Annotated in this window: 79 protein-coding genes (1 of these 79 only partly in view); 19 read left to right on the top strand and 60 right to left on the bottom strand. The window is 53.0% G+C overall.

What is annotated here, in order from left to right:
* The 4 genes in view from C8N40_RS18980 to C8N40_RS18965 are tightly spaced (each overlapping or abutting the next) and all read right to left on the bottom strand, a layout consistent with a single transcriptional unit that may run on beyond the window.
* Window positions 1–610, bottom strand: partial view of a polysaccharide lyase family 20 protein gene (locus C8N40_RS18980; protein ID WP_108213392.1) — the 5' portion only. 1568 nt of this gene lie to the left of the window's left edge; 610 of the gene's 2178 nt are visible here — the first part of the coding sequence; its start codon is at window positions 608–610; its stop codon lies off the left edge, out of view.
* Entirely contained in the window at window positions 607–2607 is a 2001-nt protein-coding gene (locus C8N40_RS18975) for a DUF5011 domain-containing protein (protein ID WP_108213391.1), read from the bottom strand. The genes C8N40_RS18980 and C8N40_RS18975 overlap by 4 nt, the downstream gene beginning before the upstream one ends.
* Window positions 2607–5270: a hypothetical protein gene (locus C8N40_RS18970; protein ID WP_108213390.1), complete on the bottom strand. Its 2664-nt coding sequence runs from the start codon at window positions 5268–5270 to the stop codon at window positions 2607–2609. Before C8N40_RS18970 ends, C8N40_RS18975 begins: the two co-directional genes overlap by 1 nt.
* A complete protein-coding gene (locus tag C8N40_RS18965; protein ID WP_146173603.1) occupies window positions 5267–5737 on the bottom strand; it encodes a hypothetical protein in 471 nt (156 codons plus the stop codon). Before C8N40_RS18965 ends, C8N40_RS18970 begins: the two co-directional genes overlap by 4 nt.
* 171 nt (window positions 5738–5908) lie before the next feature.
* On the opposite strand from C8N40_RS18965, the gene C8N40_RS18960 reads away from it, so the two are divergent.
* Window positions 5909–6550 (top strand): hypothetical protein, encoded by a 642-nt coding sequence (locus C8N40_RS18960; protein WP_108213388.1) that lies wholly within the window; start codon window positions 5909–5911, stop codon window positions 6548–6550.
* Here C8N40_RS18960 and C8N40_RS18955 read toward each other — a convergent pair.
* The 12 genes from C8N40_RS18955 to C8N40_RS18895 form a co-directional block, all read right to left on the bottom strand.
* A complete protein-coding gene (locus tag C8N40_RS18955; RefSeq protein WP_108213387.1) occupies window positions 6547–8982 on the bottom strand; it encodes a hypothetical protein in 2436 nt (811 codons plus the stop codon). The two genes, C8N40_RS18960 and C8N40_RS18955, sit on opposite strands and share 4 nt — an antisense overlap.
* Window positions 8983–9198 (bottom strand): hypothetical protein, encoded by a 216-nt coding sequence (locus C8N40_RS18950; RefSeq protein ID WP_108213386.1) that lies wholly within the window; start codon window positions 9196–9198, stop codon window positions 8983–8985.
* Between the two features lie 86 nt (window positions 9199–9284).
* Window positions 9285–9734, bottom strand: coding sequence for a hypothetical protein (locus tag C8N40_RS18945; RefSeq protein WP_108213385.1), 450 nt, complete (start codon window positions 9732–9734; stop codon window positions 9285–9287).
* A gap of 135 nt (window positions 9735–9869) precedes the next feature.
* On the bottom strand, window positions 9870–10337 hold the full coding sequence (locus tag C8N40_RS18940) for a phage tail protein (RefSeq protein WP_108213384.1): 468 nt from the start codon (window positions 10335–10337) through the stop codon (window positions 9870–9872).
* Window positions 10338–10359: 22 nt separating this feature from the next.
* Entirely contained in the window at window positions 10360–10569 is a 210-nt protein-coding gene (locus tag C8N40_RS18935) for a hypothetical protein (RefSeq protein ID WP_108213383.1), read from the bottom strand.
* A gap of 12 nt (window positions 10570–10581) precedes the next feature.
* Window positions 10582–11010 (bottom strand): hypothetical protein, encoded by a 429-nt coding sequence (locus C8N40_RS18930; RefSeq protein ID WP_108213382.1) that lies wholly within the window; start codon window positions 11008–11010, stop codon window positions 10582–10584.
* On the bottom strand, window positions 11007–11603 hold the full coding sequence (locus C8N40_RS18925; protein ID WP_108213381.1) for an HK97-gp10 family putative phage morphogenesis protein: 597 nt from the start codon (window positions 11601–11603) through the stop codon (window positions 11007–11009). The genes C8N40_RS18930 and C8N40_RS18925 overlap by 4 nt, the downstream gene beginning before the upstream one ends.
* Window positions 11603–11791: a hypothetical protein gene (locus tag C8N40_RS18920; protein WP_108213380.1), complete on the bottom strand. Its 189-nt coding sequence runs from the start codon at window positions 11789–11791 to the stop codon at window positions 11603–11605. The genes C8N40_RS18925 and C8N40_RS18920 overlap by 1 nt, the downstream gene beginning before the upstream one ends.
* Window positions 11791–12159, bottom strand: a complete 369-nt coding sequence (locus C8N40_RS18915; protein ID WP_108213379.1) for a phage head completion protein — start codon at window positions 12157–12159, stop codon at window positions 11791–11793. The genes C8N40_RS18920 and C8N40_RS18915 overlap by 1 nt, the downstream gene beginning before the upstream one ends.
* Complete coding sequence (locus tag C8N40_RS18910; protein ID WP_108213378.1) at window positions 12146–12610, bottom strand: phage head-tail connector protein; 465 nt, start codon at window positions 12608–12610, stop codon at window positions 12146–12148. The genes C8N40_RS18915 and C8N40_RS18910 overlap by 14 nt, the downstream gene beginning before the upstream one ends.
* Window positions 12611–12950: 340 nt before the next feature.
* Window positions 12951–14201, bottom strand: a complete 1251-nt coding sequence (locus C8N40_RS18900; protein WP_108213376.1) for a phage major capsid protein — start codon at window positions 14199–14201, stop codon at window positions 12951–12953.
* Complete coding sequence (locus C8N40_RS18895; protein WP_108213375.1) at window positions 14201–14926, bottom strand: HK97 family phage prohead protease; 726 nt, start codon at window positions 14924–14926, stop codon at window positions 14201–14203. The genes C8N40_RS18900 and C8N40_RS18895 overlap by 1 nt, the downstream gene beginning before the upstream one ends.
* Window positions 14927–15094: 168 nt before the next feature.
* Here C8N40_RS18895 and C8N40_RS18890 point away from each other — a divergent pair, with 168 nt between their 5' ends.
* The 7 genes from C8N40_RS18890 (at window position 15095) to C8N40_RS18850 (ending at window position 17467) form a co-directional block, all read left to right on the top strand.
* Window positions 15095–15274 (top strand): hypothetical protein, encoded by a 180-nt coding sequence (locus C8N40_RS18890; protein ID WP_108213374.1) that lies wholly within the window; start codon window positions 15095–15097, stop codon window positions 15272–15274.
* A gap of 190 nt (window positions 15275–15464) precedes the next feature.
* Window positions 15465–15641, top strand: a complete 177-nt coding sequence (locus C8N40_RS22800; protein WP_170114154.1) for a hypothetical protein — start codon at window positions 15465–15467, stop codon at window positions 15639–15641.
* Window positions 15638–15832 (top strand): hypothetical protein, encoded by a 195-nt coding sequence (locus tag C8N40_RS18880; protein ID WP_108213372.1) that lies wholly within the window; start codon window positions 15638–15640, stop codon window positions 15830–15832. The genes C8N40_RS22800 and C8N40_RS18880 overlap by 4 nt, the downstream gene beginning before the upstream one ends.
* 299 nt (window positions 15833–16131) lie before the next feature.
* The gene (locus C8N40_RS18870; protein WP_108213370.1) at window positions 16132–16347 is read left to right on the top strand and encodes a hypothetical protein; all 216 of its coding nucleotides are present in this window, start codon (window positions 16132–16134) and stop codon (window positions 16345–16347) included.
* A 215-nt stretch (window positions 16348–16562) separates the two neighbouring features.
* Window positions 16563–16877 carry a hypothetical protein gene (locus C8N40_RS18860; RefSeq protein ID WP_108213368.1) on the top strand — a complete coding sequence of 105 codons (315 nt, stop codon included), beginning with the start codon at window positions 16563–16565 and terminating at the stop codon, window positions 16875–16877.
* Window positions 16878–16933: 56 nt separating this feature from the next.
* Window positions 16934–17071, top strand: coding sequence for a hypothetical protein (locus tag C8N40_RS22795; RefSeq protein WP_170114153.1), 138 nt, complete (start codon window positions 16934–16936; stop codon window positions 17069–17071).
* Between the two features lie 6 nt (window positions 17072–17077).
* The gene (locus tag C8N40_RS18850) at window positions 17078–17467 is read left to right on the top strand and encodes a hypothetical protein (protein WP_108213366.1); all 390 of its coding nucleotides are present in this window, start codon (window positions 17078–17080) and stop codon (window positions 17465–17467) included.
* Between the two features lie 183 nt (window positions 17468–17650).
* Here C8N40_RS18850 and C8N40_RS18845 read toward each other — a convergent pair whose 3' ends face one another.
* The 20 genes from C8N40_RS18845 to C8N40_RS18755 all read right to left on the bottom strand — a co-directional run bounded on the left by C8N40_RS18845 (window position 17651) and on the right by C8N40_RS18755 (window position 29526).
* Window positions 17651–18496: a phage minor head protein gene (locus C8N40_RS18845; protein ID WP_108213365.1), complete on the bottom strand. Its 846-nt coding sequence runs from the start codon at window positions 18494–18496 to the stop codon at window positions 17651–17653.
* A complete protein-coding gene (locus C8N40_RS18840) occupies window positions 18489–18680 on the bottom strand; it encodes a hypothetical protein (RefSeq protein ID WP_108213364.1) in 192 nt (63 codons plus the stop codon). Before C8N40_RS18840 ends, C8N40_RS18845 begins: the two co-directional genes overlap by 8 nt.
* A 19-nt stretch (window positions 18681–18699) precedes the next feature.
* The gene (locus C8N40_RS18835; RefSeq protein WP_108213363.1) at window positions 18700–20091 is read right to left on the bottom strand and encodes a phage portal protein; all 1392 of its coding nucleotides are present in this window, start codon (window positions 20089–20091) and stop codon (window positions 18700–18702) included.
* 54 nt (window positions 20092–20145) lie between these two features.
* A complete protein-coding gene (locus C8N40_RS18830; RefSeq protein WP_108213362.1) occupies window positions 20146–21471 on the bottom strand; it encodes a phage terminase large subunit in 1326 nt (441 codons plus the stop codon).
* The gene (locus C8N40_RS18825) at window positions 21452–21976 is read right to left on the bottom strand and encodes a hypothetical protein (RefSeq protein WP_108213361.1); all 525 of its coding nucleotides are present in this window, start codon (window positions 21974–21976) and stop codon (window positions 21452–21454) included. The genes C8N40_RS18830 and C8N40_RS18825 overlap by 20 nt, the downstream gene beginning before the upstream one ends.
* A 27-nt stretch (window positions 21977–22003) precedes the next feature.
* Window positions 22004–23293: a DNA methyltransferase gene (locus tag C8N40_RS18820; protein ID WP_108213360.1), complete on the bottom strand. Its 1290-nt coding sequence runs from the start codon at window positions 23291–23293 to the stop codon at window positions 22004–22006.
* 132 nt (window positions 23294–23425) lie between these two features.
* Window positions 23426–23638, bottom strand: coding sequence for a hypothetical protein (locus C8N40_RS18815; protein WP_146173602.1), 213 nt, complete (start codon window positions 23636–23638; stop codon window positions 23426–23428).
* A gap of 130 nt (window positions 23639–23768) precedes the next feature.
* Complete coding sequence (locus C8N40_RS18810; protein ID WP_108213358.1) at window positions 23769–24146, bottom strand: hypothetical protein; 378 nt, start codon at window positions 24144–24146, stop codon at window positions 23769–23771.
* Window positions 24143–24382: a hypothetical protein gene (locus C8N40_RS18805; RefSeq protein ID WP_108213357.1), complete on the bottom strand. Its 240-nt coding sequence runs from the start codon at window positions 24380–24382 to the stop codon at window positions 24143–24145. Before C8N40_RS18805 ends, C8N40_RS18810 begins: the two co-directional genes overlap by 4 nt.
* Window positions 24379–24573 (bottom strand): hypothetical protein, encoded by a 195-nt coding sequence (locus C8N40_RS18800; RefSeq protein ID WP_108213356.1) that lies wholly within the window; start codon window positions 24571–24573, stop codon window positions 24379–24381. Before C8N40_RS18800 ends, C8N40_RS18805 begins: the two co-directional genes overlap by 4 nt.
* Window positions 24574–24579: 6 nt before the next feature.
* Window positions 24580–24756: a hypothetical protein gene (locus C8N40_RS22790; RefSeq protein ID WP_170114152.1), complete on the bottom strand. Its 177-nt coding sequence runs from the start codon at window positions 24754–24756 to the stop codon at window positions 24580–24582.
* A gap of 111 nt (window positions 24757–24867) precedes the next feature.
* On the bottom strand, window positions 24868–25167 hold the full coding sequence (locus tag C8N40_RS18795) for a hypothetical protein (protein WP_108213355.1): 300 nt from the start codon (window positions 25165–25167) through the stop codon (window positions 24868–24870).
* Window positions 25164–25415, bottom strand: coding sequence for a hypothetical protein (locus tag C8N40_RS18790; protein WP_108213354.1), 252 nt, complete (start codon window positions 25413–25415; stop codon window positions 25164–25166). The genes C8N40_RS18795 and C8N40_RS18790 overlap by 4 nt, the downstream gene beginning before the upstream one ends.
* A gap of 2 nt (window positions 25416–25417) precedes the next feature.
* Window positions 25418–25615, bottom strand: coding sequence for a hypothetical protein (locus C8N40_RS18785; protein ID WP_108213353.1), 198 nt, complete (start codon window positions 25613–25615; stop codon window positions 25418–25420).
* Window positions 25612–25815: a hypothetical protein gene (locus C8N40_RS18780; RefSeq protein WP_108213352.1), complete on the bottom strand. Its 204-nt coding sequence runs from the start codon at window positions 25813–25815 to the stop codon at window positions 25612–25614. The genes C8N40_RS18785 and C8N40_RS18780 overlap by 4 nt, the downstream gene beginning before the upstream one ends.
* Before the next feature lie 3 nt (window positions 25816–25818).
* Window positions 25819–26124: a hypothetical protein gene (locus C8N40_RS18775; protein ID WP_108213351.1), complete on the bottom strand. Its 306-nt coding sequence runs from the start codon at window positions 26122–26124 to the stop codon at window positions 25819–25821.
* Window positions 26125–26129: 5 nt separating this feature from the next.
* Complete coding sequence (locus C8N40_RS18770) at window positions 26130–27305, bottom strand: ATP-dependent DNA helicase (RefSeq protein ID WP_108213350.1); 1176 nt, start codon at window positions 27303–27305, stop codon at window positions 26130–26132.
* An 11-nt stretch (window positions 27306–27316) separates the two neighbouring features.
* Window positions 27317–28393 carry a hypothetical protein gene (locus tag C8N40_RS18765; protein WP_108213349.1) on the bottom strand — a complete coding sequence of 359 codons (1077 nt, stop codon included), beginning with the start codon at window positions 28391–28393 and terminating at the stop codon, window positions 27317–27319.
* A complete protein-coding gene (locus C8N40_RS18760; protein WP_108213348.1) occupies window positions 28380–28751 on the bottom strand; it encodes a hypothetical protein in 372 nt (123 codons plus the stop codon). Before C8N40_RS18760 ends, C8N40_RS18765 begins: the two co-directional genes overlap by 14 nt.
* Window positions 28752–28770: 19 nt before the next feature.
* Window positions 28771–29526 (bottom strand): conserved phage C-terminal domain-containing protein, encoded by a 756-nt coding sequence (locus tag C8N40_RS18755; RefSeq protein ID WP_170114151.1) that lies wholly within the window; start codon window positions 29524–29526, stop codon window positions 28771–28773.
* A gap of 283 nt (window positions 29527–29809) precedes the next feature.
* On the opposite strand from C8N40_RS18755, the gene C8N40_RS22785 reads away from it, so the two are divergent.
* Window positions 29810–29977: a hypothetical protein gene (locus C8N40_RS22785; RefSeq protein ID WP_170114150.1), complete on the top strand. Its 168-nt coding sequence runs from the start codon at window positions 29810–29812 to the stop codon at window positions 29975–29977.
* Window positions 29978–30000: 23 nt separating this feature from the next.
* On the opposite strand, the gene C8N40_RS18750 is transcribed toward C8N40_RS22785, so the two are convergent.
* The 22 genes from C8N40_RS18750 to C8N40_RS18650 form a co-directional block, all read right to left on the bottom strand.
* Window positions 30001–30333, bottom strand: coding sequence for a hypothetical protein (locus C8N40_RS18750; protein ID WP_108213346.1), 333 nt, complete (start codon window positions 30331–30333; stop codon window positions 30001–30003).
* A gap of 6 nt (window positions 30334–30339) precedes the next feature.
* Window positions 30340–30618, bottom strand: a complete 279-nt coding sequence (locus C8N40_RS18745; protein WP_108213345.1) for a hypothetical protein — start codon at window positions 30616–30618, stop codon at window positions 30340–30342.
* Window position 30619: 1 nt separating this feature from the next.
* Window positions 30620–30850: a hypothetical protein gene (locus C8N40_RS18740; protein ID WP_108213344.1), complete on the bottom strand. Its 231-nt coding sequence runs from the start codon at window positions 30848–30850 to the stop codon at window positions 30620–30622.
* The gene (locus C8N40_RS18735) at window positions 30843–31619 is read right to left on the bottom strand and encodes a hypothetical protein (protein WP_108213343.1); all 777 of its coding nucleotides are present in this window, start codon (window positions 31617–31619) and stop codon (window positions 30843–30845) included. The genes C8N40_RS18740 and C8N40_RS18735 overlap by 8 nt, the downstream gene beginning before the upstream one ends.
* A gap of 17 nt (window positions 31620–31636) precedes the next feature.
* Window positions 31637–32086 carry a hypothetical protein gene (locus C8N40_RS18730; RefSeq protein WP_108213342.1) on the bottom strand — a complete coding sequence of 150 codons (450 nt, stop codon included), beginning with the start codon at window positions 32084–32086 and terminating at the stop codon, window positions 31637–31639.
* Window positions 32083–32235, bottom strand: a complete 153-nt coding sequence (locus tag C8N40_RS22780; protein ID WP_170114149.1) for a hypothetical protein — start codon at window positions 32233–32235, stop codon at window positions 32083–32085. The genes C8N40_RS18730 and C8N40_RS22780 overlap by 4 nt, the downstream gene beginning before the upstream one ends.
* Entirely contained in the window at window positions 32235–32480 is a 246-nt protein-coding gene (locus C8N40_RS18725) for a hypothetical protein (protein WP_146173601.1), read from the bottom strand. Before C8N40_RS18725 ends, C8N40_RS22780 begins: the two co-directional genes overlap by 1 nt.
* A gap of 38 nt (window positions 32481–32518) precedes the next feature.
* Window positions 32519–33121, bottom strand: a complete 603-nt coding sequence (locus C8N40_RS18720) for a hypothetical protein (RefSeq protein ID WP_108213340.1) — start codon at window positions 33119–33121, stop codon at window positions 32519–32521.
* A 33-nt stretch (window positions 33122–33154) separates the two neighbouring features.
* Window positions 33155–33370, bottom strand: coding sequence for a hypothetical protein (locus C8N40_RS18715; RefSeq protein ID WP_108213339.1), 216 nt, complete (start codon window positions 33368–33370; stop codon window positions 33155–33157).
* A gap of 18 nt (window positions 33371–33388) precedes the next feature.
* Window positions 33389–33577 carry a hypothetical protein gene (locus C8N40_RS22475; RefSeq protein ID WP_146173600.1) on the bottom strand — a complete coding sequence of 63 codons (189 nt, stop codon included), beginning with the start codon at window positions 33575–33577 and terminating at the stop codon, window positions 33389–33391.
* Between the two features lie 229 nt (window positions 33578–33806).
* The gene (locus C8N40_RS18705) at window positions 33807–34367 is read right to left on the bottom strand and encodes a hypothetical protein (RefSeq protein ID WP_211318146.1); all 561 of its coding nucleotides are present in this window, start codon (window positions 34365–34367) and stop codon (window positions 33807–33809) included.
* A gap of 12 nt (window positions 34368–34379) precedes the next feature.
* Window positions 34380–34751, bottom strand: a complete 372-nt coding sequence (locus tag C8N40_RS18700; protein WP_108213337.1) for a hypothetical protein — start codon at window positions 34749–34751, stop codon at window positions 34380–34382.
* A gap of 30 nt (window positions 34752–34781) precedes the next feature.
* Window positions 34782–35093, bottom strand: coding sequence for a hypothetical protein (locus tag C8N40_RS18695; protein ID WP_108213336.1), 312 nt, complete (start codon window positions 35091–35093; stop codon window positions 34782–34784).
* Between the two features lie 96 nt (window positions 35094–35189).
* Window positions 35190–35510 carry a hypothetical protein gene (locus tag C8N40_RS18690; protein WP_146173599.1) on the bottom strand — a complete coding sequence of 107 codons (321 nt, stop codon included), beginning with the start codon at window positions 35508–35510 and terminating at the stop codon, window positions 35190–35192.
* Window positions 35511–35588: 78 nt separating this feature from the next.
* Complete coding sequence (locus tag C8N40_RS18685) at window positions 35589–35804, bottom strand: hypothetical protein (RefSeq protein ID WP_108213334.1); 216 nt, start codon at window positions 35802–35804, stop codon at window positions 35589–35591.
* Window positions 35801–36031: a hypothetical protein gene (locus C8N40_RS18680; protein ID WP_146173598.1), complete on the bottom strand. Its 231-nt coding sequence runs from the start codon at window positions 36029–36031 to the stop codon at window positions 35801–35803. The genes C8N40_RS18685 and C8N40_RS18680 overlap by 4 nt, the downstream gene beginning before the upstream one ends.
* A 99-nt stretch (window positions 36032–36130) precedes the next feature.
* Window positions 36131–36355 (bottom strand): hypothetical protein, encoded by a 225-nt coding sequence (locus C8N40_RS18675; RefSeq protein WP_108213332.1) that lies wholly within the window; start codon window positions 36353–36355, stop codon window positions 36131–36133.
* Window positions 36348–37424 (bottom strand): AAA family ATPase, encoded by a 1077-nt coding sequence (locus tag C8N40_RS18670; RefSeq protein ID WP_108213331.1) that lies wholly within the window; start codon window positions 37422–37424, stop codon window positions 36348–36350. Before C8N40_RS18670 ends, C8N40_RS18675 begins: the two co-directional genes overlap by 8 nt.
* Before the next feature lie 24 nt (window positions 37425–37448).
* Window positions 37449–37724 (bottom strand): hypothetical protein, encoded by a 276-nt coding sequence (locus tag C8N40_RS18665; RefSeq protein ID WP_108213330.1) that lies wholly within the window; start codon window positions 37722–37724, stop codon window positions 37449–37451.
* A gap of 35 nt (window positions 37725–37759) precedes the next feature.
* Window positions 37760–37975 (bottom strand): hypothetical protein, encoded by a 216-nt coding sequence (locus tag C8N40_RS18660; protein WP_108213329.1) that lies wholly within the window; start codon window positions 37973–37975, stop codon window positions 37760–37762.
* A 59-nt stretch (window positions 37976–38034) separates the two neighbouring features.
* Window positions 38035–38304 carry a helix-turn-helix domain-containing protein gene (locus C8N40_RS18655; RefSeq protein ID WP_108213328.1) on the bottom strand — a complete coding sequence of 90 codons (270 nt, stop codon included), beginning with the start codon at window positions 38302–38304 and terminating at the stop codon, window positions 38035–38037.
* Between the two features lie 151 nt (window positions 38305–38455).
* Window positions 38456–38692, bottom strand: coding sequence for a hypothetical protein (locus C8N40_RS18650; RefSeq protein ID WP_108213327.1), 237 nt, complete (start codon window positions 38690–38692; stop codon window positions 38456–38458).
* Between the two features lie 108 nt (window positions 38693–38800).
* Here C8N40_RS18650 and C8N40_RS18645 point away from each other — a divergent pair, with 108 nt between their 5' ends.
* The 9 genes from C8N40_RS18645 (at window position 38801) to C8N40_RS18605 (ending at window position 45695) form a co-directional block, all read left to right on the top strand.
* Window positions 38801–39247 (top strand): hypothetical protein, encoded by a 447-nt coding sequence (locus tag C8N40_RS18645; RefSeq protein WP_146173597.1) that lies wholly within the window; start codon window positions 38801–38803, stop codon window positions 39245–39247.
* 9 nt (window positions 39248–39256) lie between these two features.
* On the top strand, window positions 39257–39634 hold the full coding sequence (locus C8N40_RS18640; protein WP_108213325.1) for a hypothetical protein: 378 nt from the start codon (window positions 39257–39259) through the stop codon (window positions 39632–39634).
* 215 nt (window positions 39635–39849) lie between these two features.
* Window positions 39850–40287 (top strand): hypothetical protein, encoded by a 438-nt coding sequence (locus C8N40_RS18635; RefSeq protein WP_108213324.1) that lies wholly within the window; start codon window positions 39850–39852, stop codon window positions 40285–40287.
* 21 nt (window positions 40288–40308) lie between these two features.
* Window positions 40309–41652, top strand: coding sequence for a tyrosine-type recombinase/integrase (locus tag C8N40_RS18630; RefSeq protein ID WP_108213323.1), 1344 nt, complete (start codon window positions 40309–40311; stop codon window positions 41650–41652).
* 235 nt (window positions 41653–41887) lie between these two features.
* Window positions 41888–42349 carry a NanQ anomerase/TabA/YiaL family protein gene (locus tag C8N40_RS18625; RefSeq protein WP_108213322.1) on the top strand — a complete coding sequence of 154 codons (462 nt, stop codon included), beginning with the start codon at window positions 41888–41890 and terminating at the stop codon, window positions 42347–42349.
* A 137-nt stretch (window positions 42350–42486) separates the two neighbouring features.
* Window positions 42487–43881: an MATE family efflux transporter gene (locus tag C8N40_RS18620; RefSeq protein ID WP_108213321.1), complete on the top strand. Its 1395-nt coding sequence runs from the start codon at window positions 42487–42489 to the stop codon at window positions 43879–43881.
* A gap of 112 nt (window positions 43882–43993) precedes the next feature.
* A complete protein-coding gene (locus tag C8N40_RS18615) occupies window positions 43994–44452 on the top strand; it encodes a GNAT family N-acetyltransferase (protein ID WP_108213320.1) in 459 nt (152 codons plus the stop codon).
* An 81-nt stretch (window positions 44453–44533) separates the two neighbouring features.
* Window positions 44534–45334, top strand: coding sequence for a HipA family kinase (locus tag C8N40_RS18610; protein ID WP_108213319.1), 801 nt, complete (start codon window positions 44534–44536; stop codon window positions 45332–45334).
* Complete coding sequence (locus C8N40_RS18605; protein ID WP_108213318.1) at window positions 45312–45695, top strand: DUF3037 domain-containing protein; 384 nt, start codon at window positions 45312–45314, stop codon at window positions 45693–45695. Before C8N40_RS18610 ends, C8N40_RS18605 begins: the two co-directional genes overlap by 23 nt.
* A 164-nt stretch (window positions 45696–45859) precedes the next feature.
* Here C8N40_RS18605 and C8N40_RS18600 read toward each other — a convergent pair whose 3' ends face one another.
* A complete protein-coding gene (locus C8N40_RS18600) occupies window positions 45860–46048 on the bottom strand; it encodes a hypothetical protein (protein WP_108213317.1) in 189 nt (62 codons plus the stop codon).
* A gap of 108 nt (window positions 46049–46156) precedes the next feature.
* Here C8N40_RS18600 and C8N40_RS18595 point away from each other — a divergent pair, with 108 nt between their 5' ends.
* Window positions 46157–46663: a DinB family protein gene (locus C8N40_RS18595; protein ID WP_108213316.1), complete on the top strand. Its 507-nt coding sequence runs from the start codon at window positions 46157–46159 to the stop codon at window positions 46661–46663.
* A gap of 21 nt (window positions 46664–46684) precedes the next feature.
* Here C8N40_RS18595 and C8N40_RS18590 read toward each other — a convergent pair whose 3' ends face one another.
* A complete protein-coding gene (locus tag C8N40_RS18590; RefSeq protein ID WP_245905186.1) occupies window positions 46685–48844 on the bottom strand; it encodes a S9 family peptidase in 2160 nt (719 codons plus the stop codon).
* Window positions 48845–49031: the final 187 nt, after the last annotated feature.

Genomic DNA, 49031 nt, shown 5'->3' with positions numbered 1-49031 from the left:
AAAAATAAGGCGCGTACACCTCTGGCGTGTCGTTCCTGCCGTTGCGGTAAGAGAAGGCAAAAGGAGCCTCGCTGTACTGGCTTTTCTCCGCATCTATCAAGCCGGTCAGCTCTGCCAGGTTGTTAGTGCCTGCGCCTTGTACCGAATCCCACCCGTACACCCCGCCTGAAACATCATATAGTTGCTGGCCGTGGTTGGGGTAGCGGTCGGGCTTGGCTTGGCCCGCTGTCACGTTAAACACCGCCGCCCCCGCGCTACTCCAGGTGGTGCTGTTATAGTCGGGAATCAGGCCGATGGTGCCCGTAGAAGGGTGCTGCCAGCGGTCGGTCTGAAAGTAGATACTCTTCTCCACCCTGCCGAAATTGGTCAGGGTGTTGTCAGCCCCCATGTAGCGCGAGACAAACGCCGTGGGCTTGATGTTGTACTGCATGGCCCAGAACTCGGAAGGGTACTTGTTAGTGCCCAGCGTGTCGGTGTTCTGGTTGACGGTCATCACGGCCCCGTAGCGGTGCAGGGCCACGGAGGCCAACAGCTTGCCGGTCGGGTCTACGGGCGGCTGCGGCTCCCGCGTCAGGGCAGGCAGGAAGGCGGCAAACGTGCTCAGGCTCATAGCGGCATCACTTTGAGGTAGCTCATAAACTGCGTGCGGGCATCGCCCGAGGCGTTCACTCCCAGCATCACCCGCTTGTTTGCCCCGATGGAGGTAGCGCGTGCCGGTCCTTCTGCCGTCCAGGTCACCCCGTCAGTGGAGTGGTAGAAGGTGAAGCTGCTGCCCTCGGCCTGGATTCTCCAATACCTGTCCAGCGGGATGGAGGTGTTCACCACCACATCCGCTTTGCCAGTTTCCCGAATCAGGATGCGGGCATGGCCGTAGTTGGTCTGCGTTCTGGTCAGCACGACATAGTTGGCCGAATCCACATCGAATCCATAGTAAAACGTGTTGGCCGTGTGGATGCTGGTGGTCAGCGGGAACTCCAGGTAGCAATCCCCAAACTGCATTGGCTGTCCGGTGCTGCTGTCTTTTGGGAGAAGCGCATCATCGTAGGGGTGCCCGGTGGCCGCCCCGCCCTTGCTCTCTATTTTCAGGTTACCGGCTCCGCTGTGCGTAAAGGTTACCTGGGAGGCCGCACCCCTTCTGACCCACTTGGAGGAATCCACCGGCCCGGCTGGACCCTCGAAGTAGTCCGAGAACAGCGCTCCATCCTCAAAAGTAAAAGCAGGACTTTCAACCACGGCACTTTCGTTTCTGCCTGCAGCAGCCCTGACCTTAAATTTCCAATACCCTACAGGGCGAGCCACGTTGCCGACTTGGATAGTGCCGGCGTAAGCGACGTACGCTCCCCCGTTCTCGCTTACCAGTATCTCCGAGGCTCCCAGCGCATGGGAGGCGCTCAGGGTATTGGCGGCATCGTCAGCCGTAAGGGTTGGCGGTGCGGGCGTGGTGTTGCCTGCCGGGTTCACGTTCACCGTGCGGGTCACTTCTGTAGCCGCCAACCCTTTAGAATCGGAGACATTGTAGTGGCGGGTATAGGTGCCTGCCGTAGCGGTGTCTACTGTTCCGGTTATCACGATGCTGCCTGAGATGTCGCCATCTTCCGCATCGGTGGCTGTCGCACCCGGTTCGGTGTAAGTGCCCCCTTGCGTAAGCGTCATCGGGTTAGCGCCCAATAAGGTGATGGTGGGCGGGGTATTCGGCGTAGGGGCTACCCCGCTTCCTACAGATGCTATACTTACTGCTACCACATCCCCCCAATTAGAGAAGAACAGCTTGTACTCCCCTGCCGCCAGGATGCCGCCTGATGCAAAATCACTGTTCAGCACCGTATGGGCAAAATCAAAGGTTAAAGTACTTGTACCATCTGCTGTGTAGGCTTGCACAATGGTAGAGCCTAAGACTGCGCCTTGTTTGGTAAAGGTCTGCGCCCCTGTCAAGGCCTCAGTGCGGATATGGCCGAAGGGGTTGGCAAAGTTTAGCGTAGCGCTCGCTGCCTCTGCCGTGGCCTGTCCTTGCGTGGTGCCGGGTTCGATGGCGGCAATCAGCGCGTCTACTTCCGCTTTGGTGTAGTAATCTGCGAGCAGTTCCAGTACCCGGCTCTCGGTAATGCCGGTCTGCGGGGGTTGCTCCACATTGGCACCCTCTGAGGTCAGCAGCACGTAGTTTACCAGCAGCGCCCCGGTCGAGATAGGCGGCGTGGGCGGTGTCTGGCTCTGCTTATCCAGCTTCAGTTCATAAGTGCCATCCTCTAATGCGGCAATGGCGGCAAACTGCTTTAAAGGCTCTTGCGGCAAAGGGATATTGGCATAGGTTTGGGCTTCATATTCCACAAGCACACCATTCCAGTCGGCCTCGCCAGCCGTTACCTGCAGCGTCACGGTGCCATCGCCGTTAAGGGTGTCCAATATCGAAGGCTGCACCGTCCATTTGCCCGGCGAAAGCGGGATACCGGACACAAACAAGTTAAAGATAGCCTCTAAAGGGTATCGGGCATTCTGCTGCTCTTTATTCGGCTCCTGGGGGTTATAACCCACCACGAACATTTGCTTGTTCGGGGCAAGCACCTCTTTGAAGCGGCTAAAAGGGGTCCGGTTTAATAGTTCGTCTGCCATTATTTTTCTTTCACTACCCAGTTATAGTTTTCCGTCACAATCGGCCTGCCGTCCTCGGTGATGATGGCATCCTGCGGCGGCAGCTCCTCCACGCCTCCCAATACCTCAATCGCCTCAAAGCTCACATGGTTTCGGCGGACATAGTGGACGTATTTGTCCATGAAAAAGCGGTGGTAGTACAGGTTGAAGTCCTTTACCACCGAGATAGGCGAAATGCCCGCCGTAGTCGTTGCCGACAAAACAAGCAATGCCCGGCTGTGCTGGTTGAGTATATCCCTGGCCGTGTTCTCTTGTAGCAATTTGCCGTTGTTGAAGAACTTGGCAGGCGTGCCATCTTCCAGCGTTAAAAGCGCCTCTACCCGTGGAATGCCGGAGCCGTGGTACAAGTCCAGTTTGTAGGGTTCAGTGTTTATCTGCCCCTCGTTGGTGCCGGTAATCAGCATCCGCTCCACCTCCTGGGCCCGTTCCTGAAAGCGCACGTTGTCAATCAGGATTTGCACCCCCCGCATCGTGTTGCGGCGGATGTAGGGGTTATACATTCGCACTTTCGGGAAGCCTTCCACCTCCAAGGGGCGCAGGTGCCACTCATAGGTGCCGGTGGCGGTAAAATACCCTTCGCGGCCTTGCAGCTCCTCTACCCTGAATTTCGGGCTGCGGGTGCCGATACCGCCCGTGTTGCGCCAGGTGCCCGTGTTGGTGGGGTTGTCGGGGGCAAAGTCGTACTTGCGGCTCTGCCTGACCGGCTGCCTGAAGTAAATCGGCTGGCGGGCATCGTACTCTCCTATGGACACCATAAAGGGGAAATCCACATACAAGGCGCTCGAAACAGATCCGAAGGCAGGCGTATTGCCCTCCCATGTAATGTAAGTTATCAGCAGTGCATCGTCCGGCTCCGGCGTTACGGTGTCCTCATCGCCCCAGGCGGTCTGAGCACCTGTAACGTAGGTAATTGTGCCGTCTGCCTTGGCGTACACGGTGTCAATGCGCTTTAAATCCTCATTGTTGAGCAAGGGAATCCCGGACTGAATCAGGCCGTTGGGGAAGGCCACTTCTACGCCGTTAAAGAGTGCCGTGGCTTCTTCTCCGACCGGGTTATCCAGTGTTAAGGTGTTCCCGGATAGCGTAAAGTTTGGCAGCTCCACCCACTCCATGCCGGGCTTTCCGAGGTAATCTTCTACCGTAATGGCGTAATCAAACGAAAAGGTGAAGCCCACCTCTGATTTGACCGGGAACTGATATGTGTCATTCCACAGGCTCGGGATATTATTGGTGTTACGGTCGGAGAGGGAAAGCGGGAAACCGAGCATGAACTTCTCCCCGTCTGATATGCGCTCTATCATTAGCCCCTCGCCAAGTTCCCAGAACAGCGGCATGTTGTCCGCCCACAGCTCAAACTCCCCGTTCTGCACAAAGTTCTCGTAAGGCCCGTAGTGCGTGACGGTAGTTACCTCCTTATAGGCGGGCTTGGCGTAAATCGCCTGCACCGATTCGCGGTACTCCGTATCGGTGTCATAGAGAATCTGAATCAGCTCCTCAAACTCCTCTGTCTGCTCATCTACGACCACCTCACTATCCCCTCTGCCGATGTGGGCGCGGCGGCGCTGGTACGGACCCTGCACCTCGTTGTAGCGCAAAATATGCAGCGCGCCTTTGGCTTGGCGTATGAAAGCGTTATAGGGCTGCAAAATTCTTTCCAGCACCTCGGCACAGGGCAGCGGCTCGTTCTCGTCGCTGTAGTAAGCGGCCTGGTCCACGTACACCTGTGCCAGCGGCTCGATGTTTAAATCTGTCGTATCCTCCCATATATTCACCCCCAGCCAAACCGGCAAATCCAAATCCAGCAAGCGCAGGCAGCGGAATATCACGTCTATTGCCCTTGCCCGGCCATAATAGCGCACCCCCGCCGCGTTCAGGTAGGGTTTGTTGTTGAGCGAGGCCAAGCCATCATACGCCTGAATCGTGGCGTGGAAGGTGTTTCTATCCCAGGGCGTGTTGTACAGGTCGGCCATGTGCCAGCCGCGCCAGTTCAGCACCCCCTCGATATAGTGGCTTACTTTATACTTGCGCTCGTCGGAGGTATGGAAGTCGCGTAAGAGCGCGTCGTTGTTTTCGATGGTGAGCGCGAAGGCGGCTGAGGAGCCGTGCAGCACCCCGTGCTTGTTGCCCGTGCCCTGCCACTCGATAACGGCGGGCTCGTCAGAACCGCACAGGTATTCTGGCTCGCCGGTATAGCCCACCATATCCCAGGTAAAGGTGTGGGTGGTGTTGTCCAGCTCGTCGAACTCCAGGATATAGCGCGGCCCTCTCCGGGCTTCCACCACAAAGGGGAAGGATGCCACGCAATCCACCGGCGATGGCTCCACGGGCACCTCCAGGGCGGTCTTGCTTTCCACCAGCGCAAACGGCGGGCTGGTGAGGGGTTTTAGCACATAGGCAAAGGCTGCCGTGGTGATGGTCTTGCCCGCCCATTGCATGGCTTCGGGCGCGTAACCGGGCAAGGGCTTCTCCGGGGCGTACAAATCCCCGCCTGCGTCCTTTGCCTTGGCCGTTACTTCTTCCTGCGCGTCGTCAAAGTACACCGTCACCGTCAGGTAGATGGGATTGCCGAACGGGTCCGTCTCGTCTGGGTTGATGGTGTTGAAGGCGTATAACAGGTGTATCATCTCTTGGCTCTTGCGTAAGCGGTGTAACTGCCGGGTTCAGCCACTTCGAAAACATTGGAATCCTGCACGTCCGTAAAGCCGTTGATGGAAAACTCCACCGCCCCGCTGTAGCCGGAGGCCAGGATAGTGAGGATGTATTTGCCGTTTCTGTATTCCTGCCGCACATCGTCTATCTTCAGCCCGCAGGGCGTTACGCCGCCGCCGGGGTCGTTCTCCGTCCTGACCAGTTCCACCAGCTCAGAGGGCATTCGCCCGGTGCCATCCCAAACAGTCTTTACCTCTACTTTCGTGCTCCCCTCAAACCAGCTATCCACCAATGTTCCTTTGGGTAGGGCAAAAGGCGTACACGCCGCCCCTTGCGGCAAATCGGTGTGCACCTGCTGCCTTGTGCCGGTGTCCCAGAAGTACTCGCGCTGCACCGCTCCTGCGGCTCCGGCGCAGCGTCTTGCTAAAAGGGTTCTTGCCACGGGTATAGGGGTTAGCTATATAGGGATACGTTATCGTTTATCCTGTGTTATACAGAAGCCTAAGATACAAAAATTTAGGCAACGGAACTTTTGTATATGTAACTTTCTTTATATGCCTATAACTAAGTATATTCGCCTTCGTAAAGTCCAACACACACCAGCCACAAGCATATGAAACAGTCCTACCTCTTCGCTATCCTGCTCTTGTTGTTCGCCTCCTGTGAGGATGCCCATGTAGACGAGCTAACGCCCGCGCAGGGCACCTACCTGCAGAACGCCACGGCCTATTACACGGCGGCGGGCACGGGGCAAAGCGTCCTGTGGGAAGTGACCGACTACGACACCGAAGGCTTTGCCATTGCCTCGGAAAAGCGCACGGCCCCCGATGCCCCGCTCTTGCTGGAGGTTTACCGCTACGACGGGGAGCAGGTAGCTGAAGTGGACGTGTACGACGCGGCGGACAACCACCTCGACACGCGCCGCTACGTGTTCACCGACGGCAAGCCCACCAGCTACACTTCCGCCAAGGGCACCTACACGCTCACCTACGACAGCCGGGGCAACGTGGTGGAAGCCTCCAACGGGGCAGAAACCCGCACCTGGGCCTATACTTACGATAATCAGGACCGCGTGCAGACAATGGAGTTCACGCCAGAAGGCAGCGCTGCCCGCTACCGCTATGAGTACTCCTACCGCGACCGGCACCGCGCCCCGGTCGGAGCCGTGAACGCTATCCGGGTGCACAAGCAAGAGGCTAGTGGCTTTGCCTACGTGGGTACGGTCGTTTACCGCTACACCATCGCCCCCTACTAGCCACGGGTGCGGCGGCTCTTGTAGTTGGCCCTATCCATCACCGCCACCAAATCATTGCCCTCTATCCTGAACCGCAGTTCGTCGTCGCCTTCGTAGCTCATCATCATCGGGCCGGAGGCTGTGCCGGAGATGCTGGAAGTGCTCACGCTTGGCGCGGCGCTGCCACGGCCTGACGCGAGGCTGCCCCCGATGCCTGCGGCGGCAATCAGGGCCGCGCCCGCTGCAATCTTCGCTGGGCCGGTGGGTATCTTCATCAAAGTCTCACCTACGCCGATAGCCAGGAGCTTTTTGCCGAACTCGGCGGCAATCTGGGACATGGTCTGCAACAGCGCCCGGCCTACCCCCTGCAGCACGTCGGCACCGGAGGCAAGCCCCTGGAACATGTTGCCGATACCCTCACCAAGTGAGGCAAAGGCGTTCCCGGCAAATTCGGTGACTAAGCCTGTCATGGCCTGCACCTGGTCTATCTTGGCCTGGAAGCCGTTGATAAACCCATCCACGGCTGTGCTTACGCCCATCACGCGCCCCTGCAAGATGTCGAAGTATACCCCCGCCTGCCGGGCCTGCTCTTCAAAGAATCGGCTTTGCTCGGGCGACTGGATAAGGTCGATTTGCTGCGGCTTGAAGTCCTTGGCAAACTTAATCGCCTCGTCGTTCATGCGCTTCAGGGACAGCTCAAAGGTATTCTCCAGCGTGTCGAAGCGGATCTCATTAATCGAATCCAGTTGCGCTTTCAGCTTTTCGATGATAGGGCTGTTGAACGCCGCCCCCTGGGAGATGAGCCCGTTAATGGCCGTTTCCAGCAGTTTCGCCTTGCCTTCTACCACCTGGTAGGCGTTGCCGTAGGTCAAAAACTCCTGCGTTACCTGCCGCCAGCCCTCTCGGAGTTGCTTCAGGTAATCGGTCTGCTCTTTCTGCTTCTTTTTAGTGCCGGGGTCTTCTGTAAACAAAGCAGGGGTGGCATCTGAGGTAAGCAGCGCCATCTCTTCGTCGAGCTTCCTGTTTTCGGCAATGATGGCGGCTATCTTCTCCTGTGTTTCTCCTAAAGCGTTGTTGAGCTTGAGTACGTTCTGAGCGCCCAATACCGAGCCGGTCCCGCCTCTGGCGTTCATCGAAGCCGCCGCCGCGTCCTGTGCCGCCTTCAGTTCGTTAGCCTGTTGTATAGCCACCTCCTGTTGCTTTTCCTGCTCCCGGAGGTCACGTAGCTGCAAAAGGTTTACCTGCCGCTGCTGCGCTTTCTCCGTGATAAGGGAGAGGCTGGCTTGCGCTGTGGCGTAGTCCTGGATAGACTTGCTCAGTTTGCGGTAGGCTTCCGAGGCGTTGCCTGCCAGGATGTCCTCGTCTTTGAGGTTCTTGAAGTAGGCCGGGTATTGCTTTTGCAGCTCGTCTACCGCCTTTACCCGCTCCTGCATACTCAGGCTCACATTCTGTGTGCGCTCGTAGAGTAACTTGAGGGTTACGAGTTCCTGCTGCGCCTCGCGTTGGCCGGTAGCCCTGGCGCGGTTCACCACATCGAGGGAGTTGATGTACTCCTGTGCTTTAGAGGCTGCATCCTGCATGGCGTTGGCACTCTCTTTGGTGGCCTTGGCCGATTTCTGGCTCCAGCGCTCGTACAGCACCCAGCCCGAGGTAATAGCGGCAATGCCCAGCGTCAGCAACGAGGCGGGCGTAAGCATCGAAGCCAGCGCCGCTTTAATGGCCACCCCTGTACCGCCTGCCTGTGCGGCCAGTTGGCCGAAGTTGGCTGTAAGCTGCTGAATGTTGTTGCCGATGCCCATCATGCCGTAGGGCGCATCCTGCACGATGCGGGCGATTTCCATGTTCACTGTTCCGGCGGAGCCTGCCAGCCGGTTCATGCCGTTGGCCGTGTTCATGGCGGCCATCCGCCCCCGCTGGTTGAGTTCGGCCAGTTCGTTGTTGACGACCTGCAGGCGCTTGCCGTAGCGCTCAATATCCTTTACGTCGGTGGCGTTGCGCATGGCGGCGCGGAGGCGCTGTGCCTTGGCCTCCAGGTCGGGTATAATCTTGCCTGTCTTTTGGAAGGAGACAAACAGGTCCGCCCTGCTCGCTGCTTTTTCGGCCTTGGTAATTTCGCCTGACAGGCTCTCAATGTCGTCTGCCAGTTTTAGCACTTGCTTGGACGTGGGCGAAAGTCCTGCCGATAGCAGCGTGTTGAGCGCCTGCTGCATGGCTACGACCTTGAGCTTGTCGGCCTCGAACTGGTTGCCGAAAATCTCCGCATTGCCCTGCGCTACCCGCAGTTTGGCGTTCAGGTCGCTCAGGGTGCGGGTAATCGTGTCCTCGAACTTTGGCCGCACGGCAGGCATCCTTTCGGCCTGCGTGCCAAAGTTCTGAACAGACTGTATGGCCTTGGCGATGTTACCCTCAAAGGCTTGTACCTGTGCTTCCAGTGCGACGCTTAAAGGCTCCATTTACTCTTTCTTTTTAAGGTAAGGCAACAGCCGCTGGGCTATCGCTAATGCGTGTTCTTTCGAGGCCGGGGCGTTTCTGAGGTTATCCCCTTCCAATCTTAGCACCTGCGCCGGGTCCAGCCGTTTTTTGGAGTGGGGGGCTAAACTGGCCCACATGATATGGCGCACCTTGTTCCACTCGTCTTTGTTCTGCCGCTTTACCCGCTCTGAAATCAACCCCAGTTCGTACCAGGTATAGAAATCCAGTTCCTGCGGGTCCAGCCCGCAATCGGCACAGTAGAACAGGTACAGCTCATCCCAGGTTAAGCGCTCGCTGCCTCCGTCTGAGGTGCTTCCTGCGCTGCCTGGGCTGGCTCGTTTGGGCTTTTGTTCGCGTCTAACAGGGTGGCGTACACCTTGCCCATTTCCTCCGGCTCCATGCCCTCTATCCAGAAGCACACGTCGTCCGCCGTGAAGTCCTGTTTGATGCGGTAGTCCGGGTGCTTGCAGCCCGCCGCCAAACCCGAATACACCAAATCGGCCATGATGAACATGTCCATCTTGCGCACGATGTGCTGCGTACGTTCGGCCTCTGTCAGCCCATCCGGAATAGGGTTGTCCTTCAGCCCGAAGGCTTTGTTCACCTCGTCGAGGTATTCGTAGTACTCTTTGCCGCGCAGCTCGCAGAAGATCCGCGACTGCATGAACCCGAAGTAGATGGGGCGCTCTTTGCCGCCAATCTGGATAAGGGCTGTTCCTTTGCTGTGGTGCATGTTAGTGTGCTTTTGCTTGTGAGTAACTGAATCTCGGCATCACTGAGGCCGATGGTAACGGATAGCTTTTTCATAGGCGTAGAGGCTAAGGGCGGGAGGTACACTAACACAAGCATACCCCCGCCCCGCCTGTTTTTACGCCGCTACCGCGTGGGTCGGCTTGCTGGTGAGCCTGAACGTAGCAGAATATGTCGCCATCCCATCTTGTGATCCGGAAAGGGAAAGGCTGGTCATAAAGGCCGTGCCGCTCAGCACCTTGCTTCCTGCGATGTCACCAGGGGAGCCCAATCCTTCCACATCTCCTGAAGTTGAGGCACCGTAACCAATCACGTAATTCACGTCTTGGTCGGAATCATCAAGCATCATATCCACTAAGTCGCCAGAACGCACATTGTCCGGCACGGCAGGGTTGTCGATAATCACAATCCCGTCCACGGAGAAAGTGCCGCTCAGATTGCCTTTTCTGGCAGTAGTGAAGTTGCCAGCCTGACGGCAAGCCGCCTCTATTTCCTCCCGGCTTAGCTCGAAGTTAAGGCCGGATAAGCATCCCAGCTTCTTGCCGCCATTAAGCTCGATAAGCATTTCATTGCCTTTGATTTCCATTGGTATCTTCTTTTAAGGGTGGTTACTTGGTTTCGGTGCTCACCTTGCGCTCCTTGGTCTGGCGCGTGGTCTTGGCTTCTTTGGCTTCCGCTTCAACCGCCTCCAGGAACGGGCCTTCGCGGTGCTTGTTAATCTCTTTAAAGCGCTCTTCGGAGCCTTTCCACTCGCTTTTCACGGCGTAGGGCTTGCGGGTTTCCTTGTCGAGGAAGGTTTTGATGACAGTGGCTTTCATGCTATTTTTCTTTTAAGGTTCTACATGGGTAAGTTCTTTCAGGCGCAGCCGGTAGGTGATGACTTTGCGGAGGATGCTTAGGGTGCCGGTATTGACGGGCATGTTTCGCGGCGTTCCGTCCCGTTGGATGGAGTGCAGTTGGAAGTTTTCAACCTGCAGCGTATTATCTATCAGGTTCATCACCTGCTCATAGAAGTCATCCATCACGGCGCTGCTCACATAGCTCAAATCCTGCAGCACAAAGAGGTCGAGCACTATCGTACAATCACGGTGCGTACAGGCCCGGCCTAGCTGGTCGTCTACCTGAGTCTGGTTGGTGATGATGATGTACTTCGGCCCCGGTTCGTAAGACTTAGGCACAGCGGTATCAAACACCTGCAAGCCCGCTGCGGTGAGGCGGTTGTAAAAGGCTTTGCGGATATGCTTGTCGGGGTTAATCATCGTCTGCCGTTGGTTTCTTTCACTAATCGCTCTAAGGCTATGCGAAGCCGTGGGCGTAACTCTGCCCTGTATTTCACATAGGCCGGATAGAGGTAAGGCTGCGGCTTTCGGCCCTTCCTGATGATGCTCATTGCTATCAGGTAAGCCACCTCTGCATCCTGCCTGTCGTTGGCTCTTTTGTTGCCGGTTCTGCGGCGGGTCTTAACCGAATAAGTGCCGGTAATACCTTTCTGGCGTACCCAGTCTATCAAGTCCTCAATCAGGTCTGCCCAGGTGCCCTGCCCCTTCATCCCTTTGAACTTCATCGCCTCGGCTTGCATCTCAGCAGGCACTTCCACATACATGCCCGTTCCAAACTCCACAAAGGCCCCGTAAAACACACCTACTTCGGTGCTTACTCTCAGGCCGGACGCATCTACCTTGTTTATGATGCTTTGCCTCAGCTTGCCCATGTACACCGGGGCGTTGCTGATGGCCTCGTTGCGTACATCCATGGCTGTTGCCTGCACCACCCTTGCTGCCGCTTCCTTGCCCTTCTGTCCGAAGGTGGCCAAGCCTCTCACTACCGAACTAACACCTGTGACCTTTGCCATTACACTACAAAGGCTCGGCTAAAGCGCACGGTTTGCGACAGCTCCCCATTCACATGCAAGCGCATAATGGGCTTATTCTCTGCCAGGTTCATCAGCTTTATAGCGCCTAGATAAGCACAGCCCAGCACGTAGTAATACCACAGGGTCTTTGTGGCTTTCGCTTCGATATGTACTTCTAGCTTTGCCATTATTTCTGCAATTTGCCCACTACCCGCACGTACCGCGCAGGCTCCCCTATCGTGGTGCCGGGGTTGGTGAGCAGGTAGGTTTGGTTATCTATTTTCATCCGAATGTCCTTGGCCGGAAAGAAGTCGGGCCGGAAGCGGATGTACAGTTCGATGTCGCGCTCTTCCAGTGCCTTGCCCGCCGCTATCTCCAGCAGGTCGTTATAGCTGACCGAGGTTCTTGCCTCTGCCTTCGCGGCCCAGGTCTGCACCACTTCCTCCAGTTGCACCGTAAAGCCGCCCATGCCGTCGGGAATGGAAGCCTCCTGAAAGAAGCTCACCCGGTAGCGGAACTTGCTTGGCTCTATGATGAAGGCTTTAGATGGTCGCATAGCGCTGGTAAGGTCGTATCATCAGGTACACGTCGCTCGGCAACTCTGCCTGGTAGGTGTCGCGGTGCTCGAACAGGTAAGTCAGCAGCTTGTAGCAGGCTGAAATAAGCGGCTCAGGCACTTGCTCTTTCTCAGCGTAGCCTAGCGTCAGCGTTACCACTTCCGGCCTTGTAGAGCCAAAGTATAGCCGCGTATAGCCTGCGTGTTCCTCTGCCTGGTAGTCCAGCCCATCGCCTAGCGTGTCCACGGTTGCCGGGTAGTCGTACAGCTCGTAGCCGGACTTGATGCGGCGTGTCTCCTCGCGCTCGTACAGCATGTGTTGCGTGCGCTTTTCAATCAGGGCCACGGCGGTATGAATCAGCCGGGTTATCAGCATATCATGGGCCGGAAAGTCCACGGCTAGGTGTGCTTTTGCTTCCTCTAAGGTGATAAGGTCTAGTGCTGTGGCCATTAGAATCCGTTATGCCTTTCAATTCTATTTTCTGGAAACTTTGGCGGCTTAGGCTTCCCGAACCTTTCGGTATTAAGCTTCGCGCCGTGTTCTACGCGATGGCGCTTATATTCCTCCCTATTCAGAATGGGAATCAAATCTTCTTTTCGGGCCTTAAAATCAACCTCTACAGGCGCTTTGTAAGCCTTCCAAGAGAAATAAACCGTTGCCAATTGGCTTATCAGAATAACCCCCAGTAGTATGTACAATCCTTCCATTGCTTTGCTTTTGTGTGTTAGTGGAAAGTAGAACGGCCCCGCCTCTCAGGGAAGCGAGGCCGTTACTGTCAGGCATTATCTTTCTAAACCGCCGGGGCTGCTGTGAAGTCAATCTTCACGAAGCCGTCCGGGTAGTAGATAGGCAGGGCAATGCGCTCCTCAATGCGAACAGAGGTCACGTTCGTCTCGAAGTTGTCCTTGTTCTCGGTGGAGAAGTTGATCACCGCGCCCATTCGCTGGAATATCTTTACCCCTCTGGCAAAGTCGCCTACGATACCCTCTGTAGCTGCCAGGGCTGAGTGCTGCATAATCGGCACACCGCCAATGGTCAGTTGGCCCATGTTGTTGAGCACAATCGGGTACGTATAGCCCGCGTTGTCGTCCTTGTTAATCAGCAGCGACAAATACACTTGTGGTGATACCCAGGCGGCAGTCGTGGCACGCTTGGCCAGCCTTACCTGCGAGATGGCAGCAGCCAGTCTATCCCAGGAGTTAGACAAGGTCGCCACATCAGTAAACAGGGCAGGGTTCAGGGCAGCGGCTACCTGGAACAAGCCCTCCAGGTTCTGGCCGGTGCCGTCGCCTTTCAGGATTTGGGCATCCTCTACCTCTAAAAGCGCCTGTGGCAGCTCGGTGCGCAGGAACTCAATCGCGCCGGGGGTGTCCTCCAAGAACTCATCCACCACGTCCACGATACCCGCGATTTTACGCACAGGGGCCTCCTCTACGGTCGTATTGAAGTCCAGCTTAGGCTTGGCAGCACCGGCGGCTACCATACCGATAGCGCCTTCCTTGCGGCTGAAGCGCAGGTACTTTATCACGTCTCGCTGTGTCGGGATAACCTGAATAGCGTTGCGCAGGTGCTCCATTTCGTAGGCCGGGCCTACAGCACCCTGCCAGTCGCCTTCCAGACCGGCCACACGGCCAATCACGCCAACGGCTTTCGTGTCCATCGGCACGGCAATGTCGAGCGACTTGGTGCCTACGTTGTTGGCGTAGCTGCCGATAGCATCCTTTTTGGCCTCCAGCGCAGAACCGATTACGTCGGCAAAGCTCTTGATGCGCTCCTGGTTCTGCTGCTCCTTTACGCGGTTGAGCGTGGTCAGGGCCTCGTCTAGCTGCTTGGCTTTCTCGTCGTACTTTACAGAAATGTCCTGCACTTGGGCAGCGTGTTTCTGTTCTGCGTCTTTCAGCTTCAGGTCAAATGCCTCCGTGGCAGTCTTAACGATTTCAGCGGCTTTCAATTCAGCGGCCTTGGTGCCCTCTGCTACTGCTTTTTCAGTGGCAGTCTTGGCTTCTTGCTGGATGCGCTCCAGTTGTTCTTTGATTTCCATTAGTTCAGGATTGAAAAGTTCTTGAGTAGGTTAAGGGTGGCCTCATCGTCTTTGGAATCCTGCGGCGCGTTAACAAGGGCTGTGCTGTTGGGCGGCAGCTCGTTAATGGGTGCAGTCTGCATATCCAGTATGTAGGCTTCAAGTTGTTTAAGTCCGATTTCCAGGCCAATAAAGCCCTCGTCTGTCAGGTTGCCGTTGCGGAGCACGTTCTGCATCCGCTCGATTTTGGATTGCACCTGCAAAGGAGTAAGGGATTTAAAGCCGGTAAAGCGCGTCTGTTCATTGGCTCCGAAATACACATTGGAGCCCTCCATCAGGTAGCACTCCTGCAAGTGGCGCACGCCGTTCTTCACCTCATCGCGCACCGTTATCCAGCCGTAGCTGTGCTGGTCTAAAACGCCGTCATTGTAGAGGTGCAGGGTGTTGCGGGAATAGGAGATTTCAGGATTCAGCTTTGTCTCAAAGTATAGCCCCTCGTTATCCTCCCGTAGCACCTGGAACTTGGCGTGTATCTCATCCCACTTGTGGTAGTTCATGAACACGATGTTGTTCTTGCCCTCCGGCCCCCGCTCCCTGATGGACTTGGCAAAGGCTCCCTTTTCGGTGATGTCGTTGTCATGATCCACGTTACCGAACACGGAGAGGTAGCCCGTGACGATATTTTTTTGCATGTCCACGTCTTTGACGCTGCCGACAAAATCCTTTGTCTGTAATCTGCCTTTCATGTGCGCGTGCTACGGTTTGTATAAAAATACGCAATCCCATAACACAGCATACACGTAATCAGCGATTAGGATTATTTTGCAACTTATATCAGTTTATTACCTGAATTATCCGTATATTAGAGTGTTCTAATTCATTCACCCACACCAGCCATAGGGCGGCTTTCCATAATGAAGCACAACCAAAAGACGATTTACTTCCAGGAGCGGCAAATGGAGTATTTCCAAGAGCACACGATAGATGTGCAGAAGTTCACCCGCTATGCCGTAGATGATAAAATTGAAGAGATGGAAATGAAGAAACAGGGGTTCGTTAAGAAGTATGTAAAGGAAGAGGAGGCAGGGAGATGAACCGGGAAACACGCGCTTTTATCTGGGCTTTCTTCGGGTTAATAGTAAGTCTGGTAGCTTTGGCTATACTGATTGTAAAGATTAATACCGGTACCTTTGCAGGGTGGGATTATTTTAAAATGGCTTGTGCTGTTTTTGGTTCTCTGGGCAGCTATCACACTATTCATAAGCTTACATAATCAGCAATCATATGAAAGATTTTATTCGTGTATTCCTGCTGGTATTCTTGCTGGCCTTATGTGCTGCCCTTCTGGGGCACTTGCTAGATCTCTTTATGGATAATGCTTGGCAGAAGGGAATGCTTTGCGGTTGGTGGGTTGGTGAGTTGTACCGGCCTTTGTCTAAGTATTTAGGTGTTGTGATATGATCTGGCAACCCATCACACCCGAAACCAAGCTCAAGATTGGCACAAAGGTGCTGCTGGTAGACAGGGTAGACAGCCCAGATAAGTATTGGTCTGCTGAAGTCCGAAAAGACAACGAGGTGCGAACGGAAGGGATAGCGCTTGTACTTCGCATCTTCACCCACTACTGTTTAATCACACCTCCAACGGAATAAGGATATGGAATGGCAATTGAAAGTATTGGTGTTTTGGGTTGTGCTAACGGCTGCGCTTTGGCTGGCTACTGCAATCCATTTTGCTGTATCAGATGCTAACCTGCGCTGGAAGTACTTCAAAGAGGACTACAGCACATTCGGTGCCCTGTACTGTGTAAGCCTGTATGCTGGCTGTGTGGCTATACCTGTATACCTGTTAATCAAAGCCGCTATTTGGTGGTTCACCCTCTAACCCCTAACACCCATGCTAACCCGCCTCAAAGCCGCCCTTATACTTGCAACACACTAACCGACAAGCAATGGATACTATCAACGAAAGAGAATTAGACAAACTCACTGAATCGGTGCTTAACAACATCATAGCTCATTTAGGGAAACTTGCTGAGGATGATACCTTAAGCCAAAAGTACGCCGTTGGAATACTGTGTCAGGATGAATTAAAAAGCCTTTTTCGGAAAGGCTACAGAATGGGTAAAGGAGAAGCTATCTTGAATGGCAATAAAGCTAATGGCTAAACACATGAGCATCCACTTGGATCACGACTTTGTGCTTAGGTGCATCAGGAACCAAAAGAACAATCCTCGGCACTACGCGCAGTTATCCAATCTGGTACTGGCTTACGGCAGGAAGTGTTCTTTCAAGTATGCTGACTATTACATGGCTGCCCAAAAGGAGCTTATGAAGATCAGCAAGACATGGAGTGATTAAAAAGAAAGTATAACTTAGGGATATGAACACATTAAAGCACTTCAACCAACTCCCAAAGCATTTTGCAAGCTGGACAGGCTTGCTCACCTGGCTTAAGGAAACCAAGCCTGAACTTTTGCAACTCCAAACGATTCGTATTGCAGAAGGAAGGAACGAGTATGAGATTACCATCGACTACGCCAAAGCCAGAGCCTTTGAAGAGATAGGTGAACTGCCTAATGCTAACGCCCTGTACTGTGCGGCTGAGGCTATCAGAGATCCGTACAACTATGACTACAGCGTGAAAGAGTTTTTGGAGCGGGTGCTAAAACTAAAGGGATCAAGAATAAACCTATGAACTGGATAAAGATAACTGAAAACACAGCACTACCACCTAATACAGAGGTTCTTGTAATGGATGCTGAGAGGCAGAAGTTTATAGGCAGGATAAGCACAGGCAATGAGGTAGTGATAGAGCCGTGGGACGGATTCACCTACCCGACGCTGCAAGACTTCACGCATTACGCTATCATCACTGACCCGAAAGACTAAAGCAACATGAAAGACCTGATACTAAACTTAGGCGGCAAAAACATCGGCCTGGCAAACGGCTTCGATGTAAACGAGCTGCAGCACAACAAGCAAGCCGGAGAGTTTACAAGAGGCGGCACTATCACAATGGATGGCCTGCTGTCGAATGCCGATTATGATGTAAGCCCGTTCTTTGAACCTGTGCCCTCTCCTGGCTTTGATGTAGAGTTTGAAGCGGGCGGGGTAATTTTCAGCGGCACAGGTATTCTGAGTGCGTTGAAGGACACCACCCCGAAACGGAGGGTAAATCTAAAGCGGGTGAAGCGGAATAATAGGCGGGTGCTGAAACTGTCTTTGCCGCCGAAACCGAAACATAGAACCTTTTCTGCCACTATCCAGCTTAAAAGCATCAGATAGCACTAACCAACACGAGGATAGTATACCGTAAATGGAAGCGGTGCCAGAAGCTGGTGCGGGGTTTGGGGTAGCTCCCCATTAAAGCTAATCTAGGTAGCGCCCGCCGTGTAGGTTCGACTCCTACCTATCCTCCTACCACCATACTCCCCTTGCAGCCCGCTCCTCACCCGGCGGGCTTTCTTTTTACCGGGGCTTGGGGATAGGCAAGCCGTCGGCATCTAAAGCGGGCACATGCGACACCACGCACCTACAGTTCACGCAATTGCCTGCTGATAGCGAAGTATCTCCCGGATAGCGGGCATACTCTACGCCTGCCCCTTTGGGCGAAGGCACTTCAAACAGCCCCTCCAGCGCTATCGGCTCGGCCTTGCCTACTACCCTATGGCTGTTGCGGGTCCGGTTGTCCAGCGCCGCATTCCACTTCTTAAGCAGCACAAAATCGGCTTCCTCAGCAACCATGTTAGCAGCGACGTTCGCGCCTGTTGTACTTTCAGTCCGGGCTATCATCATGGCCCTGGTCGCGTTAAAGCGGGCATCCTGCAGTTTCTCCCTCAGATACCTTGCCAGCCGCGTAGTGGTCAGGTTCTGCTCCTGGGCCTCGGCTAAGAGCACCTGTATGCGCTTCTTGGTGGTGTCGTCTACCTCGGTTACCCTGCCAGCCGCCTCGGTTCTGAAGAACTGCTCCATCACGCGCCGCCACCATTCAGAGGAGAACCCGATGAGCTTTGTTTCAAGCGGCGCTATGCCGCTTTTGCCGGGCTTGGTGAGCCTGTCTAAGAGGCGGGAGTAGTTCCGGGCGTGCTTTTGGGCTATGAGCGTGTAGGCTTCGATATAGGCCCGTTCCATGATGCTGCGGTCAATGAGTGCCGGAAGGATGGCAGCGGTCAGGCCTACCCCGTTGGCTTCGGCATAGGTAGCCACGGCCTTGCACTGCGCGTCCAGGGCTTTCTTGAACACCACGTAAGCCGCCCGTTCGTAGCTTCTGAACAGGCGCTCGTAGTCCTTGGCAAATTGGGCTTCGTTAAGCATTGGTGCTTCCTGCTTTTACAGGTTTGTTAGTGGTGCGCGGCATGACTGGCATATCGGCTTTTGCCCACTTATCCAACCGCAGCAGCCCATCTTTATCCAGAAACTCCGATGGCACCTCTATGCTTGAGATACTACTTTGGTTGCTGCCAACCTGAACAATAAACTTTTTCTCCGCTGTTGCCATATCGCTTGTGTGTTAGTGGCTACTGTTGTGTTTCCTGCGCTACGCCCTGGGTAAAGGCATCATCGGTCAGATGCACCATATCCACGCGGGTCAGGTTCTTGGGCACTAAGGGGATGTCCATGTTCTCGGCCTCCAGCCTGCCCCAGCCTTTCACCTCGCGCTTTTCGTTCATGGTCAGCTCATGGGACTTTTCCAGCCATTCTGAAATAGCCTTCATGTCGTTCTGCATCTCCGGCAAAGAAGAGGTATCCAGCTCGATGTAGTATTTCTTGCCCAGGCGCTTGTTCACCGGCTCGCACATGATTTTAGTCAGCAGCTCGGAGAGGTCGTCGGCAATGGGCTGCACGGCATCGTAAATGAGCTTGCGGGAAGCGTGCTGCTCGTTGTTCAATGTAGAGGCATCAGTACTGCGGTACACCAGCGGAATACCGTAGGCGCGGTATATGTCCTCATCAGTGGCCTGCAGGAGTTCCAGCAGCTTCTGGTCGGCAATACTGAGGGCTATCTGCTGCCAGTCCATCGCCACGGTGGCCGGGAAGATACGGGCAAGGTCGTCTTTGGCGTTCTTGGCATCTATCAGGCGTTGCTTTAAGGCATCCTTTTGGGCCGGTGTGAGCGTGTCCTGCGCGTTCTTCGGGGAGAGGATACCAAAGGCCCCGCCGTTCTGCAGTTGCTTCAGTACCTCCTTATCCCCCGCCTTGGCGCGGGCCAGCTTCTTGAGGTAGGCCCGCAAAGGCGACATGCCCCGAAGCTGCGAGCCCTGCACATCGAAGAGCGGGTTAAACATACGGATGCGGGCCACGTCGGAAGCCGGGAAGGCGTAGGTTTTATCGGTGCTGAACTTGAAGATGTACTCTTTGATGGGCTCGAACATGCCGCCCGAAATCACGTCTACCAGGTGGGTAGGCAGTGGCCAGGAATGCACTATCTTATCCTTTTGCCCCAGCGGCCCCACGTTGTAAGCCATTGTTTCCCCTGTGAGCAAATAGAAACCTGCCAGTTGCCTAATGTAGTCCTTGTAGCCTTGCAGGGGGTTGGGCTTGTTAAGCAGTTCCTGTATCTCCTTCGGGCTCACCTCCTCCACGGCCTGCGCTTTGAGCTGCAGGGCCAGCGCCTTTTGCTCGATGCTGTCGGACTTGGAGAGGTTGTGCCACTTCTGCCGCTTAGCCTCGTCCTTGATTTCGTAGATGATGGGCGGGCTGGAGGCAATCTTCTTTAGAATCAGGTTTACGCACTCGTACACCGCGCCAATGGCCGTGTAGCCCTCGGTGATGTAGCTCTCGGCCTTGGCGTCGAGGTAAATGGGCTGGCCGTCCGCCAGGAAGCGGAACGCCTGCAGGTTGTAGCGGCTCAGTTCGGCGTTGACCTGTTTCTGAATCGTGCCGGAGAAGAATGAATCGAGAAGTCCCATCTATATAGCGTTTAGGCTAAGTTACGAAATTATTTGCTTTACGTGTATCCGGTGTTACCAGCCGAAGTCCATTGCCCGTTCTTTTTGCAGAGCGAACCATTCCCGCATCAGCAGCATGTCGCGGTAATCCGGGGATCGGCCTATCAGCTTCTTCACGTCCTCCTTCCCCACAATGCCCTTTTTGCCGTCCCGGTCCACATGCTTCTGCTTGAGCACTTCCAGTTCTTCAGTGATTTCTTCCTGCTCTTTCGGGCTGGCATTCTCTATGAATAAGCCGTTTGAGTTGATGCGCTCGGCCAGCCTGAAGGCACACTGTGCCTGCAGGTTCTCATAGTTCTCCGGCTCGTTGCCTGCCGCATTCGGGTTAGGCAGGGCGCGGGAGTTGTTGATAAAACCCTTGCAGCCGAGCATGTCCACCAGGCCACCGCCCACCCCGTCCTCATCACAAATCACATGGGAAAGGGGCACCTGGTTTTCTTGCTGCAGGCGCTTGATATACTCATAGGATTCGGTGATGCGCAGCTTCTCAAAGGTCTTCACCTTTACGCGCCAGCCATCCCAAAGACCGATACAGATTTTATCGCTTCCCAGGCGGGCCACGTCTGCCGTGATATACTTCTGACCTTTCAGGGTGTCAAAGTCGTTGCTGAACAGGTCCGTGATTTTATCGTACTCGCACAGGGCTGCCGGGTCATCATCATATTCCCAGTTACCGAACAGCAGGCGCTCTTTTTTGGCCTTATCCTTGGTGTTCTCCAACTGCTCAATGTAGTCCCGCGTGATATAGGGGTTGTCCTGCACATACGCCTGTATAAAGGCGACTTGCTCGGGCAGCTTCCCCTCCTTAAAGGGGCGGTATATTTCGGTGTAGAGCCAGTTCTTTTTCGGGTTGCAGGTTACCAGCAGAATAGGCTTCAGGTTCAACTCTGCATTCAGATGCCTGCCGATACGGGTTTTAAGCGTGTCATAGGCTCCAAAGTCCACCTCCCCGCCTTCCTCTATCCACCCCCCGGTGTACTCCAGCGAGCCGAAGCGCTCATACAAAGGGTCTGAGGGCATGTAGCGCAGGTCCAGCAAGTCTATCCGGCTACCGTTGCCAAAGCCGATAAAGTTATCCTGCCCGTTGAGAAAGAAATCAGTGAAGCCGTGGGATTTGGCAACTTTGTAGAAGGTGATAACGGTGGACTGCCGGATGCGCTTCAGCTCCTCCCGGCCAATGAACCAGCGGGAGCCGGGAATGTAGTGGCAGCACTGCAGGAGCCATTCACAGCCCAGCCAGGATTTGCCCCCGCCTGCCGCCCCGCCGTAGACGAGCGTTTTTATCTGGCTGTCCTTTAGCTTGCCGTAGGCTTCCAGCTGCTTAGGGGTTGGGCTGGGCATCTGGTAAAAAGTTAAAACCCTGGAACGGCTTGCCCCCGGTGGTAATATCATGCTTCTGCGGGGCATCTATACCGAGTATCTTGCAGCGTTTGTCTATGCACCGTTCAATGCCGGCCAGGTAAGCCGGGTTGCCATAGGCCACCACCTCGGTTTCCGTCATTTCCTTGTAGTCCGGCTTGTCGCCTTTGCCCTTTAGCTTCTTGCTGCTCTTTTTATGGTCTTCGATGGATTTCTCCCATGCCTGCCAGTAGGTCTGCTCCAGTTTGTCGAGCTTGGAGAGTTCGAGTACCTTCTGCTCGTTGATGTCGTTGATGCGCTCATTCTGCCACTGTTTAAGCAAATACTTCACATCGTTAGACACGGTGTTATGGTTGAGCGTGTACCCTCCCCCCACCTTGTCTGCGATAATCTGCGCAATGGCCCGCGTGGAATAGCCCTTCACATAGTATTCGGCTACTATGTTGCGGTCCCGCTCCTGCTCGTGTTTCTTGCGTACTGCTGCCATTGGATTGTCTAACTGCTTATGTATAGCTTAATTGGCGAAGTAATTATCTATTTCTTGTGCAGAAAGTTGCTCCCCGTTGCGCTTAACGGTATAGGGGCGATTGTTGTCCTGCATGTATTTGACCCAGCGGCGAATGATCACATCTGTATAAAGCGGGTCTAGTTCTATCAACCTTGCAGCTTTACCGTGTTTTTCAGCCGCTATTAGCGTTGTGCCGGTACCACCAAATGGGTCTACTATTGTTTTAGCTTCATCACATAATATTATACCCCACTCCACCAATTCAATCGGATATACGGCACGATGCACACTTGCAAATTCATTCTTCCCATGTGGTGAAACTCTCACAATATTGGATATTGTGCCGTGGAAATTTGCCAATGGTATCTTACGGCTTGCATTTTCTGAACCCGACAATAATATCATCCACTCAAAGGCATTTGTTAGAACGCCAGACTGCATTTGCGGCGCTCCATGCCCTTTGTCCCATACTGCAATATCTATTAGATGGCTTTGGTATTCAGAAATCCAATCCACTAAGGTGCGTTTATTGTTTGCTAACATTTGCACATTGCACACTACCACATCTGTATGTGAGACAGCCATTGCCGTCCAATCCAGCATTAATTCGCTCCATGTGTCTGGGTTGTCTTCATGTGTAGCATAAAGTGACTTTCTGTCCTCTTTCCCTGGTTCATAATGGTCTCGTAGTTTAGCATTATCGCCAACTCCATAAGGAGGACTAGTAAATGTCATGGATGGGCTAGATATATCCAGCTTCCCCCAAATATCAGAATCCGTGCTATCACCACACAGCACTCTATGCCCGTTCAGTTCATACAAATCCCCCAGCACCGTTATCGGCTCTTTGGGCGGGTCCAGGTTCACCTCCCCTTCTTCGGCAGGCTCCAGTTCGGTTACATCCTCCGTTTCGCCAAACTCCCAATCCTCAAAACCCCATTCCTTCAGGTCGTCTTTCTCAAAGTAGTTGGCCAGCATGTCGAAGTCAAACGAACCCCCGGACTTGTTTAAACGGATGTTCAGTTCCTTCTCCTGCTCCAGGGTAAGGCTGAGTTCCACGCAGGGCACTTCAGTATAGCCCAGTGCCTCTGCTGCTTTGGTGCGCATGTGCCCGCCGATGATGATGTGCTCGCGGTCCGGGTGCATGTTCACCAATACCGGGTCCACAAAGCCGAAGCGTTTAAGGCTATCCTTTAGCTGGTCAAACTGGCGGTCGGTGATGGTGCGCGGGTTGTACTCGGCCTCGATTAAGGCAGCGATGGGCTTGGATACAATCGTGATGGAAGGTGCTTGCATGTGGTGTTGAACAGGTAAAGCCAGCCGAACGTCTTGCCCGGCTGGCGGTAAACCATTAATCCCTATTCGGCTAATATACGGAAAATTCGATAAACTCGTATAGCCTGTGTTAGGAGAATTTAACCTTGCGGCTCAAAAGGGCAAATCGTCTTTAAACTGTTCATGCTGTTGCGGGTCTTGCTCTAAGAACTGCTTGCTGAACTTTACTTGCTCCACAGTGGCAATGGCTTTCAGGATATAGGCTTTATAGCCAGTCTGCAAAGTGAGGCGTTCGGCTTCCTGTTCAGCGCTTTCAAAAGTGGCGTGCTTGAAGGTGGGCGCGTTCATACCTTCGAGGTAAATCATGTAAAAGGCTTTCATGCTGCTAAGATTTGAAAGGTGGGTGTTTCTTGGTTTAAGTATCAGAACGTCCGTTGTTATTCCTATTCATTCCCCTGCACTTTTCGGGGTGCGGGTTGGCTTATTTCTGCCACGGCTAAAACAACAGCTTGCCTTCACTACCATCCTCCAGCAGCTCATAGCCTCGGGTCTTGCCGCATTTGTGGCATCGGTGTACGTGCAGGTGCTCTTCCGGTATCCAGTAGGCAAACTCGAAATCATGGCGGCAAAACAGTTGCCGGGGCTTGATACGCATGGCTCTTTTAAGCCCTGCTATTACCCAGTCCCCCAGGATGCACAGCAGGTAGACAGCATACAGCAGCCAGAAGCCGGGCCAGGTGAGCACCACCAGCAGCAGGGGGTAAATCTCTTGCCGCAGATACTGCCAGTCGCGCGTGCTTAAAGCGATGATGGCAAAGGTCAGGATAGCGCCTGCCACATACAGCAGGCCGGGGTTGGTTAAGAGGACTTTCATATCAGATTGTCTTTGCTGGTGATGGATGCTTTGTCAATTACCTGCCGTTCGGTCATTTCGCCTTCAATTGTTAATTGCTTGGCATTCTCTGCTGCTTTTTCTAGTGTGGCTAACTGCGCGGCTTCAATCTTATCTACCAGTTCATTAAACAACTCTGTATCTGATAGTTTCTCCTTTTCGCTTTTAGGGTATCGGTTGTCGATTACCCATTGGGCTATCTCTTTGGCCTTACTCATACTGTCGCCTCCTCCCGGTTGTATTGCTGCAACTGCAGGGTGGTGTACCATCTCGTTTCGCCGCTCTGGAGCTGGACGCGGTGGCAGCGGTTGCGGAACATGCCTTGCCGGTATTCGAGGTAAGTGGCCTGGCCTCTGTCGGTTCTGACCGCATCGCCGGGCTTGAGGGTGTTGGGGTTGAAGTTGCTCATGGGGTGTTACTTTTTAAACGTTAATTCAAAGGGCTCTACTTCCTCGGTTACCCGGAGTGCGCCGGTTTCGGCTTTGAGAAAGTGCAGGGCTAGTTCTTTTTGCTCTTTGCTGGCGAGCACCTGCCGAACGGTGCCATCTTCGAGTTCTACCAGGATGAGAATTTTGGTTACGCTGTGGCTCATGGGTGTTATCGGTTTAAATTATCTTCTCGCTTGAATTGGGATAGCGCCATTGAACGCGCTGGAAACTTTCGGGTACTTGTGCGCCTGGAAAGGTGGTGCGCTTAAAAGGGCTTAAAATGGCAAATCATCAGGTTCCGATGGTTTCTCACTTTCCCGCTTTAGGCGCTCGGCTTCCTTCTCGTGCATTTCCTGATATTTCCTGTGTGCGTCCATCAGGTACTTGGCAGCTTCGGGGTGTGGTTTCTCAAGTATTTTCCAACAGATGTGCAGCGCCCACGGGTAATATTCTTTGGCATCGAGCATTGCTTGCAGGTACTCGTATTCGCCTGCTTCGTATTCGGCTTGCGCCTGTGCTTCGGCCTCTGCCTGGCAGTAGGCTTGATAATCGGCTTCTGATTCAAAATGACTCATGGCTTCTTGACTTTAAAGGTGATTTCTACTTCCATCCCGTTCACTAAGCAGTGAATCTTCTCGGGCCTGTATTCCACGTACTGCGGTACTTTCAGCAGCGTCTGGTCTATCAGGTGGCCTAGCTCCGTGGTGGTGATGTTCATCAGTTCCTTTGCCGACTGCACCTTCTTTTCGGGCGCTGCCTTTGCCTTGGCTTTGGGCTTTAGCCGGTTGAACTCGGAGACGTGCATCGTGCTTTTGTCTTTCATGGCTAAATTTTTATCAGGTTCCTTTTAAGGCATATCTGCGTGTGGCTTACTCTAATCTTCCCCACCAGCTTGTACACCTGCGGCACTTCGCTGTAGCAGGTGGCTACCAGCTCGTTCTCTCGGATAACCTTCATCCGGTGGCCTGTTCTGGCGTGGAAGTGCGTGTAGCCGTCATTGTCGAATAAACCTAGTTGGGTCATGGGTATGTTTCTTTGGTGATATGCAGTCTGATTGTAAAATTTTCGCCATAAATGCTTTTTGCTCTTTCCAGGTTCTCAATCGGGCAATTTGCGGCTACTGGGACGCTTAAGTCTCCGTTGTTGTACAGGCTGAAGTATCGAGCACCCATCGGCTCTCCGATTATCTGTGCCTTTTCGGGCTCGGGTAAGGCTTCTTTCATCTCTTATCGGTTAAATTTCTGTTTCAATAGTTGCTGCATCATTTGCACCAGGCCGGTTTTCTTCCGGCGCTTTAGCTCTTCCTGAAAGCGGCGGTAATCCTCTGCCGTGTACCCCTCGTGCTTCACGATACCCTTTACCCATTCGGGAGAATAGGGCTTTACTACCGGCTTACTTGCCTTTGGCTGGAGCATCTGCCGCTGCTCTTGCTCAATCTGTGCCCGGCGTTCGGGTGTCGCCTGCTGCCATTCCACGGCCAGGGCAATGTACTCCGGCGGGAGGCTTGAAAAGTCGTGCTCGTTGCTTTGCATGGCGTTTAGGCCAGTATCCGTAGCCCTTCAGGGGTTCTCACTCTGGAAAGCGCCACATAAAGCTGCCCTTCCTGGAAACAGGGCTTTCGCAGGTCTATCGTTACTTCGTCGAAGGTCAAGCCCTGGCTTTTGTGGATAGAAAGTGCATAGGCTAATTTGAAGGGCATCTGCTCAATAGAGCCCACCTCCTGCAGTTTTAGCCTGTTTTCTTCTCTGCTGAAAACATATTCCTTTTTGGTAAAGAATACCGGCTCTAACGCATAGTCTATCCCTTCAGCCCGGATGAAGTACTTTTTATCCTTCACTATAAACTCTCCGAGCGTACCATTCACCAAAGGGGCTGTTTTGCTGTTTACCAGGTACATGATTTTAGCACCGTGCTTCACCTGAATGTGAGATTCCAGGTTAAAGTCATCCGCTTTCAGGTTGCCTTGTATCTTCGCCTCAAACTCTATCAGCTCGCTATTGATAGCTGCTAACCCGGCCTTGTTGTAAGCTGCCACGGTGGCGTTGTGCGGGGCCAGCACAATGCCGCCATTAGGAGCCGAACCGAGGAACTGCCGGAAGTACGGTGCTTTCAGTCCCTCGCGGCACAGGTTCAGTGCGTCGATAAAGTCGGTGTCAGACTGCCTCAGTATCTCATCCAGCTCTACGACTGTGACATTTAGCAGCGGGTAAATCTGCGCGTCAAACACCCGGTCCCCTTCGTAGTTCTGATAAAGGACCGCCCTGGTGTTGTCGTTGATGATGGGCGGCAACTGCTTCATGTCTCCCACAAATATCACCTGGTAGTGCTCCAGTCCTTTGCAGCCATTCTTCAGCAGCGTCCAGTTGATACCGTCCAGAATATCCGGCCTTAACATGGATACTTCATCAATAAAAATGGTGTCAATGTTTTTTAGCAGCCGCTTCTTTTCGCCGGACACCTCATTGCAGCTTTCAAAGTCAAGCACGCCGTAGGGATTCAGCCTGAACATGGAATGGATGGTCTGCCCTCCGATGTTGTTGGCCGCTACGCCTGTAGGCGCAATGGCTACCACTTTTCGGCCTGCCTCTTCCAGGGCTTTTATAGCTATTTTCGTGATGGTGCTTTTCCCGGTGCCTGCCTTCCCTTTGAGGAAGATGTTTTTGCCCTCCAGTGCCATGTCCAGGAAGAGTTGCTGTTTGGTAGATAGTTGCATGATAGTTTATGTTAAAATGGTGCATCAATTGGTTTAGTGGATTCTGTTTCAAAGGTGCTAGCCGGGAACTGGCTTAGTTCCTGATAAAGCGTTGGCGGCTGCTCCCCTGGTGTCACCAGCGGGCAGCGCCCATTGATATAATACCTGTTTTCACGCGGGTTAAAGAGCATGTGTATCTCTCCCGGGATACCTACCAGTGGCTGCTTCTTAATTTTATGCGAGGCAAAGAGCGCCGCCCGGTCGGTTCGGTCCAGATGGTAGTTCGGGCGGTGCACGCTGGCAATCACATCGCACTTGTTGCGCCACATGGCCCCGTTGGCGATATGGTCATCCGTAGGCACTGGCAGTGAGCCGTCTTTCCCCTTCTCAATGCCGCCCCTCGGATGCACCAGAATCACGTTGTGAATCTGCAGCTTGGTAGCGATTCGCTTTTCCTGCCTCAGCTCATCTTGCAGGTACTTATCATCCCGAATGGACAAGTCATGCACGAGCGTATTCCAAGGGTCTTTAATCAGTAGCTCGAATTTGCTGTCTGCATGCAAATCCATAGCAATCTGCCTCAGATTATAGGGCGTTGGCAGGATATTGTGATCTTCCAGCAAGTCATCATCAATCACATAGAAATGGTGATGCAGAAAGTCAATAGCCGTTTCATAATCCCGCATGCTCATCTGGTTCTTAAACTTCGGGTCCGTGCTTTGCCCTACCAGCGTGTGCGCCAATTGATCATACAGTTCGTCAATCGGAGAGCTTTCGGGCGAATACATCAGCACTTTCCACCCGTCGAACTTTGCTTTGAGCAAGGCTAGGAAGTTTGTCATCTCACTTTTGCCGTTCTGCGGGTAGCCTGTAATAGCATATAAAAAGCCCTGTTTCCAGGTAAAATGAGGATCCAATTCAGGCAGCCGTGTCGTTTTACCCCTGCTTTTGCCATGTTTGAACTGCTGTTTCATCTTTTCGGCCATATCTCCCGCCCGCCGCACCATTTCTTTCAATTGCACTTTGTCTGGCAAGGTGTTGTTGGTGTCGCTTTCGGGCTTGGCTGGGTCAAACTGCCGTAGCTTCTCGGATAGATTAAGCACCTTCATGGACCGCCGCGCTATGCTTTAACTTCGCCACTAGCATCTCCAGGCGGTTCTTGAACACGCCCCCCTCAATCAGCCTGTCCACGTCCTGCACAGATTCCATCAGGTTTTTATTCAGTCCGGCGTTCATCCGGCAGAGCCTGTCTATTTGCAGCAGCAGGACGTTTAAAAACTCCTCGGTGGCCAGCAGCAGCTCCTCATCTTTCTTGTTTAGTGCAAACTGCGCTTCGGTCAGATCCCGGCTGTAGTTTCGCTGTATCCGCTCCACTTTCTCATTGTAGAGCGTACTAAAAAGCTCATAGGACAGCTTGCGCTCGTTCTCCAACTCTTCCGGTAAATCCCAATAGTTCGGCTGTATCATAGCTGTAAAAATTTAATGGTTAAACTCCCCCGAAATAATCAAGCTGTTCCTCTACAGAGGAAATGGTCTTAGGCTTAATGGACATCGACTGCCCGCTGCCCTGGTGCAGGTACTTCTCCAGCTTGTCGGCCCGGGTAATAAACTCAGGGGTGAGGTGTTTCAACCCGGTTTCGCGGTGGTACTCGTCGGCCATACAGTTTTGAATCGCCTGAATGAACATAGCGCTGGTATAGCCATCCTCTGTAATGCGGGCTTTTAGGGCTGCTTTGACTTTTTTAGGAAGGACGCGGTGCTCTTTCCCGGTGATTTCATTAAACTTCTTGATAAACCAAGTCTCACAGGCTTTAGCCTGGTATTTATCTTTATTAGTCGAAGCTGAAGATGAAGATGAAGGGGTTATCTTTTGCTTATCCGTTTGCTTATCTTCTTGGTTATCTCCCTGCTTATCCTCTTGATTGCTTACCGGGTTATCTTCCTGGTTGTCGTCTTGCTTATCTTTATTGTAATACGGGTTGGATTCGCCCTTTTTAAAGTCAGGATTACCCCCTTTTTTGCCAGCTTCACGCCGTTTGCTGATAAGCTCCTCATCGCGCACCATTCGCCGGTTCATCAGGGCTCCTGTCTCTTCACATAAGCTTGCTACACCAAGCTCTAAAAATGTGCTTATCATGGTGCTTATCTTTTGCTTATCTATATGCAGGATGTTTGCTAATCTTTCCTCGCTGATGGGTTTGCCAGCCAGCAGAAGCCGCCCCCTCCTGTCTGATTCGTGCATGAGGAAAAGCAGCTCCAGCCACACGCCGCGCTCCTCAAAACTTAGGGCCTGTATGCCTGGGTCTTTGCGCCAGTCTGCCGGATAAAACTGTATAGCAGGTAATTTCATGGCTATTAATATTATTTTATGGGTGAATAGCTATTTTTGATATGGGAGCAGATTCATACTGAATGGGTTAGTGTGTAATCATGTTGCTAATTTACACAAAGCATCTGTAAGATGCAATGAGAATCTTATTGTTTTTTTGAGAGGCATTTTATATCTTTGAGAAACTGCTATAACTATGACAACTGAGTATACCAAGCCTATCTCCTTGCGTGTCGATCCGGACACCAGAAAATTTTATCAGGACCTTGCTGACAACGACAAAAGGAAGCTGGCTGAATATGTCCGGCTGCTTTTGGTTGAACTGAAAGAGAAAGGGACGGTTAGCGTTCCGCACAAAGGCTAGTCTCCCCATCCTCCCTCCCCACCTCAACTCTCCCTGCTTTCAGCTCCTACATCCCCTGTTACGGCCTCCCCTTCCGGGACCAGCTTGAGCAGGCGGCGTTGCATTTCGGCGTGAATGGTTTGCACTACCTCTTTGAGCCGGTAGCGTTCGGCAAAGTCGGCCATGCTCACCAGCTCCTGCCAGCCAATAGCCCGGATGTGGTGCTCGTTGCCTTCGGGGTAGCGGGGCGCGGTGGCCATAGCCTGTAGACGCTTGAAGGCGTCGTGGTCTTGCAGGGCCTGCCCGTAGGCGTAGAAGTCGCTGTCTGCCAGTTGCGCCAGCAGGCGGTGGAGTTCGGTCTGTTCTTGCTGTGTCATGGTTGGTTAGGTTATAATGCGAGTTGATAAATCTTTGATTTCCGCCATTATGCGCTGGTTATGCTTTGCTATATCAATGGGCACCAAGGTTAGTTCGCTGCAATTCGCTGCGCATTTAAGCGCTTCTTCTTTCGTGTATACACCAGCTCTAGTGGTGTAATCGGTATAGCCACAGTAGTTAGGGCGGTAATAAGACCCCTTAGAGATATAGCAATGGGTCACTTTTTTGTTTTTAGCCACCTTCGCGTTGTTTCTGGCGATTCGGTTTAAGGCTGTCTTGTTCATATCACTTCTCTCTTTTAGGTGTCAGTTTTTGACCATATATCCTGAACCGGTAGCGCCTGGGGCTGTAGCGCATCAGGCCGTCTTTTGCCGGTCGTTGGAAGTATACCTTGCGCTCCTGTGTCGGCTGCTCAAATACCTCGCGCTTCGGATTCTTCTTTGGCTTAGGGGGTAGCTGGTAGTCCCATTCCTGCTCTGCCAGCGCCCTTGCCTGTTCGTCTGTCAGCTCAAACATCGCGGCCTCCTTTCAGGGCGTTGGGCAGGAAGTTGTCGTAGTCGTTGAACTCTTCGAGGGCGGTGGTGTCGGGTAAGAGGGTGAACCGCTCTCCATTGCCCCCTGCCACTAGATTAAATTCGTGCTGTGTGATATTGGTGTCATCTGTTACATCGAGCGGGTTGTTGTAGTAGATCCCATCTTCTAGGCAGATAAGACACACTTGATTCACCCCCGTTCGGCACATCATGTACACTTCATTTTCTTTTGCGAACCGCTGCCCTACTCTGTAGGTCTTGGCAGGGGCAAACACAGCAGGGAAGTCTTTGCGCAGCATAGCGGCCATGCTGTGCTCCCCCCGCATCTCCAGTATCTTCACTGCCTGAACAAGGGTGTCGGCCTGGGCTGTGGTGATAAGGTGAGCGCCGGCGGGGTTAGGCTTCCCTACTTGCTCCATCGCTTTGCAGCCATTCCAGAACACCTCTTTAAACTCCCAGTAGTTGCCGCCTGTACTGGCTTTATATTCCTGGGCTACCTGATGGGCTAAATCACGAAGCGCCTTGTTGGTGTGCAGGTGCCCCATGTCCCCATCCAAGCAAACTGGCTGCTCTGTTATAGTGGGCAGGGCTACTTCTTCACAGTCGGATTTATAGATATGAACTTTAGAGTAAGGCAAATCAATTTGATAATGCGTATCAGTGGACTCTACCACAGGGTACAACATGCCTATTCTGTTCTTATACCAAGCATTGGCGTAAGAGGCTTTGGTTATTTGGATATACTTTGTCATGGTTCTGGCTTAGGGGGTTATGCGAAGTTTTCGGTGCCGGTGAAGGTGTCAGCAATGTTATTGGCAGGTGTTAATGTGATGCCCACGTACTCACAGGCTCTCACGAAGTCTGCCATCGTAAGCCCGTTTAAATCGCTGTAGGTAATCCACCGATTCCCTTTGCGGAAGTAAATGCCGTCCTCCTCAAAAAGTATTTCATAGCCTTCATTGCCTTTGATGGTCATCTCGTAAGGCCAGCTTCCGTGTGAGCAGCCATAGCCGTCACCACAGTCACAAGACTCGTAGGAGATATGGATGCCGCTGAACAGAAGCTTACTCTCGGCCTCTGCGTGTTCAGCTTTCATCTTTGCCAGTTCCTCCTGTCCGTATATCTCGGCACAGTCTTCCCACAGCCAATACGGGATATGTGGATTCTCTAGCAAGTGGAAGTTGGCTGCTGTAAAAGGTATTTGTGTTAGGTCTTTCATTTCTCTTGCTTCTTTTTCAGTTCGTAATACCTGTCCAGGTTCTCCTGATAGGCTTCTTTCGCCCTGCCTTTGCAGTGTTGGGAGCGGCTGGTGTTGGCGGCTACAAACTTGGCCTCGTCCACAATCCGCTCCCCTTTCCTGAGCATCATTACCTGCGGCTAAAGAAGTCCGCTAACTGGCTGCGCTGCCCCTTGTAGCGGTAGTGGGCAGTCTTGTTGCGTACCTCTCTTGGAGCCTCGTCGGAGCCCCATACCTTGCGGTCTAAGGACTTTGAAGCTGGCTGGTGGGAGTAGGCCGGGCATTGCACCATTTTAGGGTTGCAGCTCACAGCCCCTAAGAGCAGGACGGCAAGGGCTGCGAACAGGAGTTTGGCATTGGTCATTTGCGCATTCATAAAAAGGTTGTTAGAGGGTTATGGATTTGATTTAATTGCTATCTAAGGGCTTCGCTTTCGCTGGCATCTTTCGTGGGGTTGTAGCGCCCCAGCACGTAGTCGGGCCTTCTGCCATCAGGCTGCACACACACGGAGATAATGCGCCAGCCGTTGTTAAGCTCGGACTGTAGGGCATCCGTGCAGGAATCTTCTTTCAGCATCAGCTCGTTAATATTTAGGAGCATGTTGCCTCCGATATGCACCTGGCACTTCTCGTTAAAAAGCCGCTCGGCATCCTTTATCTTTTTGGCGGTTTCCTCAAACCGAGTTAGCAGGGCTGCGAAATCTGCAACAGAACCACCCGTTCGCTCTTCTGTGAAGGGTATCACCTGCTTTACCTGCACCCCGTGAATGAAGGGGCAACGGGCAAACAAGACGCTGATGTTAGCCAGGAACACGCACTCTTTTAAGGGCTTTAAATCGCCTTCACAATCATTCCTGTATTCTTCCTCTTGCTTGGCAGCCTTCTCTTCATCAGGCGCACCCCAAGCGTAGTAGTCTTTTGGCGTTTTGAACCGGGCCTCGGGGCAGAATGCTCTCAACTCCTGAAGCTGTGCCTCGCTAATTTTTAGCCTGTCATTTATGGATACTTGTGAAATCATGGGATTAGATGGTTAAAGGTTCATTGCAATCGTTTAGCTAATCAGGGCGCTTATCACCACTTCGTAGTCTGCCGTGAAGGCTTTGCCGATGAACTCGCGGGGAATCTTCTCTTCCCTTTTCTCGTTGGGCATACCGGCCAGCTTGGCGGCGTACATCATGCGGATTTGCGGCTCGCGCTTGCGCTGTTCCAAGAGGTCGCGGGCAGTCTGCTCCTTGTAGCGCGGGTTGGGTTTTGCGGTCTGTGTCATGGCTTATCGCTAAAAGTATTAGGTTCTTTTGTTGTTCTCAGCCACCACGCTGGCAGCGTCTTTTTTGATTTTGTCCAGCATTGCACAGAGGATTTCCAAGTCCTCAACAGTCCGGACCTGCTGCTTATGGGCAAGCGTCTGCGCCTTAATATCTACCACATAGGATAGCAAAACAGGCGCTGCTTTCTTGGGTCTGCCTCTTGGCATAATTGATTAGGATTTTGTGCCGGAGAGTTATGTTCTCATTAACTAACCTGGTGTATAGGTTTATTGAAGAAGTAATCTCCCCTGGCTTGAAATGAGTGTCGGCCTTGCTTTGATATTCTTTCCATGTGGCAAGGTGCCTTTTGTCGATATTGATGCTTGTCAGTAGGCTATCCGCTAACCGGTAAAGCTCAATTCCATCGAACTCAATTTTTTTAGATTCTGGCATGGTTTAGTTGTCTGTGGTTACAGGATTATACAATTCCGCAAATCGCTTTAGAAACAGCAGCTTCGCATCCTTTGGCGGCAGCGGTTCAATAACTTCAGGATAGGGCTCCATCTCATACCCCCAGTTCAGGTTGTGTGGCAGCAAGTCACGTTTTTCAGTAAAGAGCATGCGGTTGTCTATCTCCTTTACCTCAGCAGCGATTTGAGGCGGCGCCCACCCTGGGTGCAGACCGAAACGCTTATTGATGTGCCACTGAATGCCCGCCTCTGCCGCTAAGTAGAACTCCATGTGCGGTGTTATCTTGATAGGGCGGGTTATATCTCCCAGATAAGCCTCACTTGCATCATGCAGCAGCGCGTACAGCGCAGCATCCGGGGAGGCCTTCAGCGAGCAGAGCACGGAGTGTTGCGCCACGCTGTAAAACTCTTTAGTATGGCCCGTGAATCGGCAGATATTGCTCAGCGCCTGCGAAATGTCCTGTATGCAGATTTCCTGTCGTGTCTTGTCGAACGGGTGAAATCTGTGTCCAGCGTACGTCTGGATATAATTGTCTTTGATGTTCATTTTATCAGTATGTTAAAGTTTGTCCAGTACTGACCTCACTTTTTCGCAGCATTGGGTGCAATACCCAAAAGGGCTTTTAGGGTCTTTTGGTGCCTCAAACTTGCATTTTGGGTTCTCACACTTTTCTTGCTCTGTTGCCTTGGGTTGTGGTATTCTCGTTATCGACAGTGGGTAGCACATTGTGTTGTTCCGTCTGAACCACTTGCCAAAATAGAAGTGCGTGCAGTTGCTCACATGATAGCGGAAGGAGCCTAGCGAAATGCCTGCGTCCGGATGGTGCTCCTGCAAGTGCTGGTACATCGCATTGATGCTGTACTTTACAGCGATTGGCTCCCGCTTGTCGGTTTCGAGGTTGAGTTGCCAGAGGGTGTATTTATACTTCATAAATTCATTAGGTTGATTGATACATTAGACTTAACCCCATCTGCCATCTTTCAGAAGGCAGTCAATTGGACCTACAATCCAAGTTTTAAACCAGAGATCTATTCTGGCTTTGATGAAAGCGTCTGCCTCCTTTTCGTTGGTAGGGTACTTATCATCGGGGGATATTTTTGAAAAGTGCGCTGATTCGAGCGTTGCAACTCGCCGCATTTCTTCAAGAACTGACTTCACATCCTCCGCCTGAGCCTTCCAGAGTGGATGTATCTTTTCAATTTCTTCGGCTTCATAGGCTAACTGGTTAAACTTGTTAGCCATATCTCTGTACATCTTAGATGTCTTTTCCATGTGCTGATTTGAATATTAGGTTATTGCATTACACTTATTTCTCTTTTGCCACTCCTTATAATCCAGGGCGGCGGCTGGATGATTATCCTGCTACACTTACATGTAAATCAGGATGAGTATAAAGGCGATGTAGAGCAGGGCGGCTAAGGGTGTTTTGGCTGCGTTCCAGGCTCTTGCCACCAAGTAGCGGGCTAAATCGCGGGCATGTAACCCCTCCCCTTCCTCGCCTGTTACCGGGTCTTTCAGGATGCACTTGGGCAAAGGGTAGCCCCAGTAGCAGAAGCCAGCGCCCCAGGCAATGGCTGTTACTACCAGCCCCAGCACTATCACCAGGGCGTTGTTGGAAAGCTGCGTAAGCAGGAGCGCAAAACAGCCCAACACAATGAGCAGCAGCGCGGGGTTTTTCGGTTTTTTCATCTCGGGTGAGGTAAGGGTGAAACTTGGTTTTTTTATGCTTTTTGGCTCGTACACCCCCTGTTAGGAGGCTTTATTTTACTACAGTAAGTTGTTGTAGGCGGCAACCGCTTCGATGGCATCGGTGCCCCGGTAGACGACCCTGCAGCCGTGGCAGACGACAAGGGTCCCGTTCAGGCACACGTCCAGCGTTTTCCCCCGGTTCAGCGTGTCTGCCGTGTCGGTTTGGGCAAAGGTGACGCCCTCGCTGTCGATGAAGTCCTGCAGCTTCTCAGGTGTAATGGTTGGTTGTTTCATCGCAGTATTCTTGCTGGTTCGATTAAATCCATTGTTTCTAAGTCTATGCTTTCGATGTTGGCGCGGGTTAGCATCACGGTGGCTTCATGCTCTAGTCGCTTGAAGGTGGAAGCCTCGTGCGCTGCTACGGCCTGCTTCATGTCCGTCAGGATTACTTCCAGTTCTTCGATGATAGCGTAAGGATTCGCTTTCTGCATCGGTCTGTCCTGGAAGGATAAGCCGGTCATGGCTTTCACTTCTTGCAAATAGGCATCAATTGCTCTCTCGACTTTTGCAGCCGGGTCCTGGAGTGTCATCATAAAAAGGTATAAGGGTGAAGGGTGGTGTTAGCTAAAAAAGCTCAGGTTCTTTTGGTACAGCCAGTGGGGCACTTCCACCTCCACGTTATCGTCGTCTACCAGCCGCACCGGGCAATACTTTACAGGCAGATGAAGCAGGAAGCCGTTGCGGGTCAGGATAAAGCTCTTGCCCATCCGGCCTCCTATCATCCAGGGTGCCTCGTAACAGTAGCCTTCCTTTCGCTTGTGTATCGAGGCGGTAATCTTAGGCATGGGCCTGGGCCTTTTCGTAGGTGTTAATCTTCTTCTGAAGCACCTCTATTGTCTGCGCTGCCTTCTCAAAGCTGAGGCTGTAAAGGCTGTTGGTTACTTTCTTCACGGTGGCCTCTGCCTGTGCCGGGTGCTTCAGCAGCTCCAGTATCTGCTCTGCTTGCTCGTTGGAGATACCTTGCTCTGTTGCTGGTGCCTCTTCTTGCTCTACTACTTTGCCCTCCTGCACCTCTGCTTTCAGGCTTTCCCCTTTTTCAGCTACAGCAGATTTAAATTCTGCCACTTCTTTCAGGTTTGGATACTTATGCCATACCTTCTTTGTGCATTCCACATCGGTGCATTCTTCTACCTCCTTCAGGGCCAGTTGTAACACATCCACGCCAGTTTCACTCCACTCTTTCAACTGCTGTCCTGTCTCCACCGTAACAACAAACTCTGGTCGGTCAGCAAATAGGCCGGTGCGGTCTTTGGAAGCTCTGGCGTAGTGGTTGGCGTTAATGATTTCCAGGTTCACGGTTAGCTCGTACTCCCATCCTTCGCGGGTTACTTCCTTGAATCCGGCTTTTACAGGGGCCTGCACTGTTTTACCTTGCCTGTTGGTGGTTTCCTGCAGCACGTAGTCCTGCTTTCTTCTGGCAGTGGTGATGGTGTGTGCCTTGGAGGTGATGATTGCCTGCTTAAACTTCTCATGGCGCGGGGTTAGCTGTTTCCAAGCGGACTGGAAGCCGCCGCCTATGCTGTCTGCCTGCTCCAGAATGCCGCCAACACCCTCCCACTCGTGGGAAATGCTGTCAATGATGATTACCTCCATTCCGGCATTCTCGCATACCCGGATAGCCTCTATGTAGCGCTCAGGGGAGTAAGGGGCCTCTAATGGCAGGGCGTTGTAATCGCCTAAGTGGGAGTAGAGTTCGCCCGAACCGTTCTCGGTGTCAATCAGGGCAATCTTTGACCAATCGCCTGTGATGCCATAGGCTAGTAGTAAGGCAGAGTAGGTTTTGCCGAAGCCGGAAGGGGCGGATAGTCCGATTCTGAGCTTGGCTTTTTGTCTGGTTGCTTTTCGTAATTGCATTGGGATTAGGGATTAACAGGTTTACTAGTTGATGATTTCGATGCTTTCCAAAAGCACGTGGTGCATTTTGGCCTCTCCGAACTTGAGGTAGGAGATTATCACCTGCTCCGGGGTTACCTTCTCCAGCTCCCCCTCGAACTTCTCCTGCCCGAAGTCTGAGAACTCGTACACTGCCGTGTAGCTGCCCTTGTTGCGGGTCAGCATCCTCGGCTGCAGGGGTCGGAACTTGCGTTTAATCGTGAACTGGCACCCTTGCAGCAGCAGTTGCGCCTTTTGCTCGTTGGTAAGCTCTTGTAGCATCGTTTTAAGGTTTTAGGGGTGAATGATTAACTATGTCATCTCACGGGCGCGGGCACCGCATCCTCAATGCGGCAGGGGCTGCAGGGTATAAGTCCGGCCCTGCTGCGGGCTGCCAGCTCTCTGGCATGGGCATTTTCGCCTTGCCTGATGCGGGTGAAGGTGACCCATCCGGGCTGGTCTATCACGTTGCAGGCGGTGCGGCGGTGGATGAACTTTTCTACTCTCTGGTCAAATGCGGTGATGTCTCTCATGTTATGGGGTGCCCCTGCGGCGGGTGTGGCCTCGGGCGTTAGGGTGAAACTTCTAGTTGTTAGTAAGCCAGCTTGCGGCTTTGCTTGTAGTCGTAGAGGTCTTTGCGGGAGAAGGTGACGCGGGTGCCGTGGGCGCTACAGGGCACTTTCCCTGCCTTCACCAGCCTGCGGAGCTGCCTTTCGGATAATCCCACATATTCCCCGGCTGCCTTGTAGCCCTTAATCTCGTCGTCTACTGCGGAGATGTAGCCCTCAAACAGGCGCTCCAACTTCTCCACCCGCCTCAGCAAAGCCTCGTGCTGTTCGGCGGGCACCACGGCAACAGTCATGGCAGTAGCGTTAAGAAATGGGAAATCGGGGTGGCCAGCGCGAAATAGGCGGCGATGATGGCGTAGGCTTTCTTGTCTGGGTTGGATAAAAGTGTTTTCATGATTTCTAGCTTTTAGGATTATCTGAATATTTGATTTTGCGTATTTAGAATTAAGCTACCTCAAGCTGCTCCCTGAGCTTATTGGCCTCTTCTACCTCGTGCTGCTTTGCCTTCTTTTTGGTTAAAGCCTCCCCTAGAAGCTGCTTGTAAGCCCTCCACACATCATGGTCCGTATCACCCTCCTGGATCTTCTTTGTCACAGTGGTGGCAGAACACTTTGCCATGCCCTGGATTTTCTTGTTCCAGCCCCGTGGCAGTTTGATTTTGCTATTTTGTTTGGTGTTCATTTCGCCTTTTGTTTACTTTGATGTTCTATGTGATTTTGTATACGACAAAGTACGTCAAACGGACGATTATTATCAACACATTTGCCAAATATTTTCAAAATATTTTCTATGAAAAAGATTTCGTCTTTCGAATGTGCTATTAATCAGCGCGTTATGGATTTGTTTAAAGACAATGGCTACGAAGAAATGCGGGCCGGGAAGACGGTATTCAGTGAGCAGTTCAATCTTGACAAGTCAAACTTTAGCAAATACTCCAATATGGAAAGGCCTATCCCATTGGAATCACTCGTCTTGATTTCTAATAAATTCAACATATCGTTGGATGAATTAATCAAAGGCGGCGACTCCAAGGGGCAAAGCGTATCGGCTGGGCGGGATATGTCGGGTGTAAACCAGGCCGGAAGGGATATTTCCACCGGGGGTGGAGATTGTGAGCAAAAGTTGGCGGCTGCGCTAAAGGAAATCACCCATCTAAATAAGGAAATTGGCCACCTGAATGAGCGCCTTCAAGACAAAGAGGATATGATCGCCTTACTAAAAGGGCGTAAGGACTAAAACCATCATATGAAGCACCCCGTTAGCGTGCGCTTAATCAAGGCGTACGACCATCTAAAGGACCGGGGCATAGTAACCTCGCAAAAGGAGTTTGCGATTGCCTGCGGTTTCTCAGACACCCACTTCAACGAACTACGCGACGGCGTGCGCAATACAAATCTCTCGGTAATTACCAACCTGTATATTAAATTTGGCGTATCACTTACCTACCTGGTAATCGGAAAACCACCCATTATGGACAAGGACGCCAAAAAGGAAATCGCCCCTGAGCTGGCAAGGCAGCTGGAGGAAGAGCGCGACAAGGTTAGGACCTTAGAGCGCGAAAGGGAGCAGTTATTAAAGCTGCTAGCCTTCTATCAAGAAGAGCTAAAGGAAAAGCTTAAGTAGAATGTTTCTAAATTTCCTTCTTTTTTTTGACCGTTTGCCTCCTAAAAATCTAGGCTAAGTCTATGTTTTTTTGGTATAACCTCCGATTATTTTTAGACAAAGCCCCAAAAACTCCAATTACAGCACCCGTTGCAGGATAAACCAATTACCTTGGTGGTAATCATAAATATCTATATACTTGGGTAAACAAACTTAAACCGCTACCCATCTATCTTATGCTTACCCCTTTTGAAACCATCGCGGCCCTTGGCGTGGCCGCGCTCGCGGTGCAGTCTGCCCTGCTGTACCGTGCTAGGAAACAAACAGCCCCTGCCTGGCCCGCGAAAAACTCAAACACGCAGACTCTTTCTGCCGGTCGCGACATGGAGCATGTCAACCAGGCCGGTCGCGACATCCACATTCACCCCGCTAACGAAAAGGACCTGAACGCCATCCTGAAGGAGAATGAGTTCCTTAAAAGGGAAAACACCCACCTGCGCAAACAAAACAGGAGCCTAGTCAAGCAGATTACCCTTGTGTTGGACCAGCTCCGTGTCAAGAGCGGCCTGCTCCAGGAGTGCCACGCGCAGCTATGGGAGAAAGGCCAGCGCATCCAACAGTTGGAACAACAGCAGCGGCAGGTGCCCTTTCTGCCCATTACAGCCAGAACCTAAACCCTATTACCGCTTATCCCTATGAATGCCATTTACAAAGTGACCATCCGCACCGACCAGGTGGATGCGGCGGGCCGTTCAGCCGTGCGCGTCCGCATCCGCAAGGCAGGCCAGACCCGTTACCTGCAGACCGGCATCTTTTTAAAGTATCACCGTGACAAGCGCAAGAGCGAGTGGAACGAGGATGCCGAGGAAGGCAAAAATAACTGGGTTACCTCCCGTCACTTTGACCACGCGGCCCTGAACCTGCAGCTGGTCAAGTCCCTCAAGCGCCTGCGCCACATCGAGAGCGAGCACCCCACTTATACCGCCACGCAGATCCGCGATGCCTACGGCCAGCCGGAGGAAGCGCCGCGGCGCGGGTTCCTGGCCTTCGCTCGCGAGTGGATTGCCCGCAAGGAGAAGCTGGGCCAGCATGGCTCAGCAGAGGTGTACCGCACCCAGCTCGGCTATTTTTCCCGCTACTGGGGTGAGCGGCCCGACGACCCGGCCCGCCTCACACCCTCGACAGTAGCCGAAATGGTGCACTTCTTCCGTACCTGCGACACGAGAAAGGGCAAAGGCACCGGGTACGGCACGCAGACGATTAACGACGCGCTGGCCGTGTACCGCACCTTTTTCCGGCACGGCATCCTGGAGGGCTGGATTGCGCCCATGCCCAACCCGTTTGACCTCCCGCCGGTGGAAGCGGAGCACCCTGCCCTGGAGCGCCCCACGGCCTCGCAAGTCATGGGACTGCGCGAACTGGAGGGGCTGTCGGAGCCGGAGCACCACGCCCGCAACGTGTTTTTGATGCAGTTTTTCCTTAACGGAGCCCGCGTCTCGGAGGTCTATACGTTGAAGTGGGCGGACGTGACCGCCACGCACATCCGCTTTAAGCCCCGAAAGCGGTCAAGAGGAACCAAGACTGTGCCGCGCCACGAAGGGATTGAATGGATTTTAGCGCAGTACCCCAAGGAAGGGCCGTATATTTTCCCGTACTTGCAGGCCGGTGATGCCACGGCAAAAGACGGCCTGCGGCAGGCGCTTTACAAGCGTGTCAACGCCCGCATCAACTCGGCCCTGCGCCGGGTGGCTGTAAGGGCGGGGCTGCCCCACCTGACCAGCCACATGCAGCGCCACGCCTTTGCCGACCACGTATGGCAGCAGACGGGCGATATCCGGGCCGTGCAGGAGCTGCTGGGCCATGCCGACGTGCAGGCCACGCAGCTTTACATGAAGCGCCTGGGACAGCAGCAGCAGGACGCGCTGAGTTTGAGCCTGTACGCGGCGGCTCAGGGAAACGTCAGGGAAACATTTGCCGCCCAACCCGTCCGGGAGGGCAGGCCAGCGACCGGGGCAAAACGGCCAAAAAAGGGCAAGTGACCGCGTTTTACGGCCTGCGCAGGACGGTAAATTAAAATTAGCATTTTATAACAAGTATAAACCGCTGTTTCGTTCGTTTTGATATCCTTATCTCCTAGCAAGTTTTATGACAAAAGACTTGATGACAAAAGACTAAAGATGCAAAGTATAAACGAAGCACTGCATACTTTTTAACTCTCTAACTCTCTAACTCTCTAACTTTCTATCTGTCTAACTTTCTAACTCCAAAACTCCCATGGTTCTCGACAAACTTGCCAACGCACAACGCTACTATACTTTGCACCCGCTCTTCGAAAGCGCCTTCGATTACCTGACCAACACAGACCTAGCCTCAGCGGCAACCGGAGTACATGAAATAGAAGGCCGCAACCTGTTTGCGATCATCTCCGACGGGCCGGGCTTTTCGGAAGAGGCTTACAAGCTGGAAGTCCACCGCAAGTATATCGACATCCAGTACATCATCTCCGGCACCGACCGCATGGGCTGGAAGGACCTGGCGCAATGCGCTGCCCCCAACGACCCTTACCAGGACGAGCGCGACGCCGCCTTCTTCCCCGACCGAACCAACAGCTGGTTTGAAGTGCCTGCCGGTTCCTTTACCATTTTCTTCCCGGACGATGCGCATGCGGCTATGGTTACCGGTGAGCGCGTGGTACGTAAGGTGGTGCTGAAGATTGCGGTAACTTCTAAAGTATAAAACAACGATAAGGCTAACTCCGGCCCTTGTACTTACAATTTATACTTTCTTCTGGAGCGAAAAGAACCGTAAATGCCGCCAACATTTAGCCGGCAAAGCCAGTAAATTACTGCTCTTGATTGTAGCCTCTCCTTTCCATGACAAACCTTAGAGAATTTCTGCAGCTCGTCTGGTCTGCCATAAAGGGCAAGGAGCAGGATTACACCACGCTTGGCATCCGGAACAGCATCATTCTGCTGGCCATCCCCATGATTCTGGAGATGCTCATGGAATCCTTGTTTGCCATCGTAGACATCTTCTATGTGGGCAGGCTTGGGGCGAACGCGCTGGCCATCGTGGGGCTAACCGAGTCCATCCTGATGATCATCTATGCCGTGGGCATGGGCATCAGCATTGCCGCCACCGCCCTGGTGTCGCGGCGGATTGGGGAGAAAAAGTATAGGGAGGCCGGAAGTATAACTTTTCAGCTGATCGTGACGGGCATCGTGCTGGCCCTGCTGATGGGCGGCATCGCCACCTTTTTTGCCGGTGATTTACTATCCTTGATGGGGGCCGCGCCAGAGCTGGTGGCAGAGGGCGTGACGTATGCGCAGGTGATCTTTGCCGGTAATGTGGCCATTCTGCTCCTATTCCTCATTAACGGAGCCTTCCGGGGCGCAGGCTTGCCCCACCTGGCCATGCGCACGCTCTGGCTGGCTAACGGCATCAACATCGTCCTGGATCCGCTCCTTATCTTTGGTATTGGCAACATTGAAGGTCTCGGGTTGGCAGGGGCAGCCTGGGCCACCACCATTGGCCGAAGTTTGGGTGTGGTATACCAGCTCTACCACCTCTTCAACGGAAAACACGTGCTGAAAATCACGGGGGATAACCTGGTGATCAGCCTTAAAATGATTCTCCGCATCCTGAAGCTCTCCTCCGGCGGTGTGGGCCAGTACCTGATCGACTCGGCCAGCTGGATCTTTTTGACGAGACTAATGGCAGAGTTTGGCAGTAATGCCCTGGCCGGGTATACCATCGCTTTCCGCGTGATTACCTTTACCCTGCTTCCCGCCTGGGGGCTATCGTCTGCAGCCGCTACGCTGGTGGGCCAAAACCTGGGGGCCCGTAAAGCAAAAAGAGCCGAGCTTGCCGTATGGCTCACCGCACGCTACAACATGGTGTTCATGGCCGTTGTCACGCTCCTGTTTTTACTTTTCGGCGAGCACGTATCCAGCTTCTTTACCAGGGAGGCCGAGGTAATCAGCATTGCCACAGATGCCCTGCAAATCATCACATTGGGTTACATTTTCTTTGGGCTGGGTATGGTGATGGTGCAGGCCTTCAACGGGGCCGGCGATACCAGTACTCCTGCTTTCATCAACATCTTTGTGCTGTGGGTCATAGAGATACCCCTGGCTTACCTGATGGCTATCTACTTGGGCTTTGCGGCCACAGGCGTTTTTATCGTCATTGCCTTCTGCCATTCGTTACACGCCCTCGTTAGCTGGTGGCTATTCCGGCGCGGCACCTGGAAGCGCGTGAAAGTATAAACTGCCATATAAACACCGGAGGTATTCTTTTTTAGCAATAGCCAGCGTCTTCCCCTTCAGAATAGCGATACTTTTTCTATACTTGCCAGAGCAATTGCTTACTGCTACTCCTATGCTCCAAATCATTAGAACCGACTCAAATAACCCTGACTTCCGGCTGCTGGTTTCCCTGCTCGACCAGGACCTGGCGGTGCGCGACGGGGCGGAACATGCTTTCTATGCGCAGTATAACAAGCTTGTCAAAATACAGCAGGTGGTGATGGCTTACCAGGAAGGTATGGCGGTGGGCTGCGGGGCTATTAAACCCTTTGAAACAGGCGTTGCCGAAGTGAAACGCATGTATGTGCGGGAGGAGCTGCGGGGACAGGGAATTGCCAGGCAGGTGATGCAGGAACTGGAGCGATGGGCAGCAGAACTGGGCTATACTTCCTGCATCCTGGAAACGGGTAAAAAGCAGCCTGAAGCCATCAGCCTCTATCAAAAATGCGGCTACACACTTATCCCGAACTATGGGCAGTACAAGGGAGTTGAGAACAGCGTGTGCATGCAGAAACAGCTGGTCAAAGTATAGGCAAAAACAAACTCCGTTAATTTGGGGTTACAAGAGGCAAAATGCAAACAAAGCGGAGGTCTCCGCAGAGAACAAGTATAAATGAAGTATACCCCACCTGAAATAAGGACTGTCGACGTGACGCGGTACATCACCCCGCTGCGCGAAGGCGGCTCGTTGCCGGCCATTGTGGAGGCGGACGATGAGTTTATGTACGTACTCAAGTTTCGCGGCGCCGGACAAGGTATAAAGGTACTGATCGCCGAGTTGATTGTTGGCGAGATAGCCCGCGCTCTGGGCTTTAAAGTACCCGAAATTGTGTTTGCCACGCTCGATGAGGCTTTCGGGCGCACCGAGCCGGACGAGGAAATACAGGATTTGCTCCGGGCCAGCGAGGGCCTGAACCTGGCGCTGCACTACCTTTCCGGCGCCATCACTTTTGACCCGGTCGTGACGACCCTGGATGCGACCCTTGCCTCCCAGATAGTATGGCTCGACAGCCTGGTGATGAACGTGGACCGCACCGCCCGCAATACCAACATGCTCATGTGGAAGAAGGAACTGTGGCTGATTGACCACGGCGCTGCCCTATACTTCCATCACTCCTGGAACAATTGGGAAGAGCAGGCCAAACGCCCTTTCCCCCAGATAAAAGACCATGTGCTGCTGCCACTGGCCTCGGAGTTGGAGGCTGTAGACGCCGCCTTCCGAGCTGTACTTTCGTCGGATCGTATCCAGGCTATACTTTCAGTCATCCCCGACAGCTGGCTTAAAGGCGTGGAATCGCCTTTTGAGTCTGCCGAGGAGCACCGCCAGGCCTATGCCCACTTTTTAGAGACACGTCTCGCCCATTCAGAAACCTTTGTAAAAGGAGCCGACCATGCAAGAAAAGCACTTATTTGAGTACGCCGTGATTCGGGTGGTGCCCAGGGTGGAGCGGGAGGAGTTTCTGAATGTGGGGGTGATTCTTTTCTGCTCGTCCAAAGGCTTTCTGCAGACCAGGTATGCCCTCGACGAGAACCGGTTAAGAGCCTTTTCAAGCTGCATTGATCTACAGGAGCTGCACCAGCGTTTGGGTGCCTTTGAGAAAGTATGCGCCGGCCGCAAAGAGGGTGGCCCCATCGGGCAACTGGGTACGGCTTCGCGTTTCCGCTGGCTTACCGCCAACCGCAGCACCATCGTGCAAACCTCCCAAGTGCACCCTGGCCTATGCGCCAACCCCCAGGAGACGCTCGACAGGCTATTTGAGCAGTTGGTGCTGTAGCCAAAATCCGACATGCTGGTAACGCGCTACTTCAACAACTACTAAAAAACTACCAACAAAAAGCCCTGCCCGGCAAAAGCTACATGCATCTATCAGGCAGGGCTCTTTATCATCAATTATAGATTGGAAGGCAAACGGCAACAGGTATATCCTCTCTGTCAACCTTACTCCACTACCTTGTAATTGCAGGTTTGGCCCGCATGGTAGGTGATCCGTTCTTCTGCCATCAGTTCCTGAATAATCTTGTCAGTATACTCTTTGCTGAAACCCAGGCTTTTCCCTAATTCAATTTCGTCTTCCTTGCCCTTGTTTTGGCGCAGCGCCTCCAGGTATTTCTCTTTGTCTTTTTCCATTTTCTTTTGAGTGCTTTTTGGGTTTATACTTCCCTGGCCGATAGAAGTTAAAATATAACCTAATAATATTTCCGTAGTACATCGTGAAAACGAACCTCCGCCAAGCCAATGGAAATCACTTCGGTTAACTCATTTCTAAACTATTACACCCGGGTCAGGGAGCGCACCAACCGTGTAGTGCAGGTAATTCCTCCCGAGCACATGGATTGGGCCTACAAACCTGGGAAATTCACCATAGCCGACATGCTCAGGCATATTGCCTGTATAGAGCGCTATTTGTACGCTGAAGTGGCACAGGGCAAGCCCGGCCGCTACAGTGGCTGCGGCAAGGAGTTGGCAGACGGCTACGAGCAGGTACTTCGCTTCTTTGAGGAAATGCACCAGCAGTCTATGGAGATTTTCAGCAGCCTGCAGGATAAGGACCTCTCCCGGCGGTGCACCACGCCTACCGGCGGCGAGATTACGCTCTGGAAATGGCTGCGTGCTATGGTAGAACACGAAATACACCACCGAGGGCAGCTTTACATTTATCTCAATATGCTGGATATTAAAACACCGCCCATCTTTGGCCTGACGTCAGAGGAAGTACAGGCAAAATATCGGGAAGACGGCTAAAGCCAACATCAGAACTCGTTGCTAATTTCCCTTCTGCAGACCCACTTCGCTGATATCAAGCAATTTTCTTTTGAAGAAATCAGCCGTGGCCGCGTTAACCTTCACGGCATTGGCAAAGCGCATCCAGTGGTGGGTATCATCCACCAGCACCAGCGTCTCGAAGGGCACACCTTTATCCTCCAGGCGGCGCGCTAGGTCCATACTGTCACGGAAATCCACGTTGCGGTCGTCGTCGGCATGGATGAGGAGCACGGGCGATGTCCAGTTGGCCACCCAGGCGGCCGGTGAGGACTTCCACATGGCTTCGGCGGCCTGCGCTGCGTCGGGTGCCTTTTCGTAGCGGTCCGGGTAGAGGATACGGGTAATGCCGCCATAGGTCAGGTCACTCATGCCGTGGATGTTCACCCCCGCGGCAAACAGGTCGGAATTGTGCGCCAGGGCCAGCCCGGTCAGATACCCGCCATAAGAGCCGCCGTATACCCCAATGCGCTTGGCGTCCACCTGCGGTTGTGCGGCCAACCACTTGCCTGCCGCCTGGATGTCTTTATACTCCGAGGCGCCTGCCTCGCCGCTGTTTTCCGGGTGCTGGAAATCATACCCGTAGCCAATGCCCAGCCTGTAGTTCACCGACAGCACCACAAAGCCCATACTGGCCAGGTACTGGTTCATGGCGTACACATTATTGTAGTAGTCGGAGTAGTGCCAGCCCAGCAGCATCTGCCGCGATGGTCCGCCGTGAATGTAAACAATGGCCGGTTTCTTACCGCCCCCCTTCGGCTCGAACAGCTGCCCGTGCACCAGCACGCCATCCTCCGCCTTAAATGTGACCTGCTTGGGTATCACCAGTTTCTGCTGCGGATAGTCTGAGGGAAGTAAATCTTCAGCTAGGAGCTGAATTTTGGCTTTGCGCTTGAAGTCCATCACGGCAGGCAGCGGCGGGCGCTGGGCAGTCGCGCTTAGCAGGGCCAGTGTTCGCCCGTCCCCCATCAGCACCGGCATGGTCTCGATGCCCTCTCCTGTGGTGAGTACCTCCATGGCAGTCTTGTCCACGGGCACGCGCGCGACATGGCGACGGTCTATGTCTTCTTTGTCTGGCCCAGTGTTAGCGCTGAATACAAGCCATTTCCGGTCGTGACTTAGCTTGACATGCTCCACGGCAAACTGGCCCGGGGTAAGCAACAGCGGTTTTCCTCCGTCAGCAGGAATAGAGTATAAATGCGGCCAGCCGTCTTCATAAGACACATACACAATTCGTTCGCCTGCCGCCCAGCGCAGGTTGAAGCTTCCGTTCGTGCGCGGGATGGAACCACGCAGTGTCTGAGGCGCTTTCCATACTTGCCTCGCTTCACCAGTTGCTACGTCGGCCACCCAGATGCTCCAGGGCCGGTGCTGCCACTCTAGCAAAGGCTGCGGCGCGCCTCCCGTTCCTTGTGTACGCACAAAAGCCAGGCGCTTGCCATCCGGAGACCAGCGCGGGGAACGGTCGCTGGCCAGGGCAGGCGCTATCCATTTGATAGGCGTTTCGGGATTAGTGTAGACACCGATAAAGGCATGCCCCTGGCGGTTGGCTACAAAGGCCAGCTGCACCCCATCCGGCGACCATACCAGCGAACCTACATTGCCGCGGGTTACGAAAAGGGGTTGCGCAGGCGCTGATCCATCCAACGGTGCCAGCCATACTTGTCCTTTGTAAGTATAGGCTACCTCTTTGTTATTTGGAGAGATAACCGGGTAACTGCCCTCTCCTATCCGGATTGGCTCGCCGCCGTTAAAGAGTACGCTCCATACTTCTACTTTGGGCGGGATGGGCAAGCTTTCGGGGTTTACAGTCTCGTGCGCATCCCAGATAGAGCCATGCTCGCCGCCGCGCACATACACCACCCACTGCCCGTCATTGGAGACAGACAAACTGGTGATTTCCTGGCCGTCATCCTTCAAGTAGTTGGTAAGCCTCCTATACTTAAAATCCGGCCCTTCTGCCACATATACATTGCGGCGCCCTTGCTCATTAAATGCCCAAGCCATTCTGGAGCCTTCCGCAGCCGTGGTCAGCTCTGTCGGGAAAGGGTGGCTCATGACCGACTCTATGGAGAAACTTTGAGCTGCTGCACCAGCAGATGCCCCAAACATCAGGTATACAACAAAGTACAGGTAGAGCCCCGGAAGTATAGATTTCGTCATCGTTTTCGCCTTTTCAGAAGATTATATGCTATTCCACAGCTAAATATATCAATATCTATGAAACTTTATTGAAGACATCTACTATAATACCCTATAATCATTACAAGTATAAAGTATAAGTTTTTGATATACCTGTCTGAAGAAGCAGCTATGGCAAGGCTATACTATTCTCTACTTCGCTCGCTTA

It is taken from the genome of Pontibacter mucosus, from assembly GCF_003054055.1.
Lineage (GTDB): Bacteria > Bacteroidota > Bacteroidia > Cytophagales > Hymenobacteraceae > Pontibacter > Pontibacter mucosus.
This window is presented reverse-complemented; position numbering and strand designations above follow the sequence as displayed.

Coding starts and splice junctions, on each gene's coding strand:
- C8N40_RS18715 (WP_108213339.1), bottom strand. CDS start 33,370: ATGACACAGACCGCAAAACCCAACCCGCGCTACAAGGAGCAGACTGCC.
- C8N40_RS18825 (WP_108213361.1), bottom strand. CDS start 21,976: ATGGCAGCAGTACGCAAGAAACACGAGCAGGAGCGGGACCGCAACATA.
- C8N40_RS18695 (WP_108213336.1), bottom strand. CDS start 35,093: ATGGAAAAGACATCTAAGATGTACAGAGATATGGCTAACAAGTTTAAC.
- C8N40_RS18915 (WP_108213379.1), bottom strand. CDS start 12,159: ATGCGACCATCTAAAGCCTTCATCATAGAGCCAAGCAAGTTCCGCTAC.
- C8N40_RS18605 (WP_108213318.1), top strand. CDS start 45,312: ATGCAAGAAAAGCACTTATTTGAGTACGCCGTGATTCGGGTGGTGCCC.
- C8N40_RS18735 (WP_108213343.1), bottom strand. CDS start 31,619: ATGACAAAGTATATCCAAATAACCAAAGCCTCTTACGCCAATGCTTGG.
- C8N40_RS18625 (WP_108213322.1), top strand. CDS start 41,888: ATGGTTCTCGACAAACTTGCCAACGCACAACGCTACTATACTTTGCAC.
- C8N40_RS18650 (WP_108213327.1), bottom strand. CDS start 38,692: ATGAACACCAAACAAAATAGCAAAATCAAACTGCCACGGGGCTGGAAC.
- C8N40_RS18740 (WP_108213344.1), bottom strand. CDS start 30,850: ATGTTTGAGCTGACAGACGAACAGGCAAGGGCGCTGGCAGAGCAGGAA.
- C8N40_RS18795 (WP_108213355.1), bottom strand. CDS start 25,167: ATGAGTCATTTTGAATCAGAAGCCGATTATCAAGCCTACTGCCAGGCA.
- C8N40_RS18935 (WP_108213383.1), bottom strand. CDS start 10,569: ATGAAAGCCACTGTCATCAAAACCTTCCTCGACAAGGAAACCCGCAAG.
- C8N40_RS18750 (WP_108213346.1), bottom strand. CDS start 30,333: ATGACACAGCAAGAACAGACCGAACTCCACCGCCTGCTGGCGCAACTG.
- C8N40_RS18700 (WP_108213337.1), bottom strand. CDS start 34,751: ATGAAGTATAAATACACCCTCTGGCAACTCAACCTCGAAACCGACAAG.
- C8N40_RS18640 (WP_108213325.1), top strand. CDS start 39,257: ATGAAGCACCCCGTTAGCGTGCGCTTAATCAAGGCGTACGACCATCTA.
- C8N40_RS18745 (WP_108213345.1), bottom strand. CDS start 30,618: ATGAACAAGACAGCCTTAAACCGAATCGCCAGAAACAACGCGAAGGTG.
- C8N40_RS18920 (WP_108213380.1), bottom strand. CDS start 11,791: ATGGCAAAGCTAGAAGTACATATCGAAGCGAAAGCCACAAAGACCCTG.
- C8N40_RS18645 (WP_146173597.1), top strand. CDS start 38,801: ATGAAAAAGATTTCGTCTTTCGAATGTGCTATTAATCAGCGCGTTATG.
- C8N40_RS18600 (WP_108213317.1), bottom strand. CDS start 46,048: ATGGAAAAAGACAAAGAGAAATACCTGGAGGCGCTGCGCCAAAACAAG.
- C8N40_RS18775 (WP_108213351.1), bottom strand. CDS start 26,124: ATGCAAAGCAACGAGCACGACTTTTCAAGCCTCCCGCCGGAGTACATT.
- C8N40_RS18880 (WP_108213372.1), top strand. CDS start 15,638: ATGATCTGGCAACCCATCACACCCGAAACCAAGCTCAAGATTGGCACA.
- C8N40_RS18785 (WP_108213353.1), bottom strand. CDS start 25,615: ATGACCCAACTAGGTTTATTCGACAATGACGGCTACACGCACTTCCAC.
- C8N40_RS18595 (WP_108213316.1), top strand. CDS start 46,157: ATGGAAATCACTTCGGTTAACTCATTTCTAAACTATTACACCCGGGTC.
- C8N40_RS18800 (WP_108213356.1), bottom strand. CDS start 24,573: ATGAGCAACTTCAACCCCAACACCCTCAAGCCCGGCGATGCGGTCAGA.
- C8N40_RS18790 (WP_108213354.1), bottom strand. CDS start 25,415: ATGAAAGACAAAAGCACGATGCACGTCTCCGAGTTCAACCGGCTAAAG.
- C8N40_RS18755 (WP_170114151.1), bottom strand. CDS start 29,526: ATGCACGAATCAGACAGGAGGGGGCGGCTTCTGCTGGCTGGCAAACCC.
- C8N40_RS18705 (WP_211318146.1), bottom strand. CDS start 34,367: ATGAACATCAAAGACAATTATATCCAGACGTACGCTGGACACAGATTT.
- C8N40_RS18895 (WP_108213375.1), bottom strand. CDS start 14,926: ATGAAAGGCAGATTACAGACAAAGGATTTTGTCGGCAGCGTCAAAGAC.
- C8N40_RS22475 (WP_146173600.1), bottom strand. CDS start 33,577: ATGCCAAGAGGCAGACCCAAGAAAGCAGCGCCTGTTTTGCTATCCTAT.
- C8N40_RS18815 (WP_146173602.1), bottom strand. CDS start 23,638: ATGATTTACCTCGAAGGTATGAACGCGCCCACCTTCAAGCACGCCACT.
- C8N40_RS18665 (WP_108213330.1), bottom strand. CDS start 37,724: ATGCTACAAGAGCTTACCAACGAGCAAAAGGCGCAACTGCTGCTGCAA.
- C8N40_RS18655 (WP_108213328.1), bottom strand. CDS start 38,304: ATGACTGTTGCCGTGGTGCCCGCCGAACAGCACGAGGCTTTGCTGAGG.
- C8N40_RS18835 (WP_108213363.1), bottom strand. CDS start 20,091: ATGGGACTTCTCGATTCATTCTTCTCCGGCACGATTCAGAAACAGGTC.
- C8N40_RS18615 (WP_108213320.1), top strand. CDS start 43,994: ATGCTCCAAATCATTAGAACCGACTCAAATAACCCTGACTTCCGGCTG.
- C8N40_RS22785 (WP_170114150.1), top strand. CDS start 29,810: ATGACAACTGAGTATACCAAGCCTATCTCCTTGCGTGTCGATCCGGAC.
- C8N40_RS18765 (WP_108213349.1), bottom strand. CDS start 28,393: ATGAAGGTGCTTAATCTATCCGAGAAGCTACGGCAGTTTGACCCAGCC.
- C8N40_RS18970 (WP_108213390.1), bottom strand. CDS start 5,270: ATGATACACCTGTTATACGCCTTCAACACCATCAACCCAGACGAGACG.
- C8N40_RS18810 (WP_108213358.1), bottom strand. CDS start 24,146: ATGAAAGTCCTCTTAACCAACCCCGGCCTGCTGTATGTGGCAGGCGCT.
- C8N40_RS18610 (WP_108213319.1), top strand. CDS start 44,534: ATGAAGTATACCCCACCTGAAATAAGGACTGTCGACGTGACGCGGTAC.
- C8N40_RS18630 (WP_108213323.1), top strand. CDS start 40,309: ATGAATGCCATTTACAAAGTGACCATCCGCACCGACCAGGTGGATGCG.
- C8N40_RS18900 (WP_108213376.1), bottom strand. CDS start 14,201: ATGGAAATCAAAGAACAACTGGAGCGCATCCAGCAAGAAGCCAAGACT.
- C8N40_RS18620 (WP_108213321.1), top strand. CDS start 42,487: ATGACAAACCTTAGAGAATTTCTGCAGCTCGTCTGGTCTGCCATAAAG.
- C8N40_RS18925 (WP_108213381.1), bottom strand. CDS start 11,603: ATGGCAAAGGTCACAGGTGTTAGTTCGGTAGTGAGAGGCTTGGCCACC.
- C8N40_RS18945 (WP_108213385.1), bottom strand. CDS start 9,734: ATGCACCACAGCAAAGGAACAGCCCTTATCCAGATTGGCGGCAAAGAG.
- C8N40_RS18670 (WP_108213331.1), bottom strand. CDS start 37,424: ATGCAATTACGAAAAGCAACCAGACAAAAAGCCAAGCTCAGAATCGGA.
- C8N40_RS18685 (WP_108213334.1), bottom strand. CDS start 35,804: ATGAAACAACCAACCATTACACCTGAGAAGCTGCAGGACTTCATCGAC.
- C8N40_RS22795 (WP_170114153.1), top strand. CDS start 16,934: ATGGATGCTGAGAGGCAGAAGTTTATAGGCAGGATAAGCACAGGCAAT.
- C8N40_RS18780 (WP_108213352.1), bottom strand. CDS start 25,815: ATGAAAGAAGCCTTACCCGAGCCCGAAAAGGCACAGATAATCGGAGAG.
- C8N40_RS18930 (WP_108213382.1), bottom strand. CDS start 11,010: ATGATTAACCCCGACAAGCATATCCGCAAAGCCTTTTACAACCGCCTC.
- C8N40_RS18805 (WP_108213357.1), bottom strand. CDS start 24,382: ATGAGTAAGGCCAAAGAGATAGCCCAATGGGTAATCGACAACCGATAC.
- C8N40_RS18975 (WP_108213391.1), bottom strand. CDS start 2,607: ATGGCAGACGAACTATTAAACCGGACCCCTTTTAGCCGCTTCAAAGAG.
- C8N40_RS18725 (WP_146173601.1), bottom strand. CDS start 32,480: ATGAATGCGCAAATGACCAATGCCAAACTCCTGTTCGCAGCCCTTGCC.
- C8N40_RS18720 (WP_108213340.1), bottom strand. CDS start 33,121: ATGATTTCACAAGTATCCATAAATGACAGGCTAAAAATTAGCGAGGCA.
- C8N40_RS18730 (WP_108213342.1), bottom strand. CDS start 32,086: ATGAAAGACCTAACACAAATACCTTTTACAGCAGCCAACTTCCACTTG.
- C8N40_RS18840 (WP_108213364.1), bottom strand. CDS start 18,680: ATGGCAACAGCGGAGAAAAAGTTTATTGTTCAGGTTGGCAGCAACCAA.
- C8N40_RS18960 (WP_108213388.1), top strand. CDS start 5,909: ATGAAACAGTCCTACCTCTTCGCTATCCTGCTCTTGTTGTTCGCCTCC.
- C8N40_RS18770 (WP_108213350.1), bottom strand. CDS start 27,305: ATGCAACTATCTACCAAACAGCAACTCTTCCTGGACATGGCACTGGAG.
- C8N40_RS22800 (WP_170114154.1), top strand. CDS start 15,465: ATGAAAGATTTTATTCGTGTATTCCTGCTGGTATTCTTGCTGGCCTTA.
- C8N40_RS18830 (WP_108213362.1), bottom strand. CDS start 21,471: ATGCCCAGCCCAACCCCTAAGCAGCTGGAAGCCTACGGCAAGCTAAAG.
- C8N40_RS22790 (WP_170114152.1), bottom strand. CDS start 24,756: ATGAGCCACAGCGTAACCAAAATTCTCATCCTGGTAGAACTCGAAGAT.
- C8N40_RS18850 (WP_108213366.1), top strand. CDS start 17,078: ATGAAAGACCTGATACTAAACTTAGGCGGCAAAAACATCGGCCTGGCA.
- C8N40_RS18635 (WP_108213324.1), top strand. CDS start 39,850: ATGCTTACCCCTTTTGAAACCATCGCGGCCCTTGGCGTGGCCGCGCTC.
- C8N40_RS18660 (WP_108213329.1), bottom strand. CDS start 37,975: ATGAGAGACATCACCGCATTTGACCAGAGAGTAGAAAAGTTCATCCAC.
- C8N40_RS18955 (WP_108213387.1), bottom strand. CDS start 8,982: ATGGAGCCTTTAAGCGTCGCACTGGAAGCACAGGTACAAGCCTTTGAG.
- C8N40_RS18910 (WP_108213378.1), bottom strand. CDS start 12,610: ATGGCCACAGCACTAGACCTTATCACCTTAGAGGAAGCAAAAGCACAC.
- C8N40_RS18870 (WP_108213370.1), top strand. CDS start 16,132: ATGGATACTATCAACGAAAGAGAATTAGACAAACTCACTGAATCGGTG.
- C8N40_RS18760 (WP_108213348.1), bottom strand. CDS start 28,751: ATGATACAGCCGAACTATTGGGATTTACCGGAAGAGTTGGAGAACGAG.
- C8N40_RS18845 (WP_108213365.1), bottom strand. CDS start 18,496: ATGCTTAACGAAGCCCAATTTGCCAAGGACTACGAGCGCCTGTTCAGA.
- C8N40_RS22780 (WP_170114149.1), bottom strand. CDS start 32,235: ATGATGCTCAGGAAAGGGGAGCGGATTGTGGACGAGGCCAAGTTTGTA.
- C8N40_RS18820 (WP_108213360.1), bottom strand. CDS start 23,293: ATGCAAGCACCTTCCATCACGATTGTATCCAAGCCCATCGCTGCCTTA.
- C8N40_RS18860 (WP_108213368.1), top strand. CDS start 16,563: ATGAACACATTAAAGCACTTCAACCAACTCCCAAAGCATTTTGCAAGC.
- C8N40_RS18680 (WP_146173598.1), bottom strand. CDS start 36,031: ATGACCGGCTTATCCTTCCAGGACAGACCGATGCAGAAAGCGAATCCT.
- C8N40_RS18690 (WP_146173599.1), bottom strand. CDS start 35,510: ATGAAAAAACCGAAAAACCCCGCGCTGCTGCTCATTGTGTTGGGCTGT.
- C8N40_RS18890 (WP_108213374.1), top strand. CDS start 15,095: ATGAAGCACAACCAAAAGACGATTTACTTCCAGGAGCGGCAAATGGAG.
- C8N40_RS18675 (WP_108213332.1), bottom strand. CDS start 36,355: ATGCCTAAGATTACCGCCTCGATACACAAGCGAAAGGAAGGCTACTGT.
- C8N40_RS18940 (WP_108213384.1), bottom strand. CDS start 10,337: ATGGAAATCAAAGGCAATGAAATGCTTATCGAGCTTAATGGCGGCAAG.
- C8N40_RS18590 (WP_245905186.1), bottom strand. CDS start 48,844: ATGACGAAATCTATACTTCCGGGGCTCTACCTGTACTTTGTTGTATAC.